General features: G+C 65.4%; 52 protein-coding genes and 1 tRNA gene (1 of these 53 cut by a window edge). 20 read left to right on the top strand and 33 right to left on the bottom strand.

All coding sequences use genetic code 11. The features are described from left to right. Positions 1 to 873: the 3' portion of an FAD-binding monooxygenase gene (locus NOV72_RS00260; protein WP_106853193.1), read on the top strand. 1023 nt of this gene lie to the left of the window's left edge; only the last 873 of its 1896 coding nucleotides appear in the window; its start codon lies beyond the left edge, outside the window; the stop codon is at positions 871 to 873. A gap of 47 nt (positions 874 to 920) precedes the next feature. Beyond that, positions 921 to 1334 (top strand): MarR family winged helix-turn-helix transcriptional regulator, encoded by a 414-nt coding sequence (locus tag NOV72_RS00255; protein ID WP_245932837.1) that lies wholly within the window; start codon positions 921 to 923, stop codon positions 1332 to 1334. 9 nt (positions 1335 to 1343) lie between these two features. Here NOV72_RS00255 and hfq read toward each other — a convergent pair whose 3' ends face one another. Beyond that, the gene (hfq, locus tag NOV72_RS00250; RefSeq protein ID WP_425428694.1) at positions 1344 to 1652 is read right to left on the bottom strand and encodes an RNA chaperone Hfq; all 309 of its coding nucleotides are present in this window, start codon (positions 1650 to 1652) and stop codon (positions 1344 to 1346) included. A 269-nt stretch (positions 1653 to 1921) separates the two neighbouring features. Then, positions 1922 to 2806 (bottom strand): LysR family transcriptional regulator, encoded by an 885-nt coding sequence (locus NOV72_RS00245; RefSeq protein ID WP_106852587.1) that lies wholly within the window; start codon positions 2804 to 2806, stop codon positions 1922 to 1924. Between the two features lie 157 nt (positions 2807 to 2963). Here NOV72_RS00245 and NOV72_RS00240 point away from each other — a divergent pair, with 157 nt between their 5' ends. From NOV72_RS00240 to NOV72_RS00230, 3 genes are read left to right on the top strand one after another with little or no spacing between them, the layout of a single operon-like run. Then, on the top strand, positions 2964 to 3710 hold the full coding sequence (locus NOV72_RS00240) for an SDR family NAD(P)-dependent oxidoreductase (protein WP_106852586.1): 747 nt from the start codon (positions 2964 to 2966) through the stop codon (positions 3708 to 3710). A gap of 52 nt (positions 3711 to 3762) precedes the next feature. Continuing rightward, positions 3763 to 4161, top strand: coding sequence for a DUF427 domain-containing protein (locus NOV72_RS00235; protein WP_106852585.1), 399 nt, complete (start codon positions 3763 to 3765; stop codon positions 4159 to 4161). Positions 4162 to 4170: 9 nt separating this feature from the next. Continuing rightward, entirely contained in the window at positions 4171 to 4914 is a 744-nt protein-coding gene (locus NOV72_RS00230; protein WP_106852584.1) for an SDR family NAD(P)-dependent oxidoreductase, read from the top strand. 32 nt (positions 4915 to 4946) lie between these two features. On the opposite strand, the gene NOV72_RS00225 is transcribed toward NOV72_RS00230, so the two are convergent. The 4 genes from NOV72_RS00225 to NOV72_RS00210 are packed head-to-tail and all read right to left on the bottom strand — an operon-like array spanning position 4947 to position 9806. Next, positions 4947 to 6419 carry an MdtP family multidrug efflux transporter outer membrane subunit gene (locus tag NOV72_RS00225; RefSeq protein WP_106852583.1) on the bottom strand — a complete coding sequence of 491 codons (1473 nt, stop codon included), beginning with the start codon at positions 6417 to 6419 and terminating at the stop codon, positions 4947 to 4949. Further along, on the bottom strand, positions 6416 to 8452 hold the full coding sequence (locus NOV72_RS00220) for an FUSC family protein (protein WP_245932836.1): 2037 nt from the start codon (positions 8450 to 8452) through the stop codon (positions 6416 to 6418). Before NOV72_RS00220 ends, NOV72_RS00225 begins: the two co-directional genes overlap by 4 nt. 9 nt (positions 8453 to 8461) lie before the next feature. Beyond that, the gene (gene mdtN / locus NOV72_RS00215; protein ID WP_106852582.1) at positions 8462 to 9514 is read right to left on the bottom strand and encodes a multidrug transporter subunit MdtN; all 1053 of its coding nucleotides are present in this window, start codon (positions 9512 to 9514) and stop codon (positions 8462 to 8464) included. 19 nt (positions 9515 to 9533) lie between these two features. Next, entirely contained in the window at positions 9534 to 9806 is a 273-nt protein-coding gene (locus tag NOV72_RS00210) for a YtcA family lipoprotein (protein WP_106852581.1), read from the bottom strand. Positions 9807 to 10134: 328 nt separating this feature from the next. Between NOV72_RS00210 and NOV72_RS00205 the strand changes: the two genes are divergently transcribed. The 5 genes from NOV72_RS00205 to NOV72_RS00185 are packed head-to-tail and all read left to right on the top strand — an operon-like array spanning position 10135 to position 13729. Further along, the gene (locus NOV72_RS00205; RefSeq protein ID WP_106852580.1) at positions 10135 to 10467 is read left to right on the top strand and encodes a BufA1 family periplasmic bufferin-type metallophore; all 333 of its coding nucleotides are present in this window, start codon (positions 10135 to 10137) and stop codon (positions 10465 to 10467) included. Between the two features lie 12 nt (positions 10468 to 10479). Beyond that, positions 10480 to 11439, top strand: coding sequence for an MNIO family bufferin maturase (gene bufB / locus NOV72_RS00200; protein ID WP_106852579.1), 960 nt, complete (start codon positions 10480 to 10482; stop codon positions 11437 to 11439). 19 nt (positions 11440 to 11458) lie between these two features. After that, on the top strand, positions 11459 to 12436 hold the full coding sequence (locus NOV72_RS00195; RefSeq protein ID WP_106852578.1) for a hypothetical protein: 978 nt from the start codon (positions 11459 to 11461) through the stop codon (positions 12434 to 12436). A gap of 7 nt (positions 12437 to 12443) precedes the next feature. Next, on the top strand, positions 12444 to 13223 hold the full coding sequence (locus tag NOV72_RS00190; RefSeq protein WP_106852577.1) for an HvfC/BufC N-terminal domain-containing protein: 780 nt from the start codon (positions 12444 to 12446) through the stop codon (positions 13221 to 13223). Then, a complete protein-coding gene (locus NOV72_RS00185) occupies positions 13220 to 13729 on the top strand; it encodes a DoxX family protein (protein ID WP_245932834.1) in 510 nt (169 codons plus the stop codon). Before NOV72_RS00190 ends, NOV72_RS00185 begins: the two co-directional genes overlap by 4 nt. Before the next feature lie 7 nt (positions 13730 to 13736). On the opposite strand, the gene NOV72_RS00180 is transcribed toward NOV72_RS00185, so the two are convergent. From NOV72_RS00180 to fdnG, 10 genes are all read right to left on the bottom strand, one after another. Continuing rightward, entirely contained in the window at positions 13737 to 14687 is a 951-nt protein-coding gene (locus NOV72_RS00180; RefSeq protein ID WP_106852575.1) for a helix-turn-helix domain-containing protein, read from the bottom strand. Between the two features lie 122 nt (positions 14688 to 14809). After that, positions 14810 to 14902 (bottom strand) — tRNA-Sec (locus NOV72_RS32120). Positions 14903 to 14955: 53 nt separating this feature from the next. Then, positions 14956 to 15585 (bottom strand): DedA family protein, encoded by a 630-nt coding sequence (locus NOV72_RS00175; RefSeq protein WP_106852574.1) that lies wholly within the window; start codon positions 15583 to 15585, stop codon positions 14956 to 14958. 40 nt (positions 15586 to 15625) lie between these two features. Further along, positions 15626 to 17629 (bottom strand): VTT domain-containing protein, encoded by a 2004-nt coding sequence (locus NOV72_RS00170; RefSeq protein WP_106852573.1) that lies wholly within the window; start codon positions 17627 to 17629, stop codon positions 15626 to 15628. 34 nt (positions 17630 to 17663) lie between these two features. Continuing rightward, positions 17664 to 19571, bottom strand: a complete 1908-nt coding sequence (gene selB / locus NOV72_RS00165; protein WP_106852572.1) for a selenocysteine-specific translation elongation factor — start codon at positions 19569 to 19571, stop codon at positions 17664 to 17666. Next, positions 19568 to 21004 (bottom strand): L-seryl-tRNA(Sec) selenium transferase, encoded by a 1437-nt coding sequence (selA, locus tag NOV72_RS00160; RefSeq protein WP_106852571.1) that lies wholly within the window; start codon positions 21002 to 21004, stop codon positions 19568 to 19570. Before selA ends, selB begins: the two co-directional genes overlap by 4 nt. Further along, on the bottom strand, positions 21001 to 21975 hold the full coding sequence (gene fdhE / locus NOV72_RS00155) for a formate dehydrogenase accessory protein FdhE (protein ID WP_106852570.1): 975 nt from the start codon (positions 21973 to 21975) through the stop codon (positions 21001 to 21003). Before fdhE ends, selA begins: the two co-directional genes overlap by 4 nt. Before the next feature lie 91 nt (positions 21976 to 22066). Then, positions 22067 to 22717 (bottom strand): formate dehydrogenase subunit gamma, encoded by a 651-nt coding sequence (locus NOV72_RS00150; protein WP_106852569.1) that lies wholly within the window; start codon positions 22715 to 22717, stop codon positions 22067 to 22069. After that, positions 22704 to 23648: a formate dehydrogenase subunit beta gene (fdxH, locus tag NOV72_RS00145; RefSeq protein WP_106852568.1), complete on the bottom strand. Its 945-nt coding sequence runs from the start codon at positions 23646 to 23648 to the stop codon at positions 22704 to 22706. The genes NOV72_RS00150 and fdxH overlap by 14 nt, the downstream gene beginning before the upstream one ends. A gap of 10 nt (positions 23649 to 23658) precedes the next feature. After that, positions 23659 to 26727, bottom strand: coding sequence for a formate dehydrogenase-N subunit alpha (gene fdnG, locus NOV72_RS00140; protein WP_146149928.1), 3069 nt, complete (start codon positions 26725 to 26727; stop codon positions 23659 to 23661). A gap of 225 nt (positions 26728 to 26952) precedes the next feature. Here fdnG and NOV72_RS00130 point away from each other — a divergent pair, with 225 nt between their 5' ends. Both NOV72_RS00130 and NOV72_RS00125 read left to right on the top strand, forming a co-directional pair. Further along, a complete protein-coding gene (locus NOV72_RS00130; protein WP_106852565.1) occupies positions 26953 to 28278 on the top strand; it encodes a YihY/virulence factor BrkB family protein in 1326 nt (441 codons plus the stop codon). A gap of 330 nt (positions 28279 to 28608) precedes the next feature. Continuing rightward, the gene (locus tag NOV72_RS00125; protein ID WP_106852564.1) at positions 28609 to 29778 is read left to right on the top strand and encodes a porin; all 1170 of its coding nucleotides are present in this window, start codon (positions 28609 to 28611) and stop codon (positions 29776 to 29778) included. A 97-nt stretch (positions 29779 to 29875) separates the two neighbouring features. On the opposite strand, the gene NOV72_RS00120 is transcribed toward NOV72_RS00125, so the two are convergent. Beyond that, a complete protein-coding gene (locus NOV72_RS00120; protein WP_106852563.1) occupies positions 29876 to 30742 on the bottom strand; it encodes a proteasome-type protease in 867 nt (288 codons plus the stop codon). A 130-nt stretch (positions 30743 to 30872) separates the two neighbouring features. Here NOV72_RS00120 and NOV72_RS00115 point away from each other — a divergent pair, with 130 nt between their 5' ends. Next, positions 30873 to 32447, top strand: a complete 1575-nt coding sequence (locus NOV72_RS00115) for a 3'-5' exonuclease family protein (protein WP_106852562.1) — start codon at positions 30873 to 30875, stop codon at positions 32445 to 32447. A gap of 7 nt (positions 32448 to 32454) precedes the next feature. Here the strand turns inward: NOV72_RS00115 and NOV72_RS00110 are convergent, their stop codons facing one another. Further along, positions 32455 to 33198, bottom strand: a complete 744-nt coding sequence (locus tag NOV72_RS00110) for an SDR family oxidoreductase (RefSeq protein WP_106852561.1) — start codon at positions 33196 to 33198, stop codon at positions 32455 to 32457. Positions 33199 to 33314: 116 nt separating this feature from the next. Between NOV72_RS00110 and NOV72_RS00105 the strand changes: the two genes are divergently transcribed. Then, entirely contained in the window at positions 33315 to 34214 is a 900-nt protein-coding gene (locus NOV72_RS00105) for a LysR family transcriptional regulator (protein ID WP_106852560.1), read from the top strand. Between the two features lie 113 nt (positions 34215 to 34327). Here NOV72_RS00105 and NOV72_RS00100 read toward each other — a convergent pair whose 3' ends face one another. From NOV72_RS00100 to NOV72_RS00090, 3 genes are all read right to left on the bottom strand, one after another. Continuing rightward, a complete protein-coding gene (locus NOV72_RS00100) occupies positions 34328 to 34786 on the bottom strand; it encodes an HU family DNA-binding protein (RefSeq protein WP_106852559.1) in 459 nt (152 codons plus the stop codon). Between the two features lie 212 nt (positions 34787 to 34998). Then, positions 34999 to 35712 (bottom strand): endonuclease/exonuclease/phosphatase family protein, encoded by a 714-nt coding sequence (locus NOV72_RS00095; protein ID WP_106852558.1) that lies wholly within the window; start codon positions 35710 to 35712, stop codon positions 34999 to 35001. Beyond that, the gene (locus NOV72_RS00090; protein ID WP_106852557.1) at positions 35709 to 38009 is read right to left on the bottom strand and encodes a VTT domain-containing protein; all 2301 of its coding nucleotides are present in this window, start codon (positions 38007 to 38009) and stop codon (positions 35709 to 35711) included. The genes NOV72_RS00095 and NOV72_RS00090 overlap by 4 nt, the downstream gene beginning before the upstream one ends. 115 nt (positions 38010 to 38124) lie before the next feature. On the opposite strand from NOV72_RS00090, the gene clcA reads away from it, so the two are divergent. The 5 genes from clcA (at position 38125) to NOV72_RS00070 (ending at position 42170) form a co-directional block, all read left to right on the top strand. After that, entirely contained in the window at positions 38125 to 39450 is a 1326-nt protein-coding gene (gene clcA / locus NOV72_RS00085) for a H(+)/Cl(-) exchange transporter ClcA (RefSeq protein WP_106852556.1), read from the top strand. A 115-nt stretch (positions 39451 to 39565) separates the two neighbouring features. Then, entirely contained in the window at positions 39566 to 40594 is a 1029-nt protein-coding gene (locus NOV72_RS00080) for an aldo/keto reductase (protein ID WP_106852555.1), read from the top strand. Between the two features lie 139 nt (positions 40595 to 40733). Continuing rightward, positions 40734 to 41348, top strand: coding sequence for a LysE family translocator (locus tag NOV72_RS00075; protein WP_106852554.1), 615 nt, complete (start codon positions 40734 to 40736; stop codon positions 41346 to 41348). Positions 41349 to 41647: 299 nt separating this feature from the next. After that, entirely contained in the window at positions 41648 to 41815 is a 168-nt protein-coding gene (locus NOV72_RS32115; protein WP_181290778.1) for a hypothetical protein, read from the top strand. A 193-nt stretch (positions 41816 to 42008) separates the two neighbouring features. Then, positions 42009 to 42170: a DUF1328 family protein gene (locus tag NOV72_RS00070; RefSeq protein ID WP_035509367.1), complete on the top strand. Its 162-nt coding sequence runs from the start codon at positions 42009 to 42011 to the stop codon at positions 42168 to 42170. A gap of 76 nt (positions 42171 to 42246) precedes the next feature. Here the strand turns inward: NOV72_RS00070 and NOV72_RS00065 are convergent, their stop codons facing one another. From NOV72_RS00065 to NOV72_RS00030, 8 genes are all read right to left on the bottom strand, one after another. Next, positions 42247 to 43365: a diguanylate cyclase gene (locus NOV72_RS00065; protein ID WP_181290777.1), complete on the bottom strand. Its 1119-nt coding sequence runs from the start codon at positions 43363 to 43365 to the stop codon at positions 42247 to 42249. Further along, positions 43362 to 44381: a chemotaxis response regulator protein-glutamate methylesterase gene (cheB, locus tag NOV72_RS00060; protein ID WP_106852553.1), complete on the bottom strand. Its 1020-nt coding sequence runs from the start codon at positions 44379 to 44381 to the stop codon at positions 43362 to 43364. Before cheB ends, NOV72_RS00065 begins: the two co-directional genes overlap by 4 nt. Then, entirely contained in the window at positions 44378 to 46609 is a 2232-nt protein-coding gene (locus NOV72_RS00055) for a hybrid sensor histidine kinase/response regulator (RefSeq protein ID WP_106852552.1), read from the bottom strand. The genes cheB and NOV72_RS00055 overlap by 4 nt, the downstream gene beginning before the upstream one ends. Beyond that, positions 46606 to 47340 carry a chemotaxis protein CheW gene (locus NOV72_RS00050; RefSeq protein ID WP_106852551.1) on the bottom strand — a complete coding sequence of 245 codons (735 nt, stop codon included), beginning with the start codon at positions 47338 to 47340 and terminating at the stop codon, positions 46606 to 46608. Before NOV72_RS00050 ends, NOV72_RS00055 begins: the two co-directional genes overlap by 4 nt. Then, positions 47337 to 48647, bottom strand: coding sequence for a CheR family methyltransferase (locus NOV72_RS00045; protein WP_106852550.1), 1311 nt, complete (start codon positions 48645 to 48647; stop codon positions 47337 to 47339). Before NOV72_RS00045 ends, NOV72_RS00050 begins: the two co-directional genes overlap by 4 nt. Further along, entirely contained in the window at positions 48644 to 49114 is a 471-nt protein-coding gene (locus tag NOV72_RS00040) for a chemotaxis protein CheW (RefSeq protein WP_106852549.1), read from the bottom strand. Before NOV72_RS00040 ends, NOV72_RS00045 begins: the two co-directional genes overlap by 4 nt. Positions 49115 to 49124: 10 nt before the next feature. Then, positions 49125 to 50750 carry a methyl-accepting chemotaxis protein gene (locus NOV72_RS00035; protein ID WP_106852548.1) on the bottom strand — a complete coding sequence of 542 codons (1626 nt, stop codon included), beginning with the start codon at positions 50748 to 50750 and terminating at the stop codon, positions 49125 to 49127. Between the two features lie 119 nt (positions 50751 to 50869). Continuing rightward, positions 50870 to 52000, bottom strand: coding sequence for an MBL fold metallo-hydrolase (locus tag NOV72_RS00030; RefSeq protein ID WP_106853190.1), 1131 nt, complete (start codon positions 51998 to 52000; stop codon positions 50870 to 50872). 280 nt (positions 52001 to 52280) lie between these two features. Between NOV72_RS00030 and NOV72_RS00025 the strand changes: the two genes are divergently transcribed. Next, positions 52281 to 52613, top strand: coding sequence for a hypothetical protein (locus tag NOV72_RS00025; RefSeq protein WP_106852547.1), 333 nt, complete (start codon positions 52281 to 52283; stop codon positions 52611 to 52613). A 15-nt stretch (positions 52614 to 52628) separates the two neighbouring features. Here NOV72_RS00025 and xylB read toward each other — a convergent pair whose 3' ends face one another. From xylB to NOV72_RS00005, 4 genes are all read right to left on the bottom strand, one after another. Continuing rightward, on the bottom strand, positions 52629 to 53396 hold the full coding sequence (gene xylB / locus NOV72_RS00020; protein ID WP_106852546.1) for a D-xylose 1-dehydrogenase: 768 nt from the start codon (positions 53394 to 53396) through the stop codon (positions 52629 to 52631). Between the two features lie 10 nt (positions 53397 to 53406). Next, a complete protein-coding gene (locus NOV72_RS00015) occupies positions 53407 to 55191 on the bottom strand; it encodes an IlvD/Edd family dehydratase (protein WP_106852545.1) in 1785 nt (594 codons plus the stop codon). A 77-nt stretch (positions 55192 to 55268) separates the two neighbouring features. Next, a complete protein-coding gene (locus NOV72_RS00010) occupies positions 55269 to 56309 on the bottom strand; it encodes a LacI family DNA-binding transcriptional regulator (protein ID WP_181290771.1) in 1041 nt (346 codons plus the stop codon). Positions 56310 to 56340: 31 nt separating this feature from the next. Further along, on the bottom strand, positions 56341 to 56985 hold the full coding sequence (locus tag NOV72_RS00005) for a hypothetical protein (protein ID WP_106852543.1): 645 nt from the start codon (positions 56983 to 56985) through the stop codon (positions 56341 to 56343). Positions 56986 to 57217 lie beyond the last annotated feature (232 nt).

The raw sequence follows: 57217 nt of genomic DNA, 5'->3' as shown, positions 1-57217 counted from the left end.
ATCGCCGGCGATGCCTGCCATACGCATAGCGCGAAAGCCGGACAGGGCATGAACGTGTCCATGCAGGACGGCTTCAATCTTGGCTGGAAACTCGGCGCAGTTCTCGAAGGCCGCAGCGACGCAAGCCTGTTGCGCACGTATTCGGATGAGCGCCGGCCCATCGCGAAGGCGTTGATCGACTTCGACAAGGAATGGTCCGCGATGATGGCCGCGCCGCCGAAAGACCCGAATCGGCCGGAAGCGGGCGGCGTCGATCCGGCGGAGCTGCAGGCGTATTTCGTGCGCGCGGGCCGATATACGGCCGGCCTCGCGACGCATTACCGGCCGGGCGTGCTGACGGGCGCAACGACACATCAGGCGCTCGCGGGCGGGTTCGTGATCGGGACGCGCTTTCACTCGTCGCCTGTCGTGCGCATCGCGGATGCGAAGCCCGCGCATCTCGGGCACGCCGCCCGCGCGGACGGCCGCTGGCGTTTGTACGCGTTCTCGGATGCGACGGGCGCGGCGCTCGATGCACTGTGCGAACATCTGGCCACGTCGCCCGATTCAATCTTGCGACGCGTCACGCCGGAGCATGCCGATATCGACAGCGTGCTCGATTTCCGCGCGGTGCTGCAGCAGCCACATCGCGATGTGCGCGTCGAAAATCTGCCCGCGCTGCTGCTTCCGCGCAAGGGACGCCACGGTCTCATCGATTACGAGAAGGCATTTACGAACGACGCGGCGACTGATATCTTCGGCGAGCGCGCCGTTGACCGCGAACGCGGCGCACTCGTGGTGGTCCGTCCGGATCAATACGTCGCGCACGTTCTTCCGCTGGACGCCTACGAGGAACTGGCCGCGTTCTTCCGGCCGATCCTCCGCATGCGCTAACCCACTCCGACACCGCGAAATTGCCGATCGATCAAAAAGAGCCCGACGTGCGCTCGACATTCACGGGCAGCCTCGTACGCCGTGCCCAGCAGCGCCACGTGGCGGTATGGCTCAGCGAAGTCTCCGCGGAGATCACGAGCGTCCAGTACGCGGCGCTCGAGGTCTTGCACAAGACGCCCGGCGTCAATCAGCGACAACTCGGCGATGAACTCGACGTGGACCGTTCGACAATCGCCGATCTCGTCGCGCGGATGGTGCGCAACGGCCTCGTCGAGCGCTCGGACGATCCCGTCGACAAGCGCAGTTACGTGCTCTTTCTCACCGGGGCGGGCAAGAAGCAACTGGCCGCGCTGCGCCCGCGTGTCGAAGAGGTCGAGCGCATTCTCACGACGAGGCTGACCGCACAGGAAGCCGCGGAGTTGCGGCGTCTGCTCTCGGCGCTGTTGCCGCCGCGGGAATAGCGCGAGCCTTTACTGCGGTCCCCGGGGCCGATTCGGTCTGCCGCCAGCGCCCGGACGCGTGCCGTTGTCGCGCGGGCCGGATTTATCGTGGAAATTCGGCCGGTTAGCCGGGCCGTGATCTTCGCAGATCGTCGATATCGCGTGTTTGAAGAGCACCTGCGATCCGCTGGTCGAGTTGAGATAGACCATGTAGGTATCGAACGACTGAATATGGCCGGTCAGCTTGATGCCGTTGACCAGAAAGATCGCGACGCGTTTTCGCTCTTTCCTGAGTGCGTTCAGAAAATCGCCTTGAATACCGGGAAGACTGTTGGACATTGATGACTCGTGTTGAACCGTACAAGGACCGTTTGGCCGACGAGGTTCGCCGTCAGCGGAGCCTGCGTCCCTGTTCAGTATGTATTTGCTCGATGAGCCATTATCGCCTTTCCGGCGCGGCCGTCACCGAAAAAGAAATCCCAGTTGTAACGGAAAGACGAACCGTATGCGTCGAAACACGCCCGTTTCCCGGCACGCTGGAATTTTATTCTCGTAAGTAGCCATTCTATATGTACTTTTCGCTTGCGCCGCGCCCCTTTCGAAAGCGCTCAGCCGGCCGCAATCAGTTCGTCCGCTCTGGATAAGAACATCTTCAACACCGGCGACGCATTCGACCGGCTGTAACCGATCGCGAGATCGACGGTAGGCGCTTCCCCTTCCAGCGGCCGGCTCACCACCGACCACGGCAGCAGATTGTTCGCGTACTCGGGCATGAGCGAAACGCCACGCGTCGATGCGACGAGCGACATGGCCATCGCGAGGTTGTCGACGCCATGCTGCGACTTCGGCTCGATGCCGTTTTCCCGCAAATATTGCGCGATCACGTCGTGCAAGACGCGCGCCTTGTTCGATGCCATGACGAACGTCTCGCCCCGCAGGTCCGACAGGCTGATCGCCTGTTTCGCCGTCAGTCTGTGGTCGCTCGGCATCAGCACGACGAGTTTCTCGCGATAGACCACGTGATATTCGAGGTCCAGCCCCGGCTCCCTGCGCACGAACGCGAGATCGAGCTTGCCGCGCGCCACGGCGTCGGCGAGATCGGGCGAGTAGCCGCTCGATACCGTGACGTCGATGTTCGGCAACGCGTCGCACAGCACGCGCATGGCGCGCGGCAGCCACGTCATTTCCTGGCCCGTCAGAAAGCCGAGCGCGAAGACCTGCTTCGCGGGACTCGCAGCGCGGCGCGCCGCCTCCACGGCGGCATCGACCTGCGCGAGCGCAAGCCGTGCGTGATCGAGAAACGCCTTGCCGGACGCCGTCAGCTCGACGCCGCGCGCACTGCGGCTGAACAGTTCCGCGCGGACTTCGTCTTCGAGATCGCGGATCTGCCGGCTGAGCGACGGTTGCGACGTGAACAGCCGCTGCTCGGCGGCGACCGTGAGGCTGCCCGTTTCCGCGACGGCAACGAAATAGCGCAGATGGCGCAACTCCATGCTTCCTCCTGTTCGCGCGTACGCGGGTCATGCTTTCGAGGCATGCCTGCCAGCCTACAAAGTCTTTTTTCTTTGCGCAAGCGAGGGCTAGATTGCTTGTCAGCAGTCGAAGAAAACGCTTCAGCCATACGTGAAAGGCAAATCAAGGAGTCCCGCCATGAATGACCTCGCCGGAAAAACCGCGCTCGTGACAGGCGCATCCCGCGGCATCGGCCGCGCCGTCGCGATCGCGCTCGGCCGCGCCGGTGCGCGCGTGCTCGTGCACTACAGCAGCAACGAAGCGGCCGCCGACGCGACCGTCGCCGACATCATCGCGAGCGGCGGCCATGCGCAGAAGGTCGCCGCCGATCTGCGCAGCGCCGACGGTCCCCGCACGCTCGCCAGTCACGTGCGCGCGGTCGTCGGTGGACGGCTGGACGTGCTGGTCGCGAACGCGGGCATTTCGAAAGCCGCGAGCATCGAAGACACGACCGTCGAAGACTTCGACGCCCTCTTCGCCGTCAACGTGCGCGCACCGTTCTTTCTCGTCCAGCAACTGCTGCCGATACTGAGCCACGGCAGCAGCGTCGTGCTGCTTTCGTCGCTGGCGGCGCGCGCGTCGGTCGGCAAACTGGCCGCGTACGCCGCGACGAAAGGCGCGGTCGATACGCTCGTGAAGCACTTCGCGTCCGCGCTCGGCGAGCGTGGCGTGCGCGTGAACGCCGTTGCGCCCGGCGTCGTCGAGACCGACATGTCGAGCTTCGCGAGCACCGACGAAGGCCGCGATTACACGCTGAGCCTTCAGGCGCTGAAGCGCATTGCGCAGCCCGACGATATCGCCGGCGCGGTGACGTTTCTCGCTTCCGACAAGGCGAGCTGGATCACGGGCGATACGCTGCGCGTCGACGGCGGATCCAGGCTTTGATATTCATACGTTATCCGAATCATTAATCGACGAACACTTGAAGGAATTCACCATGTCCACCAGCACTGTTACGAACACGACGCGAACCGCGAAGATTCCCGGACCCGATCATCCGATCGAGATCGAGCGCAACGCGTCGCGCGTCGTGGTCACGGTCGCGGGGCGCATCGTCGCCGATACGCGCGATGCGCTGACGCTGCGGGAAGCGCACTATCCGCCCGTGTTCTACATTCCGAGAAAGGACGTCGACATGAGCCAGCTCGAACGCACGGCGCATGCGACTTACTGCCCGTACAAAGGCGATGCCGCGTACTTTTCGATAAGCACGGGCGGTGCGCGCGTCGCCGATGCGGTATGGACTTACGAAGCGCCCTTTGCGGCGGTCGAGCCGATCCGCGATCGCCTCGCGTTCTATCCCGATCGCGTCGATTCGATCGAAGAACGCGCCTGAGGAAGCAACATGAACGACAAGACCGTGGTACTCGTCACCGGCGCGTTGAGCGGCATCGGCCGCGCCACCGCACTCGCCTTTGCGCGCTCGAACGCCCGCATCGTGATTTCAGGCCGGCGCGCGGAAGAAGGCCACGCGCTCGCCGATACGCTGCGCTCGCTCGGCGCAGACGCGGAGTTCGTCGAAGCCGACGTGCGCGTCGAAGAGGACGTGCAGGCGCTCGTCGATCATGCGGTCGAGCGCTTCGGACGGCTCGATATCGCCGTGAACGCGGCGGGCACGGAAGGCGAGCCGGCGCCGGTCGTCGAACTGACGGCCGCGCGCTATGCCGCCGTATTCGATGCGAACGTGCTCGGCACCTTGCTCGCGATGAAGCATGAGTTGCGCGTGATGTCGTCGCAACGCGGCGGCAGCATCGTCAACGTATCCTCGACGATGGGCGCGCGCGGTGCGGCGGGCGCGTCGCGTTATGTCGCGAGCAAACATGCCGTCGAAGGGCTGACGAAATCCGCGGCGCTGGAGGCCGCCGCTTTTGGCGTACGTGTCAACGCCGTCGCGCCCGGCCCCGTGCAAACGCCGATGCTCGATCGTCTCACGCAGACAGCGGAGCGCAAGGCCGCGTTTCTCGACACCGTCCCGCTGAAGCGCGCCGGCACCCCGGAGGAAATCGCCGAGGCGATCGTGTACGTGGCATCGGCGAGTTTCATGACCGGCGAAGTGCTGCGCGTGAACGGCGGCCGGACAGCGGCGTAACGGGCGCGTCCCTTGAAACCGGCCGCGCCGCCTCAGCGCGGCTTCCACTCGACCGGCGGATCCGCACGATAGCCGCCGCCGAGCGCCTTGATGAGCGCGATTTCCTGACCGAGTATCTGGCCGCTGAGCGTGAGCAGCACGACCTGCTCCGAAATCACGGGCTGGCGGGCGTCGAGCGCCGTCAGCCGGCTCGACAGACCGCGCTGATAGTGCGCTTGTGCGCTGTCTCTCGTGAACGCGATCGATTCGACCCGCCGCTGCTGCAGTCGAATCTGCTCGTCCAGCGCCTGCAAGCGGCTTCCCGTTTGCGCGACGTCGCGCACCGCGTTGAGAACGGCCTGGTTGTACTGCTCGATCAGCAGATTGCTTCCCGCGCGCGCGCCGGACAGGTTCGCGTTCAGCCGGCCGCCATCGAAGATCGGCAGATACAGGCCGGGAATCAGGTTGATCTGCTGGCTCGCGTGCGTGAAAAGGTCCGACAGGTGCAAGGCGTTGTAGCCGAAGAACGCCTTGATGTCGAAGCTCGGATAGAAAGCCGCCTTCGCGGCATCGATACGATCGAACGACGCCTGCACATACCAGCGCAACGCCTGGAGATCGGGGCGTCGCGCGAGCAGTTCGTAGGCAAGCGGCGACGGCAGCGCGGGCTGGGCTTCGGGCAGCGCGACGGGTTCGATCGGCGGCAGTCCTTCCGGACCCGCGCCGATCAGCGCGCGCATCGATTCGCGAAACTGCCTGATCTGATCCTGCGCGGACACGATTTGCCGCTGCACGGCCAGTTGCTGCGCGCGGGCATCTTCGACGAGCGTGCGCGGCTCGAGACCGCGCATCGCGCGCGCGTCATGCGCCTGCACCGCGAAGTCCGTCACTTGCTGCAACTGATTCAGCAGTTCGAGCAGCCGATAGCTCGTCTGAATGCCGTAGTAAAGCTGGGCGACGTCGGTCGAAAGTTCGAGTTCGACGGCGGACGCTTCCGCGAGCCGCGCGTTATTCACTCCGATGGACGCGGCGGTCTGCGCGCGCTGCTTGCCCCAGATGTCGATATCGAGACTCGCGCCCACGCCGACGAGTCCTTCCGTGTACCACGGCCCCGTGAATCCGAGCGCCGGCTCGTTCATCGCGAACGGGCCGATGAAGCCGTTCGCGGAAACGTGCTCGCGATCCACCACGCCGAAAGCGACCGCCTGCAGATTCGATCCCGCGGCGGCGAGCGCCACGTCCGACTTCGCCTGCGCCACGCGAGTCCGCGCGATCGTCAGCGTGGGTGCGTCGCGCAAAGCCTGATCGATGAGCGCGTCGAGCTGCGCGTCGTGGTAGCGCGTCCACCAGCGGGCGGCGGGCCAGCCGTCGCGTGCGAGATGGATGTCGTCGGCGAGATTGATCTGCTCGGGCGCGATCGCGCTCGCCGGTGCGCTGTCCTCGTGAATCAGCGCGCAGCTACTCAAGGCGCAGCACAACGCGACGATCCAGCACACTCGCTTTTGCCGTTTGCCGATCGCTTTCATGCCTGCGCCGCCCGCGAAACAGGCGCCGCAACCGATGCCTCGCCGCGCCAGTCCGGCAAGCCCTCGATCTGCCGTTCGAGATTGTGCGCGCACGCCGCGAGCGCCGCGTCGCCGTCCATCGACAGTCCGCTGCGCGCCGGCGCGAGCGCAACCGGCGGACTGGCCGCGAGATCGTCGGCATAGCGGGCGAGCGCATCGCCGGCCCATGTGCGAAGTGCATCCGCCGTATGCAAGGGATCTGCGCCGCGCACCGCGAGCGCATCGTCGAGCGCGTTCGCGGCGAGCATGATTTCCCGCGTCTGCGCGAGCACGGTCTGCGCGCGCATCGTCAGTTGCGCGGGTTCGCCTTCCTGCCAGTTGGGTTCGAGCGCGACGCGCGAAAGTGTCGCCTCGCAATCGGCCAGCATGTTCCACGCGCGCCATTGCGCGGATGGCGCGGCTTCGTCGGCGGGCGATCCGGGGCGCTTGAACGAAGCCGCGACGGCCCGCAGCACCGACGCGAGTTTCTGCCGCAGCGCATCGCCCTCGCCTTCGCGCCAGAAGGCCATCTGCACGAAAGTGGCGACGCCCACGCCGAGCAGGATCCCCACGAGGCGGTCGCGGATCTCGGTGAGGTTCGTCGTCGGGCCGAATTGTTCGAGCAGCGCCAGCGAAAAAGTGAAGACGAGCTGCACACCCGCGTAGCCGATGCGCTCCGACCCCGCGCCGATCCACGCGCCCAGCGCGAGCACCGGCACGGTCATCAGCAATAGCCCGACGATGTCGTCCAGATGCGGCACGACGAAGACCACCATGAACAAGGCGAGCGCGCTGCCGCACAGCGCGCCGGCCACGCGCAGCAACGCGCGTTGCGCCGAGGCGCCGAGACTCGGCAGCGCGACGATCACGCACGTGAGCATGATGGTGTGGATGCCCTGCCAGTCCGCCGCGTTGTAGAAGACGTAGCACGGCAGAACGGCGAGCAGCGTCTTCAGCGCGAAGCGCGCGTACACCGGATTGGTCCACGCGTCCGGCGCGAGCATCGGTTCGGCGGCGGGGGGCGTGGTTGCTTTTGCGTCGGCGGAGGAGAGATCGGCGAATGCGTGGAGCGCCCGCTGCATGTCGGGCACGGCGCCGGGCGCGTCGGTTTCGATGTGCGCCGGCGTCGTGACGACGTAGCGGTACGGCGCGTGCGCGACCAGTGCATCGTCCAGCGCGACACAGTTGACGCGCAACTCGTCCAGCGCCGATCGTTGCGCCGCCGACAGCCTGGGCAACGCGAGCGGCAGACGGCTCGCGCCGAGCAGGAGGCGCGACACCGTCGCGATGCCGGCAAGCCGCAACGCCTGCTGCTCGCGATAACGCGCGTCTCGCATGGTCGTGAAGCGCAGCAGGCGCTGCAGCGTCAGCGCGCCCTGCTGGACCTCCGCGATCGATATCGGCGCGGCGGTGTTGCCTTCGATGAGTTGCGAAAGGCGCGTGACGATCGACATCAGTTGCCGATGCATCTCCGCCTCCAGTTGCACGCGCGGTTCGGCGGGCAGCAGCAACGCGTTGACGAGCAAGGTCAGCGCGATCGGATAGTTGACGGCGACCCAGACCCACAGCACCGAGCGAATCAGCAGATCGGCCTGATCGGTCTGATCGACGAAACTCTGCACGTAGATCACGATGACCGCGACGATGAAGAACACCACGCCGATGCGCAACACGCGTATCAGATACACGCTGCAAAAGAACAGCACGCTCGCCGCGACGATGCGCAGCAGCGGATAGTCGAAGGTGAACTTCAGCAGCAAAATAGACGAGCCGATGGCGAGCGTCGACCCGATGATGAACATGAGGCCCACGAGCCGCGTGATCACCACGTTCGATTGCGTCACATAGAACACCACCAGCAGCGACAGCGCCAGCGACGGAACTTCGAGCGTGAGCGAAACGACGATCACGATCGCGCTCGTCAAAAGGCATCGCAGCATGACGTTGAGCCGCCCCGGAAACGGCGCGAGCTCGCGTTCGAGAAACCTGACGAGCGGGGAGTCGGCAAGGGACACGGGCGCTCCTTAGCGTTGATCGTCGCCGCGACCGGCATGCAGCGAAGCCACCGCCGATGTGCCGATACGAAATAGTTCGGCGTCCGGATGATCGACGCGTATTTTCACCGGAAAGCGCTGCGACACATGCACCCAGTTGAGCGTGCGCTGAATGCGCGGCAGGGTGCCGGGCAGCGCCAGCCCGCCTTCATCGGGCGCGACGCCGAAACTGATGGAATCGACGGCGCCTTCGAATTTCCGGCCGGAATCGCTCAGGAGATAAACGGTGGCGGGCGTGCCCGGACGCACGCCCTTGAGTTCCGTCTCGCGAAAATTCGCGACCACGTACCAATGACGCGTGTCGATCAACGTGAAGACCGTCTTGAGCGCCGAGGCGAACTGTCCCGTCGATGTCTTCAACGACGCCACGCGGCCGTCGAACGGCGCGCGCACGGTCGCGTATTCGAGATTCAGCTCGGCGCTCGAAATCTCCGCCGTGATGACCGCACGTTGCGCGACCAGCGCATCGACACCGCTGACGGCGGCGGCGGCCTGTTGCGCCTGGAGGCGCGCGGCGCTGAGTTCGGCCTGCGTCGCTCGCTGCGCGGTGCGCGCCCGGTCGATATCCTCCGCCGACACGTAGCCCGGCGATTGCAGCGGCTCCATGCGACGCAACGTGTCGGAAGCCTGAGTGGCGGCAGCGCTCGCACGCCCCACAGCCGCGCGCACCGACTCCGCGTTGTATTGCTGCGCGTTGACGGTGCGCTGCGTCAGTTCGATCTGCCGGTCGAGCGCGGCGAGCGATGCGCGGGCTCGCGCGAGTGCGTCCTGATACGGACGCGGATCGATGCGAAACAGCAGATCGCCTTGCTTGACGGCCTGATTGTCGCGCACCGCCAGCTCGACGATCCGTCCGCTGACTTCCGGCACGACATCGATCGTGTCAGCGTAGGCGTAGGCATCGTCCGTTCGCGGCGTGCGATCCAGAAGCCTGATCACGTAGAGCAACAACAGAAGCGTCACCACGACGAGCACGAGCGCCGGCCATTTTCGCTTCGATGCCTTGTTGTCGGTCGTCGTCATCGTGAGTTTCCGGGCGAAATCAGGATTGGAAAGCCAGCAGCCACACCGCAAGCGCGAAGAACGTGACGAGCGTCGGATAGATCACGGCGGCAGGCCACAGCGTCTGGCCGACCTTCAGACGCGCAAGCACCAGATGCAGCACGACGACGAGCGCCACGCTCGCGACGATGCAAAAGAGCCAGTCCGGGAAGTAAGCGCCAAGCACGTTGATCGACGGCGCGTTCGAGCATCCCGACAGCGGCGCAGCGACGCCGACAGCAAGCCTCCGAGTTCCGCCTGTGATGCGTGGCATAAGCGCTCCCTGGTCTGCCGCTGAATGATCGGTATCGAGGCTTTCAGTCTGATACACGATTTCAGACCGAGCCGTCTGTATGACGCAGCGCCATGAAGCTATATGGAATCGGTCCCGATTTCAAGCACGCACGCTCCGTAATGCCAGAGAACTTCCTCTAGCCCGTACGCGCCATCGCAGCAATCGCGTGACAACCGCAGCAATATCGTTCAATCCCGCGTTTGGCGCATCGGCTAATTTTCTCTTCGACGGCATTGAGCGAACACGACTCGTTCCGTCGTCATCCCGACGATCATTAATTCCATACTTCAACAGCCGGAGATTCCGCATGTCCCATCGCACATCCTCTGTCCTCGTGATCAGCGCTTTCGCAACGGCGCTCGGGGCGCTTTCAGCGGCATCGGCCAGCGCGGAGGAATTCACCGACGCGCAGAAGAAGATTCAGGCGGAACACACGGCGCTCGTGAAGTCCGGCAAGGTCGAGCCGTGCTTCGGAACCGCGCTGAAAGGGCAGAACGACTGCTACGCCGGCGCGGGAACCACGTGCGCCGGCACGAGCATGACCGACTATCAGGGCAATGCGTTCAAGCTCGTGCCCAAAGGCAGTTGCACGGCCATGTCGACGCCCAAAGGTCCGGGCAGCCTGACGCCGAAGGCCTGAGGTCATCGTCCGATGCGCCGGGCGTTGCGGCGACCGGCGCTTCCCTCTCGCTCACGGAGGCTTCTCTTGCCCGAGCCGTCCCTTTTCGCCCACTTCGGCACATTGCCTTGCCGTAGCGGCGTCGGCCTGAAGGCCGAGCACTATCGCACGGTGATCGAGACGTGGCCCGATGTCGGCTTTTTCGAAGTTCACGCGGAAAACTACATGGGCGCCGGCGGTCCGCCGCATCGCTATCTTTCGGCGGTGCGCGAGCGCTATCCGTTGTCGCTTCACGGCGTCGGTCTGTCGATCGGGAGCGACGGCGCGCTCGATCGCGCGCATCTGCGGCGGCTCGAAACGCTCATCGCGCGCTATGCGCCGGCGTGCTTTTCCGAGCACCTCGCGTGGTCGAGCCACGACGCGGGATTTCTCAACGATCTGCTGCCCGTGCCCTACACCATGCGGACGCTGCATCGCGTGTGCGCTCACATCGACGAGATTCAGGGCACGCTCGGCATGCGCATGCTGCTCGAAAATCCGTCGACGTATCTCGCCTTCGCCGAGAGCACGTACGCGGAAACCGATTTCATCGCTGAAATCGTGAGGCGAACGGGTTGCGGCCTGCTGCTCGACATCAACAATGTCTTCGTCTCGTCGATGAACCGGACAGAAGATCCGTTCGCGTATATCCACGCCTTTCCGCTCGCGGCCGTGCAGCAGATTCATCTGGCCGGTCATGCGCGCGAAGCCGACGAAATCGGCCGCCCGCTCCTGATCGATACGCACGACCGCGCCGTCGGCGAAGCGGTCTGGAAGCTCTTCGCTCACGCGATCGCGCAAACCGGCCCGCTGCCCGCGCTCATCGAATGGGACGCTCGCGTGCCCGCGTGGCCGACGTTGAAGGCGCAGGCCGAGCGCGCGGACGCGATCATGTCGGCGCTTGCATCCGGCTCGCGCGATCCGCTGGAATCGTCCGCGACGACGGCCGTCTGACACGCGAAGGAGAACGCACATGGCGCGACGCAAGCTGCTTTTCTACTATGCCTGGAGCCGGCCCGGCGAGACGGGTGCGCCGCTCGGGGTCATCGAGAACCGGTTCCCGACGCTCTTCGAAAGCCGCCGCATGGCTTATCCGCGCTTCGACGAACTGTCCGATCCGGCGCGCTTCGATCAAAGCGTCGCCGGCTTTCTCGATCACATCATGAAGCGCAACTTCGCCGCGTTTCTGGAGCTTGCGGACACGCAGACCGGCGAGCCCGCGAAGACGATCGAACGCGTCGGCGACGACGGCCGCGCGACGACGCTCGACTCGGGCGTGCTGGACGATATCGACACGCTCGTCGTCATCAGCTTCGACTCGCTGCGAACCGCGCAGATTGCGAGCGGCGCGGAAACGGAAGCCCTGCGCGGATTTCTCGCCGCGCCGGATCATCTTGCGTTCGTGTGCCCGCATCACGATATCGGCGAGGTCGCCGATGCGCCGCAGGGCGAACGCGCCGCACGCCAGCTCGAACAGTTCGTGCATCACGGCGACAAGACGATTCCGCCGCAGCAGCGCTTCGGCGGCTATGCGAAATCGCTACTGCATGGTCTCGGCTTGCCCGTGGAAAACCGCTTCGGACTGCGTCCCGCGCTAGAGGCCGACGGTTCGCCCTGCGCGATCGAAGCCACGCCGGCGCTGGACCGGCTCGGGTTGCTGCACGGCGTCGATACGTTCAACGCGCATGCGCATTTGCCGCACTTCGAACGTCTCGGAAGCGCGATGGAGCAACTCGACGTGCTCGCTCGCCAGAAGATCGATCCCGGCGCGCCGCCGCATCCGTTCGCACGCGAGCACCGCAGCTTCGACGCCTTGCTCCAGTCGCGCGCCGATACCTTCGCGGGCACGCTGCTCGTCGGCGACACGACGCTCTGGAGTTCGACCGCCGGCGGCGTCGACAGTCTGCGCCGGCTTTGGCTCAACGTTCTGCAACGCCCTCACCGGCACTGATCCGTCCATGTCATACACCCCCCGAGCGCTCGACGCGCGCCAGCGCGCATTCGCCGACGCGATCCTCGATCCTGGCCGTCCCGTTCCCTCGGGCCTGATCGGACCGGACGGCGCGACGAGCGAGCGTCGTTTCGCCGTGTACCGGAACAATGTCGTCGCCGGTCTTTGCGATGCGCTCGCGGCGGCCTATCCGGTCACGCGGCGCATCGTCGGCGAAACGTTCTTCGCCGGAATGGCGCGTATTTACGCATCGCGGACGCTGCCGCGAACGCCTGTCATGCTCGACTACGGCGCGGACTTCGCCGATTTCGCCGGCACGTTCGAACCGGCGATGTCGTTGCCCTATCTGCGCGATGTCGCGCGGCTGGAGCGCGCGTGGGTCGAGGCGTACCACGCGCCCGACGCGACGCCGCTCGAATCCGACGCGTTTCGAAGCATCGACGCCGCGCAGCTTCCCTCGATCCGCCTCGCGCTGCATCCGTCCGTTCGCGTCGTGCGGTCGCCGTTTCCGTTGGTCGCGATCTGGCAAATGAATGTCGATGAAAACGCGCCCGGATTCATCGACATTCATGCGCGAAGCGAAGATGCGTTGATCGCGCGACCGCACGCGCATGTCGATGTGCGCGTGCTGCCGGTCGGCGCGGCCACGTTCGTCGAGGCGCTGGCGGCGGGCATTGCCGTCGCCGAGGCATTCGAGTCCGCGCTGTCCGCCGACGCGCGCTTCGATCTTTCGCCGGCGCTCGCCATGCTCGTGCATGGCGGCGCCATCGCCGGATGGACCGTATGAACCCCGCCGAATCGCTCGTCGATCGTTGCGCGCGGCGCTTCGCGCAGATGCTGAACGGGATCGCGTCGCTCGCGCGGATCGTCGCGCCGCCTCTGCTGCGCATTGCACTCGCGTTGCCCTTTCTGCGCTCGGGACTGACGCGCTGGGACGGTTTCCTGTCGCTGTCGGCGGGCACGGTCTATCTCTTCGAGAACCAGTTCAAGCTGCACGTGCTTGGCGCGGTCATCGCGCTCCCTGCGCCCGACGTGCTTGCGTTCGTCGTCGGCGTCGCGGAAATCGTGCTGCCGGTTCTCCTTCTCGCGGGCCTCGCCACGCGTCTCGCCGCGCTCGCGCTGCTGTTGATGACGTGCGTCATCCAGCTCGTCTTTCCGGACGGCTGGGCGAATTTTCATCTTTACTGGCTGAGTCTCGCCGTGGCCATTCTCGCGCTGGGTCCGGGCGGTCTTTCGCTCGACCGGCTGATCGCGCTGCAACGCCGCAAAGGCGCGGCACGCGGCCTCGCCTGATGCCCGCTTATTCGTGCCCTCGGCGGCGGGCGCGCCGCCGGCCCTGCTCGCGCGCGTAAGTCGCCGGCGTGCAGCCGACGTGCCGGTGAAAGCGCCGCGTGAAGTGGCTCTGATCGGCGAAGCCGGTCATCAGCGCGATCTCGGCGAGCGCGATGCCGGTTTCCGCGATGAGCGTCTGCGCGCGGCGCACGCGGCATTGCTCGACGAAGCCGATCGCCGTCACGCCGGTCGCGCGCTTGAAGAGCCGCGCAAAATGAAACCGGCTCACATTGGCGATGGCCGCGAGTTCCGCCAGCCCGATCGTGCGGTCGAGATTGTCCTCGATATACGCGCTGAGCCGCGCGAGTTCGGCTTTCCCGAGCGAAGGCGGCTCATGGGCGCGTACCGGCTCGAACGCGTTGTAGCTGCGCAGCAGATGCGCCGCGAGCACGCACGACGCATGATCGACGATGAGCGCCTGCGCGGGATGCGGCTCGCGTTCGAGTTCGCCGAGCAGAATCTGCGCGACGCCCGCGATGACGGCATCGCGCGTTTCGAAGACGTTGCGGACCTCGACCTGCGCGATGCTGCGGCGTCCGATCTCGTCGGCGGCGGACGCGATGAGCGAGGTCGGGATGCGCAGGCGCGCCGATGCGGCCGCGTCGCCTTCCCATAGCGAGTCGCAGCCCGCGGGCATCAACAGCGAAACGCCTGTCGAGATGATGCCTTCGTGAACCGCGCCATCGCGCCCCTGAATCAGGCGCGCGTGACCGGACGGGCAATAGCAGATCAGATGATGATCGAGCGCCGGGTAGCGTTCGGAGCAATCCTTGAGCGGCCGGTACAGGTCCACCGTGACGCCGCTCCATCCGCGCGCGCGCGTCGATGCCGTGGGACGATGCGAGAGAATATCGACGATTTCGTCGATCGAAACCAGTTTCGGTGCGCCGCCGTTTTCGGTCTGCGCTGGCGTCGTCATGATTGCCTCGCTGGAGAGCCGGGTCGAGGCGGTTATGGTCTCACAACACGCGAATGGACAAAATAGAAGGCGATTCGTCAGCAGGACGAATCGCCCGTAAGAATGGGGAAATCAAAAACGGGCGGAAGGCAGCCGGAGTCGAACCGACCAGAGAGCGTCTGACGCCCCCTACCGGGTTTGAAGCCCGGCCGCACCACCGGATACGGATGCCTTCCTTCACGACCCTCGACGCGAATCCGTCCGGGCGTCCGATTATAGCGGCGCGTCGTCAGCCAGTGCCATCGCGTGGATGTGAACGCGAACGCGGCGGTCTTCGTCGCATCAACCGGTAAACGCAATACAGCACCGCCGCCGCGACGAGCACATCCACGACCGTCGCGCCATGCGATTCGAGCGCGAGCACCGCGAGATGCAGTTGCCGCTCGAAGAGCGCGCCGCCCAGCAGCCAGAACGACGCCCACGCGACGATCCCCGCCGTGTCCCAGAAAAAGAACGCGAGCACGGCGATCTGCGTCGTGCCCATCAGCGGCGGCGTGACGAGTCCGAGCCCCGGCACGAACTTCGACACCGCGACGATCGGCGCGCCGTGACGCTCGAACAGTTCGCCCGTCGTGCGCATGCCGCTATCGACCGCATACGATCTGCGCGACAGCGCCGCGACGAGCCGCCGCCCGTAGATGCGCCCCGCCGAAAACCACACGCTGTCGCCGAGCAGCGCGCCGCACAGCGCCGCGAACAGCACGTGCGCGAAGGACAATCGGCCGCTCGCCACCGCCGAGCCCGCGAACACGAGCAGCGGCGCGGACGGCAGCGGCACGCCAAGGCGCGTCAGGAGGACGTTCGCGAACACGGCCGCGCTGCCCCATTGCACGATCGCCGACGGCGGAATCTGGATCAATCGGCACCTCTCGATCGCCTGCGACGCATCGATCGGAATCTCATTCGGACCTCGACTCGACGAGCATCACCGGCACGCTTCCACACCCCGCGCTACTCGCAATTTCGATGCCGCGCCACGGCGAGCCCTCGCCGCGATCGAAGGCCATCGGATCGACGCGCCGGTCCGGCCGCAGCACGTTGAACGGCCACGACGGACGCCGCAAGCGCTCGTGCACGATCGATCCGAGCCAGATCGGCGCAGGCGGCGCGGCCTCGCCCTGGCGCACCGCGTAATGCGTGGGCCAGAAGCGCAGCACGTCGCGCTCGTCGGCGCCGCGAATCGAGCGCGCGAACACGAGCTTCGACGGCTCGCCGTTGTTCAGGCGCGGCAGCGCGGGCAGCTCGATGGCGGGCGCATTCGGCATCACCACCGACATCACGCTTTTCAGGCTCACGTGCGAGACCTCGGTCCAGCCGCGCGACATCAACTGCGCGCGAATCTGCTCGGGCGTCGCGGCCCATTGCACGGTGATCGGCTCGCGGCGATCGCCCTCCATGCTCGCCCGATAACACGAAAACGTGCGCCACACCGTATCGGTCCACTGAATCGGCGTGATGACGAGGGTCGATGGCGCCGCGCTGTGCGCCTCCGTGTCGTCGCTCAGTTGCAGCGCGACGCTCGCGCAGATCACGGCCAGCACGGCAATGGGCATCAGCGGACGCGGTGTCGGCTTGCCGGGATTGCGCCACACGGCCGTGAGCGCGATCAGAAAGACCCACGCCGCCGCGAGCGCCGCGCTGCCGAGCGCATCGGAAATGGTGAAGCGGCCGAAATACAAACCCGCGACGCCCACCGCCGTGACGATGGCCGATGTCGCCGTCGCGATGAACACGCCCGTCAGCAAGCCCACGCGCCGCAGCAGGAGAAATGCGAGGAAGCCGTAGATCACGACCGTCGCCGCCACGTGGCTGCTCGGAAAGCTGTGCTCCGTCGGCGCGAAGGAAACGAGCACCGGCTCGTGCGCGGTGAAGCGGATCGCCGCGACCAGCAACTGCGAAAACGCCACCGCCACGAGCCAGTACATGACCGTGCGCCAGCGCCGCTCGAAGCTCATCCACACGACGACCATCGCGCCGAGCGCAAGCAGCGTCTGCGTGCTGCCGAGCGTCGCGGCGCCGTCGAGGATCGAATCGGCCCACGTCGAGCGGAACGATTGCAGCAGCCGGTAAATCGACACATCCACCTGCACGATCGATGCGCCGCGCGCGACATTCGCGAGCACCGAGAAAAAGACGATCGCGGAGACGAGCAGCAGCACCGAAATCGTCACGATGAGGCCGGTCGCCGGATTGCCCGGATCGAGCGCGCGCGACACGAGCCGCGCAGGCAGGGCGCTGCCCCTTTGCGCCCACGCGAGCAGTCTGTCTCGCGACGTGATGCTCCAGCGCATCGCGTGCGAAACGATCAGGCTGGCGAGATTGAACACGATCCAGCCGAGCGCGGCGACGACGATCAGGATCACGACGAGCCGGATCGACACCGCGCCCGCCAGCTCGATCGACGCGCCGAACACGACGCCCGGCAGGATATGCGTCGGCGCCCAGATGAGCGCGCTCAGAATGTTGACGACGAGAAAGCGCGCGGGCGTCATGCCCGTCACGCCGGCGACGACAGGCACGACCGCACGCATCGGCGCGACGAAGCGCGCGAGCACGACGCTCTTCGCGCCGTGGGCATCGAAATACTTTTTACCGGCGACGAGCGCGCCCGGATGCGCGCGAAACGGCCACATCTGCGCGATTCTGTCCGCATAGTGCTGGCCGAACCAGAAGCTCGCGGCGTCGCCGGCGACGGCGCCGACGATCGCGCAGACGAATACCCAGCCGAGATTCAGCGCGCCTGCGCCGACGAGCGCACCGGCGATGAACATCGCCGTGCTGCCCGGCACGAAGGTGCCGATGAACGCAACCGATTCGAGAAACGAGGCGAGCAGCACCACGGCGAGCGCCCACTCGGGGTGGCCCGACAAGAGGTGCAGCAGCTTGAAGTAGGAATGCTCCATCGTGATCAGCCGAAGGCGCCAAGACACGCAATCGTCAGACGGACTCGTGCCAGCGGCTATCGCCGCGCAACAGGTGAAGGTCGCGGTGGAATCGAGTGTACCCAACCCGGTCGAAGAACTCCAAAATCTGTATCGCGCGTTTGCGGCCGAGCGCACTCGCGTCGCGGAAGGCGGCCGCGCCGACCGCGCCGCCCTGCACGTGCGCCTGTTGCGCGACGAGTTGCGCCAGCGCGCCGATCGACGCGCGGCAATAGAACAGATCGCGCACGACCTGATACACGTCGCCACGGCGCGCGAGCTTCTTGAGCAGCCGGCGCATCTCGTCCTCGCCGATGCCGTGCGCGTTGGCGAGATCGCGCACCCAGGGCGGCTCGAAGCGCCCCGCTTCGAGCGATGCGAGCACCGCGCGCGCCAGCGTTTCCTCCCGTTCGTCGAGCGTCACCGCGTGCGTCGGCAGATGCAGCCACGGCCCGCTTCTCGCGATCGACCCGTTCGCCACGGCATCTTCGACGAGCGCGCGCCACAGCGCGTCGGGCGCGAGCGGCGCGGCCATGCGGCGCAGGCGCGCGGCGTCGGGGCCCTGTTCGTCGGGAAAACGTTCGTGGAATGCGGCGAGTGCGTCGAAGAGGCGCGTTTTCATGGCGTCCCAATGACGCGATGCAAGGTAAAGCGTGTCGTCGTGCGTGGATACCGCGCGCAGGCCTTCCGGCGACATCGATCGTCCGAGCAGGTGTTCGATCAGCGAGCGCGGCAAGCCATACGGCGCCTCGTCGAAGAGCACATCGGCGCGGCCCGTGTCCAGCATCGCGGCCAGCGCGTCGAGCCACGCGCGGCGTTGCGGCGTGCGGCGCTTGCGGGCGGGCGCGAACGGATCGAGCACGCGCCCGCCGCCGACTGTCCGGCTCGCCTGCGCATCACGCACGATGAAGCGGTCGCCGGGCAGCGCGCAAACGGCCTGATCGAAGACGAGCTGCACGCGCGCGGCGTGCCCCGATGTCAGCGTGTCGGCTTCGAGCAGCGCGACATGCGCGACGCGGTGCGTCGTGCCGAGATGCACATGCAAGGGCGCCCAGTGCGTGAGCGTGAGTTGCGCGTCGTCGAGCAGGGTTAGTTCGACGTCGATTCGCCCGGATGCACGCGCGAGCCGCGTATCGACGATCCAGTCGCCGCGCGCGAGCGCATCCTTGTCGATGCCCGCGAGATTCAACGCGCAGCGCTCGCCCGCGCCGCCCGTCTGCGAAGCGCGGTTCTGCGCGTGAATGCTGCGCACACGCACGCTCGCGCCGCCCGGTTCGCGCGGCGCGAGCGCCAGCATGTCGCCGATGTTCACGCGCCCCGCGAACACCGTGCCCGTCGCGATGGTGCCCTGCCCCGTCAACGTGAACACGCGATCGACCGCCAGCCGGAAAAAGCCGTCGTCGCGGCGCGCGCGCCAGTGTGCGGCGGCGTCGCGCAGATGCGCGTCGAGTGCGGCGACGCCTGCATCGGCGGGTTCGGTTGCGTCGGTGTCGAACAAGGGCGCGTCGCGTAGCGGGCCGTGTGCGAGCAGCGCTGCGATGTGCGCATGCACGTCGCGCACGCGCGCTGCGTCCGCGCGATCGCACTTGGTCACGGCCACCGCGCCGCGCGTCACGCCGAGCAGTTCGAGGATCGCGAGATGCTCGCGCGTTTGCGGCATCACGCCATCGTCGGCGGCGATCACGAGCAGCGCGAAGTCGATGCCGCATGCGCCCGCCGCCATCGTGTGCACGAGCTTCTCGTGTCCGGGCACGTCGATGAAGCCGAGCACGCCGCCGCCGTCCAGCGGCACGTAGGCGTAGCCCAGTTCGATGGATATGCCGCGCGCCTTCTCTTCCTTCAGGCGATCGGTGTCCACGCCCGACAGCGCGCGCACGAGCGTGGTCTTGCCGTGATCGATGTGCCCCGCCGTGCCGACGATCATTCGCGCGCTTCCAGTTGCGCGATGAACGCGGCTTCATCGGCCTCTTCGAGACAGCGCAGATCGAGCCGCAATGCGCCGTCCGCGATGCGCCCGAGCACCGGACGCGGCAGTTCGCGCAGCCGTTTCTCGATGCGGTTGAGCGCGCCGCCCGGCCGCTTGCCGCTCGCGAGACGCACGGCGAGTCCGTAACTCGGCAGGACATCGACGGGCAACGCGCCGCTGCCGATCTGACTGAACATCGGCTCGGCGCTGACCGCGAATTCATCGCCGACGAGATTCTGCAACGCAGGCTCGATGCGTTCGGCCGCGACGCGCATCGCATCGGCGGGACGCGTGAGAAGGCGCAACGTCGTGAGACGTTCGGCGAGCGTTTCGGGCGCGCGATACAGGCGCAACACGGCTTCGAGCGCCGCGAGCGTCAGCTTGCCGACGCGCAATGCGCGCTTCAGCGGATGCTTCTTGATCTTCGCGACGAGCTCGCGGCGCCCGACGATCAGCCCCGCCTGCGGCCCGCCAAGGAGCTTGTCGCCGCTGAACGTGACGAGATCCGCGCCCGCCGCGACGGTCTCGCGCACCGTCGCTTCGCGCGGCAAGCCCCATCGCGCGAGATCGACGAGCGTGCCGCTGCCGAGATCCATCGCGACGGGCAGCCCGCGCGCCTTCGCGAGCGGCGCGAGTTCCGCGAGCGTCACTTCCTTCGTGAAGCCGCTCACCGCGTAGTTGCTGCAATGCACTTTCATGAGCAGCGCGGTCTTCGGGCCGATGGCTTCGTCGTAGTCTTTCAGGTGCGTGCGATTCGTCGTGCCGACTTCGCGCAGCTTCGCGCCCGCGCGGCTCATGATGTCGGGAATGCGAAACGCGCCGCCGATCTCGACGAGCTCGCCGCGCGACACGATCACTTCCTTGCGCGATGCGAGCGCCGACAGCGTGAGCAGCACGGCCGCCGCGTTGTTGTTCACGACGGTCGCGGCTTCTGCGCCCGTCAGCTCGCAAATCAGTCCGTTGATGAGATCGTCGCGATCGCCGCGCGCGCCCGTGTCGAGATCGAATTCGAGGTTCGCCGGCCGCGTGAGAATGTCGGCCACGGCGCGCACCGCTTCGTCGGGCAGGAGCGCGCGGCCGAGGTTGGTGTGCAGCACCGTGCCCGTCAGATTGAAGACGCTGCGCACGCTGCTTCGCGCGCGCTTTGCGAGCCATGCGCCGACGGTGCGCGCGAGTTGCGCATCGCTCAGGGCATCGACGGATGCGCGGCCTGCCTGCGCGTCGGCGCGCCATGCGTCGAGCGTTTCGCGCAATGCGGCGAGGGTCTGCGTGCGCCCGTATGCGGCGATCGCCGCTTCGAATTCCGCCGATGCCAGCACGCGCTCGACCGACGGCACACGAGCCATCAATGCGCGCAGTTCGCCGCCATCGCCGCCTTTGACGTCGGTCATCGGTCGTTTTCCGAATGTTCGGGCCACAGCCACGGATTGGGCGCCGCGCGCCGATAGCCGGCTTCGCCCATCAACAGGTCGAGCGTGAGGCTCGCGAGATCGTCGGCGTAGGGCTCGAAATCGTAGGCCTTCTCTTGATAGCCGATCTTGCGATACGTGCCGCATTCGTCGCACGACTCCGCCTTGAGCGGCGCGCTCTTGGCCTTCGCGGCTTGCTCGTCGGCGGGTTCTTCGCCGGTGCCCATCACGTGATAGGCGATGCCTTTGGTCGAATCGCAGTTCGTGCATTTGGCGCGGACGACGTGAAGCTCCGTCGCGCAGAGGCCGCATTGCGCGTACCGATAGCCGTCGTACGCGCCGCCGACACGCACGATGCTCGCCACCGGCACCGAACCGCAGACCGGGCAAACGCCGGGCGTGTCGAGATAGGGCACGTCATTCGTGTCGATGCGGCTCGCGAGATCGGTCCACACGACTTGCAGCGCGGCCGCGACGAAGGGCGCGGCGGCCGGGTCGATCTCGGCGAAGCGCAGCGCGAGGATCGCATCGGCCTGATTGTCGAGCGCGGCGGCGTCGAGTGCGCGCAGGCGGCCGACGAGCTCTGTCAGCGCGGGCGTCAGCGCGCCGGCGGCCTCGACGCCGTCGAGCAGCATGAAGAGCACGTCGCGCCACGCGGGATCGCGCGAATCCGTGAGCGCGGGGACGATCGGCATCGAATGACGCTGATTCAGTTCGATCGATGCGCGTGCGGGCATCGGCGCGTTGAAGGTCGCGAGCACGCGCTGCTGGGCGTCGGCGAGCGCGGCCATCAGGCGCAGATAACCGGCGATGGGATTGCTCGCGTCGGCGAGTTGCAGGAGACGCGCGGCGCGCGCGGCGAAGATCGTGGCGCGTTCCGGCATGCGCAAGCGCGGGATCGCCGATGGATCGAGCGATTCGATTCGCGCGGCTTCGACTATGCGTTGGACCACGGGAGGTTTCCTCGCGGGATGGGCGGTCGGCCAAGGATAGCAGCTAATTCGATATGAAATGGACCGCAACCCACGCGCCGCGACGCGCCCCCTACTTCCCGATCGTCTCCCTGAACCACCGCGGATGATGCTTCCTCGCCCATCCATACGTGACGGTTCCGCGCGTCATCGCGCCGATCGATCCCTTCACCCACAGCGCGGCATAGATATGCACGATGATCGACACGATCAGCACGAACGCCGTCGCCGCGTGCACGACCGACGCGATGCGTATGACCGTGATCGGGAAATAGAACGCGAAGTACGCGCGCCATATCACGATGCCGCTCAGAAGCAGCAGCACGAGACTCGCGACCATCACGAAGAACAGCAGTTTCTGCCCCGCGTTGTATTTGCCGATTTCCGGCAGACGATCCTCGCGATTGGTGAGCACGTCGTTCACCTGCTTCATCCACTGGATGTCGTTCCTATCCAGATAGTTGTGATGCCAGAAGCGCAGCGCGAGGATCAGGAACGAGATGAACATCACGCAGCCGACGAACGGATGCAGGATGCGCGTCCACTGACCGCCGCCGAAAATCGCATAGAGCCATGACATCGACGGATGGAACATCGCGAGGCCGGAGAGCGCGAGCAGCACGAAGGTGATCGCGGTGATCCAGTGATTGCTGCGCTCGTTCGGCGTGTAGCGCACGATCAGCCGATGTCCCTTCACGTCACGCAGTTCGCTATCGTGTTTCATCTGTCCGCTCCTGTCCGCCTTCCCGGCTGCGCCGCACCTCTTCCGCTTCGCGGTGCGCTTCGAGTTCGTCTTCCTCGCTGACTTCGTTCGGGCCGATGCGCGTGTAATGGAAGAATCCCGCGATCGCCGCCAGCGCGATGCCCACCATCGCGAGCGGCTTCGTCACGCCCTTCCAGATCGACACGAGCGGGCTGATGTGCGGGTCTCTCGCGAGCCCGTGATACAGCTCCGGCTGATCCGCGTGATGCAGCACGTACATCACGTGCGTGCCGCCCACGCCCGCCGGATTGTAGAGACCGGCATGCTCGAAACCGCGCTCTTTCAGATCTTCCACGCGCTCTTCGGCCTGCGCGATCATGTCCACTTTCGTGCCGAACATGATCGCGCCGGTCGGGCACGTCTTCACGCACGCGGGCTCCTGTCCGACCGCGACGCGATCCGAGCAGAGCGTGCACTTGTACACGCGATGATCTTCCTTCGAGAGCCGCGGAATGTTGAACGGACATCCGGTGATGCAATAGCCGCAACCGATGCAGTTCTCCTCGTGAAAATCCACGATGCCGTTCGTGTACTGCACGATCGCGCCCGGCGACGGACACGCCTTCAGACATCCCGGATCCTCGCAATGCATGCAGCCGTCCTTGCGGATCAGCCATTCGAGGTCGCCCTTCGGATTCTCGTATTCGGTGAAGCGCATCACCGTCCACGAATGCTCCGTGAGGTCGCGCGGATTGTCGTAGACGCCGGTCGTGTGACCGATGTCGTCGCGCAGATCGTTCCACTCCATGCAGGCCGTCTGACACGCCTTGCAGCCGATGCACTTCGACACGTCGATGAGTTTCGCCACCGCGCCCGTCACCGGCGCGCGTATCTGCGTCTCCGGCACGGTCGTCGCCGAGAGACGTTTGATATCGAGCGATTGCAGAGCCATCTCGTCCCCCTTATGCCTTCTCGACCTTCACGAGGAACGACTTGAACTCGGGCGTCTGCGAGTTTCCGTCGCCCACGGAAGGCGTGAGTGTGTTGACGAGATAGCCCGGCTGCGCGAGGCCCTTGAAGCCCCAGTGCAGCGGCAGGCCGACGGTGTGCACTTTCTTGCCCTCCACGGTCAACGGCTTGATGCGTTTGGTGACGAGCGCCACCGCGACGATATGCCCGCGATTGCTCGACACCTTCACCCGATCCCCCGCGACGACGCCCACTTCCTTCGCATGCTCCTCGCCGATCTCCACGAACTGTTGCGGCTGCACGATCGCGTTCAGGCGCGCGTGCTTGGTCCAGTAGTGGAAGTGCTCGGTGAGGCGATAGGTCGTCGCGGTGTTCGGGAACTTGTCGGCGGTGCCGAACGCGGCGCGATCGTCGGCGAACACGCGCGCGGCCGGATTGCTCGTCACGGCCTTGTTGTCCGGGAAGAACGGGTTGTAGCCGAGCGGCGTTTCGAACGGCTCGTAATGCGCGGGGAACGGCCCTTCGTTCATGCCGTCGCGTGCGAAGAAACGCGCGACGCCCTCCGGGTTCATGATGAAGGGGCTCATGCCCTTGTCCGGCGGCTCGTCGGCCTTGAAGTCGGGGATGTCCGGGCCCGTCCACGCGCGTCCGTTCCATGCGACGAGTTTTCTCGACGGATCGAACGGCTTGCCGTTCACGTCGCACGATGCGCGGTTGTACAGGACGCGCCGGTTCGCCGGCCACGCCCACGCCCAGCCGAGCGTCTGGCCGATGCCCGTCGGGTCCGAGTTGTCGCGACGGCCCATCTGGTTGCCCGCCTGCGTCCACGCGCCGCAGAAAATCCAGCATCCGCTCGCGGTCGAGCCGTCGTCGCGCAGTTGCGCGAAGCTCGCGAGCTGCTCGCCCTGCTTCGCGAGCACCTTGGTCTTGTCGGCGGGATCGGTGACGTCGGCGAGCGCGCGGCCGTTGTACTCCATCGCGATCTCTTCGGGCGTCGGGCTCGCCGGGTCCGCATACGGCCACGTCATCTTCAGGATCGGATCGGGATATTTGCCGCCCTTTTCCTGATAAGCCTTTCGCATGCGCAGCCACAGGCCCGACATGATCTCCAGATCGCTACGCGCCTCGCCGGGCGGCGTCGTGCCCTGCCAGTGCCATTGCAGAACGCGCGACGAACTCACGAGCGAGCCGCGCTCTTCCGCGAAACAGCTCGTCGGCAGGCGGAAGACTTCGGTCTGGATTTTCGACGAATCGACATCGTTGAAGTCGCCGTGATTCTTCCAGAACTCCGACGTTTCCGTCGCGAGCGGGTCCATGACGACGAGCCACTTCAGCTTCGACAGGCCCAGCCCGATCTTCGCCTTGTTGGGCGCGGCGGCGAGCGGATTGAAACCTTGGCAGATATAGCCGTTCATCTTGCCCGCGGCCATCAGCTCGAAGACCTGCAGCATGTCGTAGGACTTGTCGAGCTTCGGCAGCATGTCGTAGCCGAAGTTGTTGTCGGCCGTCGCGTTGTCGCCCCACCACGATTTCATGAAGCTCACATGGAACGCGCGATAGTTCTTCCAGTAGCTCAACTGATTCGGCCGCAACGGCTGCGCCGCGCGCTTCTTGATGAACTCCTCGTAGTCCTGTTCGCCTTCCATCGGCAGGGTCATGTAGCCGGGCAGCAGGTTCGACATCAGGCCGAGGTCCGTCAGACCTTGAATGTTCGAATGCCCGCGCAGCGCATTCATGCCGCCGCCCGCGATACCGATGTTGCCGAGCAGAAGCTGCACCATCGCGCCCGTGCGGATCATCTGCGCGCCGACCGAATGATGCGTCCAGCCGAGCGCATAGAGAATCGTCCCGGCGCGATTCGGCGCGGCGGTCGTCGCGAGCATCTCGCAGACCTTGAGGAACTTGTCGGTCGGCGTGCCGCAGACTTTCGTCACCATCTCGGGCGTGTAGGCGGCGTAGTGCTGCTTGAGCAGGTTGTAGACGCAGCGCGGATGCTGCAGCGTCGGATCGGTTTTCACGTAACCGTCGTCGCCGCGTTCGTAGTCCCAGCTCGATTTGTCGTACTTGCGATGTTCCGCGTCGTAGCCCGAGAACAAGCCGTCCTTGAACGAGAAGTCTTCGCGCACGATGAACGACATGTCCGTGTAATTCTTCACGTACTCGTGCTGGATCTTGTCGTTCGTGAGCAAATAGTTGATGACGCCGCCCAGAAACGCGATGTCCGTGCCGGTGCGGATCGGCGCGTAGAAATCCGCGACCGATGCGGTCCGCGTGAAGCGCGGATCGACGACGATGAGCCGCGCACGCCGATGCGCCTTCGCCTCGGTCACCCACTTGAAGCCGCACGGATGCGCCTCGGCCGCGTTGCCGCCCATCACGAGAATCAGGTCCGTGTTCTTGATGTCGACCCAATGGTTCGTCATCGCTCCACGGCCGAACGTCGGGGCAAGACCTGCCACCGTCGGGCCATGTCAGACACGCGCCTGGTTGTCGAATCCGAGCATCCCCCAGCTGCGCACGGTCTTGTGCGTCAGATAGCCGACCTCGTTGCTGCCCGCCGACGCCGCCAGAAAACCCGAGGTCAGCCAGCGGTTGACCTTCTTGCCGTCGGGCGTGGTCTCGACGAAGTTCGCGTCGCGATCTTCCTTCAGCAGCACGGCGATGCGGTCGAGCGCCTCTTCCCACGACATGCGTTTCCACTCGCTCGATCCCGGCGCGCGATGCTCGGGATACAGCAGCCGGCTCGGGCTATGAATGAAGTCGATGAGCGAGGCGCCTTTCGGGCAGAGCGTGCCGCGATTGACCGGATGATCCGGATCGCCTTCGATATGGATGATGCTCGCCTTGGCGTTCTTGGCGTTGTCGCCGAGGCCGTACATCAGGATGCCGCACCCGACTGAACAGTACGGGCAGGTATTGCGCGTTTCCGTGGTGCGCGACAGTTTGTATTGCCGGACTTCGGCGAGCGCGGGTGCCGGAGAGAAGCCCATTGCCACCAGGCTCGAACCGGCCAGCGTGCTTGCAGAGACCTTGAGGAACTGTCGCCGTGACATCTGGAGCATGATTGCCCTCGGCGCGTCGTAAAGTGGGTTTCTAGAGTATATGGTGCCCGATTACATCGCGCAGACAGGTTGACACGGTGTTTGCACCAATGCCGCCTTGCGCCGCGCGAGCGTCGCTCCTTCAGCAAGTCGCGCGCCTGAACCGGCATGTTCTGGAATGGAACGTGCTCGACCGGATGAACGTCGCCGGGCATCCGCGCTCCATCATCGAATCGAGAGGTCGTCATGAGTTCCGTGTCCACGCAGAAGATCGAAGCGGTCGTGAAGAAGGACGCGTCCTGGGTGCTCGGCGCGCTCAAGCAGTTCTCGGAAAACCGCTGCGCCGCGATGGCCGCGAGCATCGCCTTCTACTCGGCGTTCTCGCTCGCGCCGACGCTCGTCATGGTGATCGCCGTCGCCGGCTGGGTCTTCGGGCCGGAAGCCGCGCGTGGTCAGCTCTTTCATCAGGTGAACGGACTCATCGGCAATCAGGCGGCCTCGGGCGTGCAGAGCATCGTCGAGAACGCGCATCGCAGCGGAGGGACGGGCATCGCGGCGATCATTTCGTTCGCGCTGCTGGCGATCGGCGCGTCGGCGACGTTTTCATCGCTCAATACGGCGCTCAATATCGTCTGGCCAATGAGCGGCGAGCAGCGCTCGAGCGTCATGGCGATGGTGCGCGTGCGGCTCGTCTCGTTCGGGCTCGTGCTGGGCGTCGCGTTTCTGCTGATCGTCTCGCTCGTGCTCGACACCGCGATTCAGGCGGTCGGCATGTGGCTGTGGGCGAATTCGCCGTTCGTGATCGTCGGGGATGTCGTGCAGCTTGCCGTCGGACTGGCGATTCTCACGGTCGCGTTCGGCGCGCTGCTGAAGTTCTTGCCCGACGCTCCGGTGGAGTGGCGCGATGCGCTCGTCGGCGGGCTTGTCGCCGCGCTGCTGTTCTCGGCGGGCAAGAAGCTGTTCGCGGTGTATCTGACGCACGCGGGCACCGCGAGCGCTTTCGGCGCGGCGGGTTCGCTCGCGGTGCTGCTCATGTGGCTCTACTTCTCGGCCGCCGTGCTGCTGCTCGCGGCGGAGTTTTCGGCGGCGCGCGCGCGTTTGCATGATCCACGCGGCGCGTGGGGACAACAAGACAATGGTCGCGTGCCGCCGGGAAGCCGCGCGAAGATCGGCTCGCTGCTCGCCGCCTCGACGCGCACCGACGCGCCGGTGGCCGCGAGCGTTTCGGCGGTTGCGCCGGTTGCGCCCGCTGCGCCGGTCACGCCGGCGAGCACGCGACGCGCGATCGGCGCGCGCGCACAGCATGCACAACAACTGACGGGACAGGCGCGCAAAAAGGTGTCGGCGGTGGCGCGGGCGCTGGAGTTGTCGCGCAAGCTGGCGCGCGCGGAATCGACCGCGACGCGTGTCACCGCGCTCGCGATGGTCGGCGCCGGCCGCAAGGCGTCGCACGCCAACGCGGTGGTGCGGCGGCATCCGTGGCGCGCCGTGCTCTTCGCGGCGGGCGCGGGCATGGCGGTCGCGCTTTTGTCCCGGCGCGATGCCGCTCGACAACACGATTCGAACTTCTGAAAACCGGCTTCGCGCGACACAACCCGGCTGTCCATCGAATCCGAAAAATCAGGCGTCGAGAAAGCGTTTTGTTATTTGAATCGGGCGTAATCGAATATCCGCGCTAAAAATCGCCGATTCGAATGCCTGATTGCACGCGGAACTTTTTCAAGACACGCCTGTCTCCCAAAATTCGTCCTTTAGACCGCCGGAGACCCTTTACAGGCGGGCTTGACATCCGAGTGTGTGTTTTTCGAGACAGTCAATATTTTTTCGTTTCTTAAGTTACGAAACGTTGCGTTATTCTCTGCGCCGGCAACAACGATTTTAATCATTCGCGTGGAGAATTCGATGAAACGAATCGCACTGACGTCCCTCTCGCTGGCGCTGCTCGGCGCAGCAGGCGCGGCGCAAGCACAAACGAGCGTTACGCTGTATGGCGTGATCGATACCGGTCTCGGCTATGTGAGCCATGCTAACGCCGACGGCGATCACCTTTTCGGCATGATCAACGGCACGCTCTCCGGCCCGCGTTGGGGCTTGAAGGGTCAGGAAGACCTGGGCGGCGGCCTGAAGGCAATCTTCCAGTTGGAAAACGGTTTCGATCCGGGCACCGGCCGTCTGAACCAGGGCGGCCGCCAATTCGGTCGTCAAGCGTTCGTCGGTTTGAGCGGCAACCAGTGGGGTACGGTCACGTTGGGTCGTCAATATGACCCGTCCGTCGACATGGTTCAGGGCCTCACGGGCGACAACTACTGGGGCGCGGCATTCGCAACGCCGGGCGACGTCGACAACTACGACAACAGCCTGCGCGTGAGCAACGCCGTCAAGTACGTTTCGCCGGTGTTCTCGGGCTTCCAGTTCGAAGGCATCTACGGCTTCAGCAACCTGGCGGGCACGACCGGCCAAGGTCAGACCTGGGGCGGCGCAGCGACGTACGGCAACGGTCCGTTCTCCATCGCGGCCAGCTACTTGTACGTGAACCAGCCGTCGGCGAATCGCTCGGTGATCACGTGGAACAGCCCGTCGTCGGATTCGCTGTTCAACTCGATCATCAACGGCGGCTACGCGTCGTCGAAGGCGGTCGGCATCGCACGCGGCGCAGGCCAGTACGTGTTCGGCCCGTTCACGGTCGGCGCATCGTATAGCTTCGCGCAATACAAGCCGGACGGTTTCTCGTCGTTCGGCGAGCAAGAGAAGTATCAGGTCGGCAACGGTTACGTGAACTTCCAGCTGACGCCGGCGACCCTGCTCGGCCTGGGCTACACGTACACGCACGCCAGCGGCGACACTTCGGCGAACTACCACCAGGTCAGCCTGGGCGCCGACTACTCGCTGTCCAAGCGTACGGATGTCTACGCTGTCGGCGCGTATCAGCACGCAAGCGGCTCGCAGCGCGTGACCAACGCGGACGGTTCGCAATCGAAGGTCGATGCAACGGCTTCGATCAGCGACTTCGGCTTCGACAGCGGCCGCAGCCACCAGGAACTGGTGATCATCGGTCTGCGCCACAAGTTCTAAGAACAACCGACTGGCGCGGCACGCAAGTGCTGCGTCGGGAGGATCGCGGTACCCTCGAACAGCCATCGGTTTTCCGATGGCTGTTTTTTATTGGCGTCTACTGTTGCGGCGTATTGCCCTTCTGATCGACGTCTTCCGCGAGCGTCTGCGCGGGCGCACCCGGACACGGCAGATCGCCGATGACGAGCCGCGGCACCGTGCTGCGCGTTTCGCGCGGGCGCAGCGGAACGTTGTCGAGTTCGGTCCAGGAAGGGTTCGGAATTTCGCCGAAAAGCTGCCTCAGACGCTCGCCCCAGGTCTTGTTGATCATCTGGTAGTAGGCGCTGTTGTTGTCGAGCGTGGCGAAGCGCGTGACGCGCAGCGAATCTTTTTCGTAGACGAGCAGATCGAGCGGCAGACCGACCGACAAATTCGAGCGCAGTGTGGAATCCATTGAGATGAGCGCGCACTTCGCGGCTTCGTCGAGCGGCGACGCGGGCGTGATGACGCGATCGATGATCGGCTTGCCGTACTTCGATTCGCCGATCTGAAAATAAGGCGACACGCGCGTCGATTCGATGAAATTGCCCGCCGCGTAGATCATGAAAAGACGCGGCGGCTGGCCGCAGATCTGTCCGCCGAGAATGAAGCTGCAATTGAAGTCGACGCTGAATTCCGCGAGCGACGTTGCGTCGCGGCGATGCACTTCCCGCACCGCGTCGCCGACGATGCGCGCCGCTTCCGCCATCGTCGGGACGCTGTAAAGCGCGGGCGCGTCGGGATCGCCCGGCTCCGCGAGCAGATGCGTGACCGCCTGTGTCAGCGCGAGATTGCCGGCCGCGAGCAGAACGAGCACGCGCTCTCCGGGCTGCTCGAAAACAGCCATCTTGCGCGCGGCGCTCACGTGGTCCACGCCGGCGTTGGTGCGCGTGTCGGACAGGAACACGAGTCCCTCGTCCACGCACATGCCCACGCAATAAGTCATGTCAATCAATCCTGAAGCGAACAAACCCACATTGTACTGAGGGCGACCGCGCGTCGCATCCAACGTTCGACGATCGCTTTCGAACGACAGCCGATGAGCTGTGCCGCCTTTTCGCGCTAGACTCCCGCTCATGCTCAACCTGTCCGACGAACCCGATTCCCTCGCCGACGCCCTGCTCGCGGCACTCGCGCGCCCGATCGTGTTCGTCGATCTGGAAACCACGGGCTCGAACGCAACCGAAGACCGCATCACCGAAATCGGCGTGGTCGAGGCGAGCACGGCGGGCATCGAGCGCTGGAGCGTGCTCGTCGATCCGGGCGTGCCGGTGCCGCCGTTCATCTCGCGCCTGACCGGCATCGAAGATTCGATGCTGCGCGGCCAGCCGAGCTTCGAATCGCTCGCGCCCGCGCTCGCCGAGCGTCTGCATGGCAAGCTCTTCGTCGCGCACAACGCGCGCTTCGACTACGGCTTTCTCAAGAACGAATTCCGGCGCGCGGGCATCGCGTTTCGCGCCGATACGCTGTGTACGGTGAGGCTATCGCGTGCGCTTTTTCCGTCGGTCGAGCGGCATGGTCTCGACGCGCTCATCGCGCGGCTGAATCTCGCGCCCGAAGGACGCCATCGCGCACTCGCCGATGCCGATCTCTTGTGGCAGTTCTGGCAGAAGATTCACGCGCTCTATTCGCAGGATCTCGTCGATGCCGCCATCAAAACGCTGGTCCGGCGCGCGAGCCTGCCCGCCGCGCTGCCCGAAGGCGCGCTCGACGCGCTGCCATCGACGCCCGGCGTCTATCTCTTTCACGGCGACGATGACGTGCCGCTCTATGTCGGCAAGAGCATCAACCTGAAACAGCGCGTCGCGGCCCATTTCTCGGGCGATCACAGGCTTCAGAAGGACTTGTCGATCTCGCAGGCCATCCGCCGCATCGAATGCCGGGAGACGGTCGGAGAACTCGGCGCGCTGTTGCTCGAAGCGAAGCTCGTGAAGGCACTGAAGCCGACGCACAATCGCCTGCTGAAAGGCGCTTCGGGGACGTGCGCGTGGCAGTGGCTGCCGGGCGCGAGCGCGCCGGCGCTCGTGAAGGCGAACCGGCGCGATCTGTCGCGCGAGGATCATCTCTTCGGCGTGTTCGCATCGCGGGCGAAGGCGCATGCGTTCATGCGCCATCTCGCCGATGAACACACGCTCTGTCACGCGACGCTCGGACTCGAAAAAGCGCCGCTGTCGCGCGGGCGCGGCTGCTTCGGCTATCAGGTGAAACGCTGTCTCGGCTCATGTGCGGGAATCGAAACGTTCGCGGATCACGCGGCGCGCGCGCTTGCCGCGCTCGACACCGCGCGCCTCGTGAAATGGCCGCATGAAGGGCCGATCGCCATCGCCGAACGCGACGAACAAACCGGCGTCGAGGCATGGCACGTGATCGATCGATGGTGCCATATCGGCACCTGCGCGACGCGCGCGGACATCGCTCCGCTGCTCGCCGACGCGCCCGGTCTGCGACCTTTCGATGCCGACGTGTACAGCCTGATCGCGAAACGTCTCGCGTCGGGACAACTCGACTGGATCGCGTGCGATGCGCGCCCTGCGTTTCAACTCGTCGTACAGGATGCGCCGGCGTTTGCCGTCAGCGCGACACACCCGACGAAACGCGCGATGAAGAAGCCCCGCGCGATCGCCGCCGATCAGTTCGCGCTGCTGTTCTAAGCGCCTCTCACGCGACGCCGCCGTTCGCGCGCAGGACCTGCCCGTTGACCCAGCCCGCATCCGCACCGACGAGAAACGCGACGACCGACGCGATATCGTCCGGCTGACCGAGCCGTTCCAGCGGCGGCATCTTCGAGAACGTGGCGATCTGTTCGTCGGTCTTGCCTTCGAGGAAGAGCGACGTCGCCACCGGCCCTGGCGCGACCGCGTTCACCGTGATGCCGCGCCCGCGCAATTCCTTCGCGAACACATGCGTGAAGGCTTCGACCGCGGCTTTCGTCGCGTTGTAGATCGCATAGCCGGGCATGTTGAGCGCGAGCGTCGTGCTCGAAAAATTGACGATACGTCCGCCGCCGTTCATGCGCGCCGCCGCTTCGCGAAGCGTGTTGAACGTGCCGCGCACGTTGATGCCGAAGGTCTGCTCGTAGAGCGCGTCGGTCGTGTCGGCAAGCGGCATCGTCTTCAGCACGCCTGCGTTGTTGATGAGCGCATCGACCTTGCCGAGTTGCGCTTCGACGGTCTCGAACATGCGGCGCACGTCGCCGGCGTTGGCGACATCCGCCTTCACCGCGATCGATGCGCTTCCCGCGTCGCGCAGTTCGGCGACGAGCGCATCCGCTTCCTTCGCGCTCGACGCATAGTTCACCGCGACCGAAAAGCCGTCGCGCGCGAGACGCCGCGCGATCTGCGCGCCGATACCCCGCGACGCACCCGTGACGATGGCGACGCGCTTCGTATTGATCTGACTCATGATGTGCTCCTCAAGGAAAGGCCGTTCGATGGGAAGCATGATGAATCATTCCGTTTCCGCGATCATCGCGCGTGGCTTAGTATCATCGTTCCAGTTGCTTCAACAATCGCGAACTCATGGATCGATTCCAGGAAATGCAGGTCTTCGTGCGCATCGCGGAGCGGCATAGCTTCACGCAGGCCGCCGACGATCTGCAGATACCGCGCGCCACCGTCACCAATCTGATGAAGCGCATGGAAGAGCGGCTCGGCGCGCGCCTGCTCGAACGCACGACGCGCACCGTGCGGCTCACGCATGACGGCGAGGAGCACTATCGGCGCTGCGTGCGGCTGATCGCGGATCTCGAGGAAGCGGAAGGCTCGTTCAGACATGCGGAGCCGAAGGGTCTGTTGCGCGTGAATCTGCAGGGCACGCTCGCGCGGCACTTCATCATGCCGGGACTGCCCGCGTTTCTCGAACGGCATGCGCAGATCGAACTGCATATCGGTGAAGACGACAGGCTCGTCGATCTCGTGCGCGAAGGCGTGGATTGCGTGCTGCGCGCGGGCATGTTGCAGGATTCGTCGATGATCGGCAGGCGCGTCGCGCTGCTCGAACAAGTCACCGTGGCGAGTCCCGCGTATCTCGCGCGTGACGGCGTGCCGGATGATCTCGAAGCGCTCGCATCGCATCGCGCGGTGAACTTCGTGTCGAGCGCAACGGGTCGCGTGCTGCCGCTGGAATTTGCGGTCGATGAGCGTATCGAGGCCGTCGAATTGAAAGCGTCGATCTCGGTATCGGGCGTCGAACTGTACACGCAGGCGGCGATCGCGGGGCTGGGCCTCGTTCAGGTGCCGCGCTATCACGTCGACGATGCGCTCGCCGACGGCCGTCTGCAAGTCGTGCTTCCGAACCTTCCGCCGCCACCGATGCCCGTCTCCGTGCTCTATCCGCAAAACCGTCAGCTCTCCGCACGCGTACGGGTTTTCGCGGACTGGTTGAGCGAGGTCTTCGCGCCGTACAACGTGCGCGGTTGATCGGGAACATCAAAGCAAAAGAGGCCAGCATCCCAATGAAGGGAAGCTAACCTCTTTTTCATCGAGCTTCGATTTCGCCAAGGAAACCGAAGCCGCAACGCCGGCCAGGAAACTTAAGCCGCTGCGTCCTTCAGCTTCTTCAACGCGCGCGCCTTGATGCGAACGCTTGCCGGCTTGGCCGGGAACCAACGCTCGGCGCCCGTGAACGGATCCTTGCCGAAGCGCTTCTTCTTCGCCGGCACGGCTTGCGCGGAGATCTTCAGCAGGCCCGACAGCGTGAATTCGCCGGCGCCCTTCTTGTGGATCGAACCGAGGATGGTGTCTTCCAGTGCGACCAGCACGGCCTTCACAGCCTTCACATCGACAGCGGCGCGATCTGCAAGATGCGTCGCGAGCGATGCCTTCGTGAACGTATCCTTGATCGGCGTGGGAGCGCCCGTGGTCTTCTTCGCGGCTACTTTCTTCGCGGCAACCTTCGGTGCTGCAGCTTTCTTCGCCGGTGCGGCGGCGGTCTTCGCCGTAGCCTTCTTGGCCGGGGCCTTCTTTGCAGCGGTTTTAGCGGAAGTCGGCATGTTTCTCCTACCTGTTTTTTGGTCAGTGATATTCGAATACGTTCGCACCGATGCGTTCGTATCACGCCGGATTCTACATAGGCCAAGCGAGTTCGTGCAGGTCTTTTGCGCTTTTATATCGTTTTTATAGGGGTTTTTCGTGGTATCGCGCCGACATGCAAGCCATGAAGGCATCGTGAGCGATGTTCCTCGCTGCGTTTACATCGAACACGTCATGCGTTTTGCTCTGCATGCGCGATATGCGCGATGAGCGGATAGTGATCGGACGCGATGCGCGACAGCCGTGTGCGATGCACGTCGACACGCATGAGACGCTCGCCCGGATGCACCCATATGCGATCGAGCGCGAAGAGCGGATAGCGCGTCGGAAACGTGCGCAACGCGCTCGCGCGATGAAAGTGCGTGACGAGCCGCCGCAACGTGCGGCCATAGACGAACCACTCGTTGAGATCGCCGAGCAGGATCACGGGCAGCGCGGGGGTATCGAAGTTCTGCAACACCTGCTCCACTTGCGCGCGCCTTTCGCTCGATGCAAGACCGAGATGCGTCGCGACCACGCGCCACAGTTCGCCGCCGCAATCGATGTCGGCATCGAGCGCGCCGCGCGGCTCGCGGCTTCTGAACGACAGATCAAGCGTACGCACCGCGCGCACCGGATAGCGCGTGAGCACCGCGTTGCCGTAACGGCGCTCGGGCGTATCGAGCGTCGGGCCCGCGACCGCATGAAGGTTCGTCATGCGTTGCAGCACGTCGAGCACGTCGTGCGAACCGCTGCCGCCGAGCGGCACTTCCTGCAACGCGAAGATGTCCGCATCGATCTCCGCGAGCACTTCGCCGATGCGCTCCGGCGCGTACTTTCCGTCGATGCCTATCGCGCCGTGCAAGTTGTAGGTCGCGATACGCAGCTCCCGATCCATCCGCGTCATGAGTTGACCTCGCCGGAACGCTCGTTGCTCGACGACCCGCGCGCCGCCGGATCGCGCGGCATCGTGCCTTTCTCGTGCAGTTCGCTCGCGCGCCGGGCTTCGTCGCTGGCGCGCGGCTTGTCGGCATCGCCGGGTGCGCCTTCGTGCGCCTGCTGCCGATCCGCGCCGCCAAGAAAGCGCTGCAGCAGCAGCGACACGCCGATCAACGCCGCGCCGATGCCGATCAGCACCGCGAACGAGCCGATCGTCGGCCGATGCAACGAAGCGACGAGCTGATGCGCGAACGCGACCGTCAGGAAGATGCCCGGACCCATGCCGAGCATCGTGCCGATCATGAAGTCGCGCATGCGGATATGCGACGCGCCCGCGACGAGATTGACGATCGAAAACGGCGCGACCGGCAGGAGCCGCAGCACGACGACCGCGACGATGCCGCGCTTCGCGACGCGCTCGGACAGCCGGTTCACGCGCGCGCCCGCGAGCTTGCGCACCGCATCGCGGCCGAGCCAGTTGCCGAGCGAATACGAAATGGCGGCGGCGGCCATCGTGCCGACGAACGCGTACACGCCGCCCCACGACGCGCCGAAGACGAGGCCCGTCGTCGCGATGAGCAGCGTGATCGGCACCGAAATGACCGCCGCGATCACGTAACAAAGGACGATCCACAACGGCGCGAGCGGCAGCGCATCGACGTGGCGTGTCGCGTTCGTCAGCGACTTCACGTTCGCGTAATCGCCGAGCGTCGTCCAGTGCCAAAGCGCCGCGACCACCACGATCGTCAGCGCGAGCACGCCGAGCAGCGCGAAGCGTCCGATGAGCGGGCGCGTCTTTTCCGCGGGCACGAACTGATCGACCAGCTCGTCGGCGGCGATCGGCGTTTCGGGATCGATCAGCGCTTCGGGCGGAATCAGTTGATCCAGTTCCGTCGATACTTGCGGGTCGAGCGGCACCAGCGTGCGATGCTCGTCGCGGTCGCGCAAGAGCGCCTGAATCGCGGCGTTCATGCCGCCTCGTGCATCGCGCTCGCGCACGACATCGGCGACCGTGCAGCCCAGATGCTCCGCGAGCAGCGTGTCGCGCATCGTCGCGATCGCGCGGCGGATGCGCGCATCGGCGCCCGCGTCGATCGACACGTTGCATTCGCTGTCGAGCACCATCGAGCGATTGTTCAGGTTGGCCGAACCGACGATCAGCAATTCATCGTCGACGATCATCAGCTTGCTGTGCACGTTGACGATTTCGTCGCCGAGATTCGGCACGCTCGGGCACAGCAGCCGATAGCGTCCGTGCGTGTCGGCGCGCTTCAGGATCGTGTGCAGGCGCGCGCGCAGCACGCCCATCGTCACTTCCTGCAGCCAGCCGCTCTGATTGCGCGGCACGACGATGGCGAGATCGGGACCGTTCTCGCGCGCGAGCGAATCGGCGAGCGCCGTGCCGACGGTGCCCGACGTGAAGTACTGGTTCTCGATATAGATGCTGCGCCGCGCCCGCGCGATCGCGTCGAGATATTGCGTGCGAATCTGCTGCACCGGTGCGCGGCCGAGATAGTCCGGCTCGGTGAGCGAGATGGCGATATCCACATCTTCGAGATCGACACGCCGCGAAGGCGGCCACGGATCCTGCGCAATCGGCGCGCGGTGCGCGCGAATCGCGAGACGCTTGCCGCATGCACGCGCCCAGCGTTCACGCGCGAGCAGGCCGATCTCGCGCGCGGCGTCGCCGTCGAACATCGTGTGGACGTCGTGGAACGGCTGATACGCGGCGCCGTTCGCGTCGCGGCGCAGCGGCTCGTCGGGCGCGTGCGCGGCCGTATCCCAGCGCGAGCGCGTGAGATCGAGACCGCCGACGAACGCGAGACGATCGTCGATCACGACGAGCTTCTGATGCTGCGAGCCGCCGAGCGGATGCCGGCCGTCCATCTGGAACGCGATGCGCCGGTTCGTGCGCCAGCCCATTTTGTAGACCGGAAGCCATTCGCGCTCGAATGCATAGAGCATCGCGAAATCCCACGCGAGAATGTAGATGCGCAGGCGCCGCCTGTCGCCGGTGATCGCGTGGAGAAAATCGCCGAGCGCTTCGGGATAGCCGTCGTCCGCGCCTTCGGGCGTGAGCTTCATGCGGCTGTCGATGTCCCATCCGAGGATGAACACGGTGCGTTCCGCGCGCGTGAGCGCTTCACGCAGCACGCGGAAATAGTCGGCGCCATCGATGAGCAGGCTGAAGCGCTCTGCGCGACGCACGCTTGCGCAATTGCGTCCTGGCTGGAAAAACGGTTCGTCGTCGTTTGCTTGGCTCATGTGCCTCTTGACAGCACTCCGCGGCGAAATAACTTTCGTTTTGCAAGCACCATGCCCGCCGCGCCGCGCGGTGATACGCTTCGTTGCATTTGCCGATTCCAAAGCGAGCAGCCCGATGAACGATAAAGAAGTCACCCGTCAGGACGACGAGCACGCGGGACTCGTGGCGCTCGCGGCGGCATCGGTCGTCGTGGGCGCGGTGACGGGCGCGATCGGCGTGCTCTTTCGCTTCGCGCTCGAACGCGCCGATGACTGGCGCAACGCGTTCGTCGCGTGGGCGCACGCGGGGCACGATGCGGCAAGCGTGCTCGTCGTGCTCGCGGCATCGGCGGCGGCCGCGCTCGCTGCGTGGCTCGTCGCGCGCTTCGCGCCGATGGCGGGCGGCAGCGGCATTCCGCATGTCGAAGCGGTACTGCACGGCACGTTGCCGCCCGCGCCGCTCGTGCTCGTTCCGATCAAGTTCGTGGGCGGCGTGCTCGCCATCGGTGCAGGGCTCGCGCTCGGCCGCGAAGGTCCGACGGTGCAGATGGGCGCATCGATCGCGCATGCCATCGGCACGTTCTTCAGGCGCAACGTCGGCGATTGCCGCGTGCTGCTCGCCGCCGGCGCGGGGGCGGGGCTTGCCACCGCGTTCAATGCGCCGATCGCGGGCGCCGTATTCGTGCTCGAAGAACTGACGCGCCGCTTCGATACGCGCACGGCGGTCGCGGCGCTCGGCGCATCGGCGAGCGCAATCGCGATGGCGCGTCTGCTGCACGGCGACCTCCCCGACTTTCATCTGCCCGCGCAACCGTTTCCCGGCTTCGAAATGACCGGCGCGCATCTTTTGCTCGGCGCGTTGCTGGGCGTGCTGGGCGCGGCGTATAGCCGGCTCATCCTGTGGACGCTCGATATCGCCGAATCGTTCGGACCGTCGAAATCGGTGAAACACGCGACGATGCGCGCGGCGACGGTCGGCGCGGCGGTCGGCCTGCTCGCGTGGTTCGCGCCCGATCTCGCCGGCGGCGGCGACGCGCTGACCGAGCGCGCGCTCCTCGGCGCGGGCACGCTCGCGGGCGTCGCGGCAATGTTTGCGCTGCGCTTCATCCTCGGCCCGGTGTCCTACGCGGCGGGCACGCCCGGCGGCCTGTTCGCGCCCATGCTCACGCTCGGCGCGCAGATGGGCCTCCTGTTCGGCCGCGTGTGTCTCGACTGGTTCCCCGGCATGGCGCCCGCCACCGGCGATACGGGCACGTTCGCGGTCGTCGGCATGGCGGCTTTCTTCGTCGCGGTGGTGCGCGCGCCGGTCACGGGCATCGTGCTCGTGACCGAGATGACCGCGAGCTTCACCCTGCTCCTGCCGATGCTCACCGCCTGCTTCACCGCAATGGTCGTCCCGATGCTCCTGCGCGTGCCGCCGATCTACGATTCGCTCGGCGAACGGGCCGCCAACCAGCGCTAGCGGGCGGGTCCTGCATGCGCGGGGCCGTTGCGGTAGTCTCGTCGATGGACGTTCGTTGCGCCGCGCCTCATGCACGAAGCGCGGCGCCTTCCGACTTCATCCACGAGGACACGCAATGGAATATCGACATCTCGGTGCTTCGGGCTTCAAGGTTCCCGTATTGAGCTTCGGCACCGGCACTTTCGGCGGCAAGGGCGAATTCTTTCAGGCATGGGGCGAGACCGACGTGAGCGAGGCGCGCAAGCTCGTCGACATCTGCCTCGATGCGGGCGTCACCATGTTCGACACCGCCGACATCTACTCGCGCGGCTCATCGGAATCGATACTCGGCGAAGCGCTCAAGGGCCGGCGCGACAAGGTCATCATTTCGACCAAGGCCACCTTCCGCTTCGACGAAGACGATCCGAACGCCGTCGGATCGTCGCGCTTTCATCTCGTCCGGGCCGTGAACGCGGCGCTCGAGCGTCTGCAGACGGATTACATCGACATATTTCAACTGCACGCCTTCGATGCGAAAACGCCCGTCGAAGAGACGCTTTCCACACTCGACGATCTCGTGCGCGCGGGCAAGATCCGCTATACGGGCGTGTCGAATTTCTCGGGCTGGCATCTGCAGAAATCGCTCGATGTGGCCGACCGCTACGGCTATCCGCGCTATGTCGCGAATCAGACGTACTACTCGCTCATCGGCCGCGATTACGAATGGGAGCTGATGCCGCTCGGGCTCGATCAGGGCGTCGGCGCGATCGTGTGGAGCCCGCTCGGCTGGGGACGGCTCACCGGCAAGATCCGTCGCGGTCAGCCGCTGCCCGAGACGAGCCGCCTGCACAAGACCGCCGACATGGGGCCGCCGGTGCCGGACGAGTATGTTTATCGCGTCGTCGATGCGCTCGACGCCATCGCCGAGGAAACCGGCAAGACCGTGCCGCAGATCGCGCTCAACTGGCTGCTGCAGCGTCCGACCGTGGCGACGGTGCTCATCGGCGCGCGCAACGAGGAACAACTGCGGCAGAACCTCGGCGCGGCCGGATGGAATCTGACCGCCGAACAGGTGAAGAAACTCGATGAAGCGAGCACGGTGCGGCCGGCGTATCCGTACTGGCATCAACAGGGTTTCGCGGAGCGCAATCCGTTCCCGGTGTAACGCTCGCCGACACGCGTGGCGGGCCGGTCCGCCACGCCTGCGAGCCGTACCGGAATCCTTCTGTCGATCTGTACCGGTACTGTACCGGAATACTTCCGTACACTTGGCGCCATCGAATCTGCAATTACCGGAGCGCGCCATGCCCACGGAACTCTTCAATGCCCTGCCCGCCGCCGCGCTGTTCGCGCTGGTGACGACGATCACGCCCGGCCCCAACAACACGATGCTGCTCGCGTCGGGCGTCAACTTCGGGCTGAAGCGCACGGTGCCGCACGTGCTCGGCATCAGCGCCGGCATGGCGATTCTCATGATCGCGGTCGGTCTCGGACTGTCGCAGGCGTTCGAGCGCCTGCCGTGGCTCTACACCGTGCTGGAGGCGGCCAGCGTCGCGTATCTGCTGTATCTGGCGTGGAAGATCGGCACGTCGTCGTCGGTGCAGATGCGCGACGGCCAGGCCCGCCCGATGCGCTTTCACGAAGCGATCGCGTTCCAGTGGATCAATCCCAAAGCGTGGATGATGGTGCTCACCGCGGCGACGACCATCCATCTGCACGCGAGCCTCTCGCTGAACGCGGCGCTGATGGCGCTGGTGCTCGTCGTGATCGGCCTGCCGTGTATCACGATGTGGGCGGCGTTCGGCATGTCGCTGCGGCGCTTTCTCGCGAATCCGCGCTGGCTGCGCATCTTCAACATCACGATGGCCGCGTTGCTCGTGCTGTCGCTGTATCCGATCGTTGCCCATTTCTTCGATTGATGCGTAATGCAAAACGCGCGCCGCATCAAAAGCGCGCGCCCTCTTTGCCTCGACGCCCGTCCGGTGCATACTGGTCTTTACGCGCCGGCACGCAAAATCTGCCGTCCCGCTTGCAAGTTTGGGACTGCGTTTCTTTCCCAGCAGCACCAGCCGTTCAACTCGCCGCCCGAATGATCCTCGAGCGATCCTTAAGCGATCCTTTAAGGCGGCGCTTCAGCCCGGCGCGTACATGCCTTGCTAGTCAGTTGGTTCGCGCCGAATCGTCGGCGCGGCTTTGAAATCTGTTCAAGGAGTACGCCATGTCTGGAGCCAATCGCCCATCCGGTCCCGCCACGCGCAAATCCCTCGACCTAGCCGATCAGATCGAACGCGATGAACTGGAGAACAACCTGCCGGATGCGCTCAATAGCGTCGACGACGACGAAGACGACGACGATTCCGACTCCGATCGCACACTAGGCCGTTAGCCTCGACAGCCGGGCCCATCGCGTCAACGAAGGGACGCGATCCGCGACGCCGCAATGTTCTCTAGCGTTGCGGCGTTTTTGCATCGTGAGCGCGCTGGGCACGCCCGTTGCTTTGAACGATGCGCGGCAAGAACCCGATGAGCGAAAGCGGCGGGCGAGTCAACCGATCAACCGATCCACACGGGAGGGCTTCATGCTCCGTTACGCTGTCATCTTCTTCATCATCGCGATCATCGCGGCCTTCTTCGGCTTCGGCGGCATCGCAACGGGCGCGGCGGAAATCGCCAAGATCCTGTTCTTCATTTTCATCGTGATATTTCTGGCGACATTGCTGCTCGGCGTGTTCAGGCGATGACGCAGCGCTCGTAAAACGAAACGCGCGGCCTTGCTTCGAGGCCGCGCGTTTTTTTGCCCGCCTGAAAAGCGGCGAATCACGTGATGATCACGCGATTCTTCCCGTCCCGCTTCGCGCGATAAAGCGCGAGATCCGCCGCTTCCACGAGCTGTTTCGACGCATCGTCATGTGTGGCCATCTGCGTCGCGCCGCCGATGCTGATCGTCACGCGCCCGCTCGCCGATCCCGTATGCGGCACGTTGAGCGCTTCCACCGCGATGCGTATCTTCTCGCCGAGCAGCCGCAATCCCGGCGCCGACGACGACAGCAGCACCACCGCGAACTCCTCGCCGCCGAAACGCGCGGCGAGATCGGTGGGGCTGTTGAGGCTCGTTTCGATCGTATGCGCGACGAGCTTCAGCACATCGTCGCCGGCGACGTGTCCGTATGTGTCGTTGTACGACTTGAAGTTATCGACATCGATCATCAGGAAGCCGATAGCCGCGTGCTCGCGCGCCGCACGCCGCCATTCGGCGTCCAGATAATCGTCGAGACGGCGGCGATTCGACAAACCGGTGAGCCCGTCCGAATGCGTCAGCCGCTGCAATTCCAGGTTCGTTTCGAGCAATTTCTGCTGCGATTGACGCAGCGCGCGATACGCCTCGTCGCGCTGCAACAGATTCTGATACGAACGCGAGTGATAGCGCACGCGCGCGACGAGTTCGATCGTATCGGGCAGCTTCACGAGGTAATCGTTCGCGCCCGCCGCGAACGCCGCGCTCTTGATGCGCGGCTCTTCCTTCGTCGAGAGCACGATGATCGGGATATCGCGTGTCGCGGGATGCTCGCGGTATTGGCGCACGAGCGTGAGGCCATCGACGCCGGGCATCACGAGGTCTTGCAGAATCACGGTCGGCCGCGTTTCCTGCGCGGTGCGCAACGCCTCTTCCGGATTGGCGCAGTAATGCAGATCGACGTTCGTCTCTTCCGCGAGCGCGCGGCGCAGCGCCTCCGCGATGATCGCCTGATCGTCCACGAGCAGGACCATCACGGGCAACTCGGCGGCGGGCGGCGCGTTCAACGCGGCCGCGAGCAGGTCGGACACGGCGCGCTCGTCCGCCATCGAACGCGACCCCGCGCGCTCGATGCTCGCCGCCGCTTGCGCCGCTGCCCGTTTCGCGCGCTCGGCCAGCGGATCGGGATGAGGAAGTTTCATGAACGTGTCCTTTGATTATTGTTCGATGTTCTTGAGTCGAATGCACGAACGATGGCATCGGCGATGCGCGGCAGCGGCAGGATCGACGCCGCCGCATGGAGCGCGGCCGCGGCCTTCGGCATGCCGTACACCGCGCTCGTCGCCTCGTCTTGCGCGATCGTGTGATAGCCCTTCGCGCGCATCGCCTTGAGGCCGATCGCGCCGTCGCGGCCCATGCCCGTCAGCAGCACGCCGATCGCGCGGCCGGTCCAGTGCTCGGTCACGCTCTGAAAGAACACATCGACGGAAGGCCGGTAAGGCAGTTGCTCGGGATGCGCGGTGTAGCCGAGGCGCGCGGCATCGGCGAAATGGAGATGATCGTTGGTGGCGGCGAGCAGCACTTCGCCCGGCACGGGTTTGTCGCCCTCGCGCGCGACACGCACGGGCAACGCCGATTGCGCGTGGAGCCATTGCGCCATGCCTTCCGCGAACGCGCGATCCACGTGCTGCACGATGACGATTGCCGCCGCGAAGTCCTTCGGCAGCGCGCCGAGCAGCGCCGCGAGCGCGGCCGGTCCGCCCGCCGACGCGCCGATCGCGACGAGCCGCGCATCGCTCTTCGGCACGATCGAAACGTTCGACGACGCAAGCCGCGCGCCGATCTGATCGATCTTCGCGATCAGCGCCGCCGCGCCGCGACGGGCATCGGCGCCGGCGAGCGCGGGCGTATCGACGGCATCGAGCGCGCCCGCGCCCATTGCTTCATACACGCGCCAGGCGTTCGCGCCGACATCCACGGTCACGACGAGAATCGCGCACGGCGAACGCGCCATGATGGTCCGCGACGCCTGCACGCCGTCGATGTTCGGCATCACGAGATCCATCAGCACGACGTCGGGCGTGTGCGCCGCGCAATAGTCGATGGCCTGCTGGCCGTCGTGCGCGACCCACGCGATCTCGAAGTCGGGCCGCGCCGCGAGCGCGCGCCGCAGCGCTTCGACCGCGAGCGGAACGTCGTTGACGATGCCGAGCTTCATGACTTCGCCTCGCCGATGAGATCGCGCACCGCGTCGATGAGCGCCTGGTCGTGGAAACTGCCTTTCGCGAGGTAATAGTCCGCGCCCGCGTCGAGGCCGCGTTGACGATCCTCCGCGCGATCCTTGTACGACACGATCATCACCGGCAGACCGGCAAGCTGCGCGTCGCGCTTGATCAGCGTGACCAGTTCGATGCCGTCGAGACGCGGCATGTCGATATCGGTGATGACGAGGTCGAAGCGCTCGCCGCGCACCGCGTTCCAGCCGTCCATGCCATCGACCGCGACGGATACGGCATAGCCGCGCGACGCGAGCAGCTTGCGTTCGAGCTCGCGCACCGTGAGCGAATCGTCGACGACGAGCACGCGCTTCGCGCTCGTCACGCTGGCCCGCGCCGCGCCCGCGCCCACGCGCCCGAGTTCGCCGCTGCCGACGAGCTTTTCGACGGAGCGCAGCCAGTCGTCGAGATCGGCGATGAGCAGCGGATCGCCGTTTTCCATCAGCGCGCCCGCCGCGATGTTGCGCACCTTGCCGAGCCGCTTGTCGAGCGGCTGCACGACGAGCATGCGCTCGCCCAGGAAGCGATCGATGACGATGCCATAGCTCGCCGCGCCCTGCCCGATTACGACGACGTTGAGCATGTCGCTCGCCGCTTCGAATGCGTCGGTCTGCAAAATCTGATGCGCGGTGACGAGGCCGACGCGCTTGCCGTCGAACGAGAAGTGCTGCTGGCCTTCCAGCATGTCGATGGCGCTCGCGGGCAGCACCAGCGTGCGCGCGACGTGCGCGAGCGGCAGGCCGTAAGGCTCGCCCGCGATCTCGACGATCAGGCTGCGGATCACCGAGAGCGTGAGCGGCAACTGCAACGTGAAGCGCGTGCCCGCATGCGCTTCCTGCGTCACGCGCACGCTGCCGCGCACTTGCCGCACGACGTCCTGCACCGCGTCGAGGCCGACGCCGCGCCCGGATACATCGGTGACGGCATCGCGCATCGAGAAGCCGGGCAGAAAGAGGAATTCGAGCAGTTCCGCTTCCGTGAGACGCTCGGCGGTGTCTTCGTTCGCGAGCTGCTTGCGCACGACGGCGCGGCGCAGCGCATCGAGATCGACGCCCGCGCCGTCGTCGGACACGCTGATGAAAAGCGAGCCCGCGCTATGGCGCGCTTCGAGCGTGATGGTGCCGGTTTCGGGCTTGCCGAGCGCCCGGCGCAACGACGATTCCTCGATGCCGTGATCGACCGCGTTGCGCAGCAGATGGCCGAGCGGCGCGTCGAGCAGATCGAGAATATCGCGGTCCACCTGCGTGTTCTCGCCGGCGATGACGAGGCGCACGTCCTTGCCGAGCCCGCGCGCGACGTCGCGCACCATGCGCGCGAAGCCGCCGGTCGCATCGACGAAAGGACGCATGCGGCACGCGAGCGCTTCGTCGTAGATCTGCTGCGCGAGATGCGTCGAGCGGCGATCGAAGTTTTCGAGTTCCGCCAGGCGCTCGCTCAACTGATGATGCGCTTCGGCCGTCAGGCGCCGCACTTCGTCGAGCGCGGCGTGGGCGCGGGCATCGAGCTGCGCCGCGTTCGTTTCGGTGAGCGTTTCGTGCAGACGTTCGAGCGCGCGGCTCGCATCGTGCTGGATGCGCTTCACGCGCAGCATCGATTGCGAAAACGGCTTCAGCCAGCGCGATTCGACGAGCGATTCACCCGAATGGCTCAACAGGCGATCGAGCGTGTCGGCGCGCATGCGCAGCATGCGGGCTTCGTTCGTGCGTGCGGGCGCCTGAACCGGCTCGGGCGTTTCGTCGAGCGTAAGCGCTTGGGAAAGCGGCGCTTCCGAGCCGTCGATACGCGCGTTGAGCGCATCGACGAACGCATCGACATCGCGTTCGAGCGTCGTTTGCGCGTCGATGTCGCGCGCCTCGCCGATCTGCACGATCAGATCGACGCCACGCAGCAGCATGTCGATATAGCCCGCGTCGAGCACGACGCGCCCGTCCTGCGCGGCGACGAAGCAATCTTCCATCACGTGCGCGAGCGTCACGCCGACCGGCACGCCAACGACGCGCGCCGCGCCCTTCAGCGAATGCGCGGCGCGCATGCTCGCTTCGAGCGTGACCGGATCGCGCGGCGCGCGTTCGAGCGCGATGAGGCCGTCGGAAAGAATCTGCGCCTGCCCGCGCGCCTCTTCCTGAAAGAGTTCGAGCAACGACGAGCGGCCCGGATCGATGCTCGTCATGTGAGGCTCCGGTTCATGCTGTCGATGAGACGATCGGCGTCGAGCAGGCCGACGGTCGCGTCCTTGAACGCGGCAACCGCATGCGCATGCGACGACAGGCGCTGCGCGAGCGTCGCGGGCACGGGCTGAAGCTGCGCGCTCGTGAAACGATGCACGCCGTCGACGGCATCGACGGGAAAGGCGACCGGACCTTCGTGATCGCCGTTTGCGTGACGATCGCGGCCTTGCGCGCGCTCGATGACGAGCAGACGGCCGAGCTCGCGCGCATCGAGCGCCTTGTTGGGCGACACGTCGTTCACCGCGCGTTCTTCGATGCCGAAGAGCCGCGCCAGCGACGCACACACGATCAGGCGGCCACGCACGTTGACGATGCCCAGCACCGCGCGATTGCGCCGATGCGGCAGCGAATGCACCGGACGCAGTTGCGCGACTTGCGCGCAGACGGTCGTCGGCAAGCCGAGCCATTCGCCGCCGATGCGAAACACGAGACACGAAAGCGTGCCGGTCTCGCCGCCGTTGCGCGCGCCGTTCGATGAAACCGCGCTCGTCTGTTCGATCGACGTGCGCGCTTCCACGCGATCGAGCACGCGCGATGCGGCTTCATCGTGAACCGGACAATTGCGGCAATGCACGTAACGTTCGAGCTTGGGACACGAGGCATCGCCGCGCACGCCGATGCGGTTCCAGCAATCGTCGATGTCGATCGTGATGTTGATGTCGCGGGCGTTCATCGCGTGCTTCCTGTGACGCGTTCCGCGCGCGCGAGCAACAGGCGCGCGCCGCTTTCGTCGCCGTCGAGCGAAAGACATGCGGCCAGGTGCGTGAGCGCCTCGCGATGCGCGGGTTCGAGATACAGCGCGCGACGATAATGCCCGCGCGATGCCTGATGTTCGCCACGCGCATCGGCGATCACGCCGAGCAGATAATACGCATCCGCGTTCGATGAATTCACGGCCAGATACGCATGCGCCGCGCTCGCGGCGTCGTCGAGTTGTCCGGCATCGGCGAGTTGGCGCGCATGCGCGAGGCCGTTTGCGGGCTTGGGCTGCACGCGCGTTTCCTCACGCGGCTCGATCGCCGGCGCCGCACGAACCGCAAGCGGCGCGCTCGCCCATGCGGGCAGAACGAACGCGGACTTCATCGGCGGCGGCGTTTTCATCACGGGAAGAGCCGGCCAGGCGCCAGCGAAGACGCTGATACTTTCGCGCTCGGCGCGATTGAACGCGAATGCCAGCGGAATGTTCGCGGAGCTCATGCCCTCGCGCATCAGAAGTCCCGTCTCCGCCGGACCGACGAACAACGTGCCGCCTTGCGCGAGCAGTCCGTCGAGCACGCGAAACACCGCGGTTTGCGTGTCACGGTCGAAATAGATCAGCACGTTGCGGCACAGAATGAAATCGAACCGTTCGAACGCGTGCGTATCGAGTTGCAGCAGATTGGCCTGCGAAAAGCGCACGCTTTGCGCGACGGCGGGATCGAGTTGCCAGCCGCCATCGGCTGCACGGAAATGACGCTCGCGAAAATCGAGCGCGCGTCCGCGAAACGCGTTGCGCCCGTAATGCGCGCGACGCGCGATGGCGAGCGCGCGTTCGCTCACGTCGATCGCTTCGATCGTGAAGCGATCGGCGGGAATGCCCGCTTCGAGCAGCGCCATCGCGACGGTGTAGGCTTCCTCGCCGGTCGAGCACGGCGCGCTCAGCACGCGCACCGGTTTCGCGGGCCGTTCGTGCAGGCGCACACGCGCAAGACGCGCGAGCGCGGCGAAGGCTTCGGGATCGCGAAAGAACCACGTTTCCGGCACGACGACCGCTTCGATCAGTTCCTGCATGCGCGCGGCGTCTTGCGTGACCGCGCGATAGTAGTCGTCCGGCGTGCCGCGCTGTGCTTCGCGCCACAGGTTGTAACGCTCGCGCACCGCGCGCGACACCGAGTTCGCGCCGATCGATTCGGCATCGAGCCCGATCGTGCGATGCAGCAGCTCGATGAAGCGGCCGATACCGAAGGACTCGTCGGCGAAAGGTGTCGGCAGCGCGCTCATGCGTCGCTCGCCGCGAAGAGCAGCGCCTGCACGTCGCCGGGCAACAGATGCTCGATGCGCACCCATTGCAACAGCCCCGCATCGTCGCGCGTGAGCGGGCCGAGGTAGCGCGCGTGCGGCGTGTCGATGCCCGCATCGCTGAACGACGCGGCATCGAACGTGACGGTGCGCGTCGCCTGTTCGAGCAGCAGGCCGAGCCGATGATGCGTCGTCGCGCCGTCGTCGCCGCCACGCGGATACGCGACGAGCGCGAGCCGCGTCGACAGCCTCTCCTGCGATGGACGCGCAAGCGCGAGCGCCGCGATATCGACGACGGGCACGCTCGCGCCTTCGTAATCGAGCACGCCCGCGACCCACGCGGGCGCGCCCGGCAGCGCCTTCAGCGGCGCGAGCGGCAGCATGCGCTCGATCTGCGCGCTGTCGAGCAGATAGCGGTCGGTGCCGAGCGTGAACTGGACGAAGAGCATCGCGGCGCCTTTAAGCAGCCACCTTGAAACGCGACACGCCCGTGCGCAGGCCGTTCGCGACGTGCGTGAGATCGTCGATCGCCTGCGTCGACTGGCGCAGCGATTCGGCCGTCTGCTGCGCGGCTTCGGACAGTTGCGACAGCGCCTGCGAGATCTGGTCCGCGCCGGTGGCCTGCGTCTGCATGCCTTCGTTGATCATCGAGACGCGCGGCGCGAGCGTCTGCACCTGATGGATGATCTGCGAAAGCTGGCCGCCCACTTGCTGCACGTCGAGCATGCCGCGGCGCACTTCCTCGGAGAACTTGTCCATGCCCATCACGCCCGCCGCGACGGCCGACTGAATCTCCTTCACCATTTGCTCGATGTCGAACGTGGCGACGGCCGTCTGATCCGCGAGACGGCGGATCTCGGTCGCGACGACCGCGAAGCCGCGTCCGTATTCGCCCGCCTTCTCCGCCTCGATCGCCGCGTTCAGCGAAAGCAAATTGGTTTGATCCGCAACTTTCGTGATGGTCGCGACGACCTGATTGATGTTGCCCGCCTTCTCGTTGAGGATCGCGAGCTTGCCGTTCACCGAGCCCGCCGCTTCCATCACGAGGCGCATGGTTTCCTCCATGCGCGTGAGTCCCGCCTGACCCGTGCCCGCGAGCGCCGCCGATTGCTCCGCCACGCCCGACACTTCGTTCATCGTGCGCACGAGATCGCGCGCCGTGGCGAAGATCTCGCGCGAGGTCGCGCCGATTTCCGTCGTCGTCGCGGCCGTTTCGCTCGCGGTGGCCTGCTGCTCCCGCGCGGTCGCGGCGATTTCGGACACCGAGGTCGTCACCTGCACCGCCGACTTCTGCGCCTGGCTGACGAGGCCCGTCAGTTCGTCCGTCATGCGGTTGAAGCCCGCCTCCAGCGTGCCGAATTCGTCGCGGCGCGCGAGTGCGAGCCGCTGCGTGAGGTCGCCCGTGCGCATCTGGTCCACGACATCGACCATGCGCAGCATCGGCACCGTCAGCGCCTTCATCAGCATGAAGCCGAGCACCGCCGCCGCCGCGATCGCCAGCAGCATGATGACGATGAGCGTCACCTCGGACTTCTGCACCGAGCCGCGAATGCTTTCCACCGATTTCGCGTTGAAGGTCTCGTTATGCTCGACGAGCGCGCGCGTCGCGGTCTGTCCCGCTTCCCAGATCGGCGCGAGGCGTGTGTTGAAGGTCGCGGCGGCCGTGTCTTTCGAGTTCGCGAGTTCGCGCAGCGTCTCGTCCTGAACCGGAATATAAAGCTCGCGCTGGCGCTTGAAATCGTTGAAGAGGCGGCGGTCTTCGTCCTCGAAAATAGTGGGCACGTAGGTGTCCATCAGCTTGTCGATCGTCGCGCGCGTTTCGGTGAGACGCTGCGTGTCGCGGCGCATTTGCTCGGCGTCCTTGTCGATGAAGACGAGCCGCTGCGTGATCGTGTAGTTCTCGAACCACGCCGCGCGCAGATCGGCGGAAAGCGAGAAGCCGAGCATCGAATCGTCTTCGAGGCTCTTCGCCTCACGATCGATTCCGCCGAGCAGCGTGTACGACAGTGCCGCCATGACGAGCATCAGCGAAAGGATGATGCCGAAGCTGGCCAGAATGCGGTGCCGAATGGACAGTTGCTTCACGCGATGAACCCCATCAGTGGATAAAGACGATTGCCGCGCAACCGCGAGCCCGCCTCGATAACAGGCGTCTCAATTGTAGGATGAATTCGTGCGCGTGAAAGCCGCACTGCCAGAGCGTGTTATCGGCCGATTGTGGCCGCGCTTGAGCCGGGCGTGTCGAGGTGAATCGTTTCGCCGTGTTTCAGCACGGTGAATGCGTCCGCGGGCAGGCCCGCGCGGCGCACCGCGTCTGCGAGACGGCGCGGCGGCTCGTCGAGCAGCTCGTCGGTCAGTTCGAACGAACCCCAGTGAATGCCGATCGCTTTCTTCGCGTGCACGTCCTGAAAGATACGCACCGCTTCCTCGGGATCGACGTGTTGCGCATGCATGAACCAGCGCGGATCGTAGGCGCCGACCGGAATCAGCGCGAGATCGAACCCGCCGAAACGCGCGCCGATATCGCGGAAATCCGGCGAATAGCCTGTGTCGCCCGCGAAATAGAACGCGTAGGGATGCGCCGCGTCCGCCGGCGTCTTCACGACCCAGCCGCCCCACAGCGTTTCCGCGCGGTCGAACGGAGTGCGCGCCGACCAGTGCTGACTCGGCACGAACCAGAGATCGAGTCCGGCGGCATGCGTCTCGTCGCTCCAGTCGAGTTCCTCGACGTTCGTCACGCCGATGTCGTTCATCCACCGTCTGATGCCGAGCGGCACGAGAAAGCGCGGCGGGCCGCCCGCCTGCCGGTTGAGCGCCTCGATGCTGGGCTTGTCGAGATGATCGTAGTGATTGTGCGAGATCAGCACGATGTCGATGTGCGGCAACTCATCGAGCGTGAGCCCGGGCGGCGTCTTACGCTTCGGGCCCGCGAACGAGAACGGCGACGCGCGTTCGGAGAACATGGGATCGGTGAGGATGTTCGCGCCGTCGATCTGCACCAGCGCGGTCGCATGACCGATCCACGTGAGCGTATCGGTGGTGCGGTTGGCCTTGAGCCACGCGATGTCGGGATGCGCCATCGGAAAGTGATAGCCGTCCGCGGGCGCCTTCGGCAAGCCTTGCGTGAAGCGCTCCCAGCGCCACTTCAAAAACGATTGCCGCGGCAGATCACCGTAGTTGTTCTCGTAGCCGGACGACGTGTGCTTCGCGTGGTGCAGCGGTTGCGGCTGTTGCGATTCCGGCGCGGACGCGGGTTCCCCGCTGCGCGCGGTCGTGCCTGACGAGCAACTCGCGAGAAGCGCGAGTGCGCATAACGCGGCGTGTGGGCTTCGCATGAACACGGTCGACCAAAAGTAGGACATAAGACGCATGTTTTGATGGATTGTGTGCCGCGCGGAGCGCTTCGATTGTACGAAATGCTTGTGCCGTTGCCTTTTCGCGCTTTTCTCTGCAATCACAGCAAGAAACGCGCTCCGCCGTCGCATAAGGCGCGACCGCAAATGATTGAGGCAAAACATCGCGCCGGCCCGCTTCTTGCGTAAGCCCACCCCGGCGCTGAGAAAAGCGCTATCGAAAAAACAAACGCAGCACGCCGGTGCCAGCAACGGGGGATTCATGGGCAGCAGTCAAAGAAAAAACGCCGTACGCACGTTCAACCCGCAATTGCATCCGATGCACGCGATGCTGGTGTCGCGCGCGGCATCGCATGTGGCGAGCGCGCTGCGGCCCGAAGGCCGCAACGAGGCGCTCGCGGAAGGCATCGCCGCGCTGATTGCCCATTGCGGGCATGAAGGGCTCGGTCTCTTTCTCGCGGCGGTCTGGCATTGGCTCGACGAACGCGATTACCACGAAGCCGCCGATGCCGTGCAGCACTACATCGAAAACGGCACGATGCCGATAGTCAAAACGACGCCGAAAGTCGCGCGACGCCGCGATGCGCGCATCTGAACGTAACGTAACGCGTTACGTTCCGAACCAGCCCGCGTCGACGTAATAATCGCGCGCGGTGCAGCGTGCCGCGTCGTCGGAGGCGAGGAACAGCACCATGCGCGCGATGTGCTCCGGATCGATCCGCGCGTGCAGACATTGCTGCGCGAGGAGCGTCGCCTCGCTTTCGGGCGACTGCCACATCTTCATCTGACGCGGCGTGCGCACGGCGCCCGGAATCACCGTGTTCACGCGGATACCGTGCTCGCCGAGTTCGCGCGCGAGCCCGCGCGTGAGCCCTTCGATCGCGGCCTTCGCGGTCATGTAGAGCGTGAGATCGGGCAACGCGAGATGCCACGAAATCGAGCCCATGTTCACGATCGCGCCGCGCTTTTGCGCGCGCATGCGTTTTGCGGCGGCCTGCGCACAGAAGAACTGATGCCGCAGGTTGACGGCCATGCGCTCGTCCCAGTACGCGGCGCTCACGCTGTCCCACTGATGACGGTCGTCGTTCGCGGCGTTGTTGACCAGCACGTCGATGGAGCCGGCTTCGCTCGCGATGTCGTCGAAAGCCTTTTCGATGGCGGCCGCCTCGCGCAGATCGCAATGCAGAAACTTCGGCGCATGCTTCTCGCTTGCGAGCGCGTGTTCGAGCTGGCGCGAATCCGCCTCGGCGACATCGATGAAGAACACACGCGCGCCCTGCTTCGCGAACGCCTCGACGATCGCCGCGCCGATGCCGCTGCCGCCGCCCGTCACGACGACGCGTTTGTCCGCAAGGCTTGGATAGATGGCGTAGGACATGGCGGCTCGCTCAATGTGAATGACGCGGATTGCCGCGCGTTTCGATCACCTTCAGATACAGCGTCGCGGGCTCGAGACATCCGCCCGTCGAGAGCTGCCCCACGGTTTGCCGATACAACTCCTGCCACGGCGTTTGCGCAACCGGCGCGGCGTATGCCGCCTGCGCGCGGCGGCTTTCGAGCTCGGCTTCGTCGAGCAGCACGTTCACGCTGCGCGCGTTCAGATCGACGCGAATTCTGTCGTTCGTGCGCAGGAGCGCGAGACCGCCGCCCACCGCGGATTCGGGCGACATGTTGAGAATCGACGGGCTCGCGGATGTGCCGCTCTGCCGTCCATCGCCCATGCACGGCAACGAATCGATGCCGCGTTTGATCAGCTCGGCGGGCGGCGCCATGTTCACGACTTCCGCGCTCCCCGGATAACCGACCGTGCCGCAGCCGCGAATCACGAGGATGCAATGCTCGTCGATGTCGAGCGACGGATCGTTGATGCGCGCGTGATAATCCTCGGGACCATCGAAGACGATCGCGCGCGTCTCGAACGCGTTCTCCGCGCCGGGCTCGCTCAAATACGTCTCTCTGAACGCATCGCCGACGACGGACATCTTCATGATGGCGCTGTCGAAGAAATTGCCCGACAGCACCATGAAGCCCGCGCCATGCTTCAGCGGATCATCCGTAGTCCGAATTACTTCGTTGTCCGCGGGCGGCGCATCGTTCGCGATCTCGCCGATCGTGCGGCCCGATACGGTCACACAATCGCGCCTGATGAGCCCCGCTTTATCGAGTTGCCGCATGACCGCGGGCACCCCGCCCGAGCGATGAAAGCTCTCGCCAAGATATTCGCCGGCGGGCATGCAGTTCACGATGAGCGGCACCTGTTCGCCGTGGCGTTGCCAGTCGTCGAGACTCAATTCGATGCCCATGTGCCGCGCAATCGCGATCAGATGCGGCGGGCAGTTCGTCGATGCACCGAGCGCGGACGCAACCACGATCGCGTTGATGAACGCGTCGTGCGTCATGATCTTCGACGGCTTCAGATCTTCGCGCACCATATCGACGATGCGCTTGCCCGTCGCGTACGCCATCTGCCCGCGCTCGCGATACGCAGCGGGAATGCTCGCGCACGTCGGCAGCGACATGCCGAGCGCTTCGGCGAGGCTGTTCATCGAGAGCGCGGTGCCCATCGTGTTGCAATGTCCGATCGACGGCGACGACGCGGTCGTCAGGCGCATGAAGCCTTCGTAATCGATCTCGCCCGCCGCGAGCAGATTGCGCGCATGCCAGATCACGGTGCCCGAACCGACGCGCTTGCCTTCGTACCAGCCGTCGAGCATCGGACCGCCCGAGAGCACGATCGCGGGCATGTCGACGGTGGCGGCGGCCATCAGGCACGCGGGCGTGGTCTTGTCGCAACCCGTGGTGAGCACGACGCCATCGAGCGGAAAGCCGTGCAGGATCTCGACGAGTCCGAGATAAGCGAGATTGCGGTCGAGCGCGGCGGTCGGACGGCGGCTCTGCTCCGCGAGCGGATGCACGGGAAATTCCATCGGGATGCCGCCGGCATCGCGAATGCCCGCCTTCGTGCGCGCGGCGAGTTCGATGTGATGCCGATTGCAGGGCGCAAGATCGCTGCCGGTCTGCGCAATGCCGATGATCGGACGACCGGATTGCAACTCCTCGCGCGTCAGGCCGTAGTTCATGAAACGCTCGACGTATAGCGCGGTCATGTCGGCGTGCGAGGGATCGTCGAACCACTCCTGACTGCGCAGGCGCTTCGGATTATGTTCGGGCATGGGGCGTCTCCGTTTATCTTTTCGTTACCGGTAACATTTCGATCGATGTTAGCACGCAATCGCCGCCCTGCTTCGGCTCAGGCGCTTTCGCGCGGCACCACGGAATAGGCTACGCGCACGCGCTTGCCCGAAGGTTCCGCGATGCCTTGTTCGCGCGCTTCCAGCGCCGCGAGCAAGGTCGCGCCGGTGCGCAAGCCGATGCCGTATGCGTCTACGGAAACCGTCGTGATCGATGGCGTGCAGCACGCGGCCACTTCGAAATTGCCGAAGCCCGCGACGGCGATATCGTCCGGCACGACGAGGCCGCGCCGATGACATTCCATTATCGCGCCGAACGCGGACATGTCGCTCACGCACATCACGGCTTGCGTGTCGGGCCAGGTGTCGAGCAAGGCGGCCATCGCGGGGCCGCCGTGACTCATCGTGATGGGAGAATCGCCCAGACGAACGATGCGTTCGTCGTCGAGACCGAGCGCCTTCATCTGCGAGCGAAAGCCCTTCAGACGATCCAGGCCGCGCCGGTCCAGCTCGCTCGCACCGCCGATAAAACCGATACGTGCGTGACCTTTATGCGCCAGATACCGCACCATCTCTTTCGCGGCGCTGACGTTGGAGAAGCCGACGGCGGCATCGATCGGATCGGAAGGCCAATCCCACATCTCCACGACGGGGACGCCTGAGCGGCGCAGCAGCGTGCGGGTCGATTCGGTATGACGCGAACCCGTCAGCGCGATGCAGCGCGGCTGATGACGCAGCATCGAGCGCACGAGGCGTTCCTCGCGATCGAGATGGTAGTCCGTGTCGCCGATCAGCAATTGCAGTCCGTGCGGTTCGAGCGACGCGGAAAGTCCGCGTACCGTGTCCGAGAAATTCGAGCTTGCGAGCGACGGAACCAGCACGGCGACGAACTCCGAGCGTCCGGACGACAAGGCGCCGGCGGCGGCATCGGCGACGTAGCCGAGTTCGTCGATTGCTTGTTGCACGCGTTCGCGCGTGGTCTCCGCGACGCTGTGGCCGGCGAGTACGCGGGAGACCGTCATCTTCGACACGCCGGCGAGGCGCGCGACGTCGGACATGCGTGGCGGGCCGGCGGAAGGATCGAAGAATGAAGGCGGCATGCGTGTGATCGAGGAAGCAGAGTTGGTGCGATCAGTCCACCCGCACCCAGCCATCCTCGCGCTGCTCCAGGATGATGTGCAGCTTCGTTTCGCCGGCTTCGCGGTCGGCGGCGGTCACGTCGGGAAAAGCGCGTTTGATGTCGCGATCGTCCATCCACGGGGCGACGCTTTCGAGCTTGTAGGTGTAGGTAACTTCCGAGCGATGGGCGGTCGGATCGGGTTCGGTCCAGCCGACGACCTTATCCAGCTTGACGTGCGCGTAGCAAAGCATCCAGGCGCGCGGGTCGCTCGTGGCGTTGGGGTCGCCAGCGGGCCGGTTGGTTTCGACCGCATACTTCTGCCCTTCGCCAGTGAGGCCGTACGCAATGCCGTTTTGCTTGGCGTTGGCGTTCGCCGATGTCGGCGCCGCGCGGGCAATGAGTCCGCTTTTCTCGAGCGCGGCGAGTTGTTCTCGGAGGGCGGCCGCTGAATACTCGTTGAGATCGCGGTTGCTATAGGCGGATGGGAACGCATATGGGCCGCGACCGCTTCGATTCAGGCATAGCAGGCCGCGATTCGTTTTCATGTCGGCGGAAATCGCTTCGCCCAGGCTGGACTCGCTTGCGTCGTTCTTCTTGCCGCATGCTGTGAAAAGCAATGCGGCGCTGACGGCGGCAATCAACAGGCTCGTTCTCATATGCGCTCCGGGAGGGGGTCGGCATGATGGGTACAACCTTTCGGCACCATTCTACCGACTGAAACCCTGCCCCGGAGATGGGATGGTGTCGGAAATTCGCCGCTCCCAACGCAAAAACCCCACCTTTGTGGGGTGGGGTTTTTGTTTGCAGCATAAGGAGCCTGACGATTACCTACTTTCACACGGGAATCCGCACTATCATCGGCGTGGAGTCGTTTCACGGTCCTGTTCG

This window comes from Caballeronia novacaledonica (genome assembly GCF_900258035.1).
In the GTDB taxonomy this organism is placed as follows: domain Bacteria; phylum Pseudomonadota; class Gammaproteobacteria; order Burkholderiales; family Burkholderiaceae; genus Caballeronia; species Caballeronia novacaledonica.
This window is presented reverse-complemented; position numbering and strand designations above follow the sequence as displayed.

Excerpts from the sequence above, each read along its gene's own strand:
- NOV72_RS00080 (WP_106852555.1), top strand. The coding sequence starts at position 39,566 with ATGGAATATCGACATCTCGGTGCTTCGGGCTTCAAGGTTCCCGTATTG.
- selB (WP_106852572.1), bottom strand. The coding sequence starts at position 19,571 with ATGATCGTCGGCACGGCGGGGCACATCGATCACGGCAAGACCACGCTC.
- NOV72_RS00235 (WP_106852585.1), top strand. The coding sequence starts at position 3,763 with ATGTCCACCAGCACTGTTACGAACACGACGCGAACCGCGAAGATTCCC.
- NOV72_RS00240 (WP_106852586.1), top strand. The coding sequence starts at position 2,964 with ATGAATGACCTCGCCGGAAAAACCGCGCTCGTGACAGGCGCATCCCGC.
- NOV72_RS00105 (WP_106852560.1), top strand. The coding sequence starts at position 33,315 with ATGGATCGATTCCAGGAAATGCAGGTCTTCGTGCGCATCGCGGAGCGG.
- NOV72_RS00115 (WP_106852562.1), top strand. The coding sequence starts at position 30,873 with ATGCTCAACCTGTCCGACGAACCCGATTCCCTCGCCGACGCCCTGCTC.
- NOV72_RS00005 (WP_106852543.1), bottom strand. The coding sequence starts at position 56,985 with ATGAGAACGAGCCTGTTGATTGCCGCCGTCAGCGCCGCATTGCTTTTC.
- fdxH (WP_106852568.1), bottom strand. The coding sequence starts at position 23,648 with ATGGCTCTGCAATCGCTCGATATCAAACGTCTCTCGGCGACGACCGTG.
- NOV72_RS00065 (WP_181290777.1), bottom strand. The coding sequence starts at position 43,365 with ATGAAACTTCCTCATCCCGATCCGCTGGCCGAGCGCGCGAAACGGGCA.
- NOV72_RS00225 (WP_106852583.1), bottom strand. The coding sequence starts at position 6,419 with ATGAAAGCGATCGGCAAACGGCAAAAGCGAGTGTGCTGGATCGTCGCG.
- NOV72_RS00055 (WP_106852552.1), bottom strand. The coding sequence starts at position 46,609 with ATGACGAGCATCGATCCGGGCCGCTCGTCGTTGCTCGAACTCTTTCAG.
- NOV72_RS00195 (WP_106852578.1), top strand. The coding sequence starts at position 11,459 with ATGGCGCGACGCAAGCTGCTTTTCTACTATGCCTGGAGCCGGCCCGGC.
- NOV72_RS00025 (WP_106852547.1), top strand. The coding sequence starts at position 52,281 with ATGGGCAGCAGTCAAAGAAAAAACGCCGTACGCACGTTCAACCCGCAA.
- NOV72_RS00075 (WP_106852554.1), top strand. The coding sequence starts at position 40,734 with ATGCCCACGGAACTCTTCAATGCCCTGCCCGCCGCCGCGCTGTTCGCG.
- NOV72_RS00090 (WP_106852557.1), bottom strand. The coding sequence starts at position 38,009 with ATGAGCCAAGCAAACGACGACGAACCGTTTTTCCAGCCAGGACGCAAT.
- NOV72_RS00170 (WP_106852573.1), bottom strand. The coding sequence starts at position 17,629 with ATGGAGCATTCCTACTTCAAGCTGCTGCACCTCTTGTCGGGCCACCCC.
- xylB (WP_106852546.1), bottom strand. The coding sequence starts at position 53,396 with ATGTCCTACGCCATCTATCCAAGCCTTGCGGACAAACGCGTCGTCGTG.
- NOV72_RS00150 (WP_106852569.1), bottom strand. The coding sequence starts at position 22,717 with ATGAAACACGATAGCGAACTGCGTGACGTGAAGGGACATCGGCTGATC.
- NOV72_RS00015 (WP_106852545.1), bottom strand. The coding sequence starts at position 55,191 with ATGCCCGAACATAATCCGAAGCGCCTGCGCAGTCAGGAGTGGTTCGAC.
- NOV72_RS00010 (WP_181290771.1), bottom strand. The coding sequence starts at position 56,309 with ATGCCGCCTTCATTCTTCGATCCTTCCGCCGGCCCGCCACGCATGTCC.
- bufB (WP_106852579.1), top strand. The coding sequence starts at position 10,480 with ATGCGCCGGGCGTTGCGGCGACCGGCGCTTCCCTCTCGCTCACGGAGG.
- mdtN (WP_106852582.1), bottom strand. The coding sequence starts at position 9,514 with ATGACGACGACCGACAACAAGGCATCGAAGCGAAAATGGCCGGCGCTC.
- NOV72_RS00180 (WP_106852575.1), bottom strand. The coding sequence starts at position 14,687 with ATGACGACGCCAGCGCAGACCGAAAACGGCGGCGCACCGAAACTGGTT.
- NOV72_RS00185 (WP_245932834.1), top strand. The coding sequence starts at position 13,220 with ATGAACCCCGCCGAATCGCTCGTCGATCGTTGCGCGCGGCGCTTCGCG.
- NOV72_RS00110 (WP_106852561.1), bottom strand. The coding sequence starts at position 33,198 with ATGAGTCAGATCAATACGAAGCGCGTCGCCATCGTCACGGGTGCGTCG.
- NOV72_RS00125 (WP_106852564.1), top strand. The coding sequence starts at position 28,609 with ATGAAACGAATCGCACTGACGTCCCTCTCGCTGGCGCTGCTCGGCGCA.
- NOV72_RS00205 (WP_106852580.1), top strand. The coding sequence starts at position 10,135 with ATGTCCCATCGCACATCCTCTGTCCTCGTGATCAGCGCTTTCGCAACG.
- NOV72_RS32115 (WP_181290778.1), top strand. The coding sequence starts at position 41,648 with ATGTCTGGAGCCAATCGCCCATCCGGTCCCGCCACGCGCAAATCCCTC.
- NOV72_RS00070 (WP_035509367.1), top strand. The coding sequence starts at position 42,009 with ATGCTCCGTTACGCTGTCATCTTCTTCATCATCGCGATCATCGCGGCC.
- NOV72_RS00095 (WP_106852558.1), bottom strand. The coding sequence starts at position 35,712 with ATGACGCGGATGGATCGGGAGCTGCGTATCGCGACCTACAACTTGCAC.
- NOV72_RS00050 (WP_106852551.1), bottom strand. The coding sequence starts at position 47,340 with ATGAACGCCCGCGACATCAACATCACGATCGACATCGACGATTGCTGG.
- NOV72_RS00120 (WP_106852563.1), bottom strand. The coding sequence starts at position 30,742 with ATGACTTATTGCGTGGGCATGTGCGTGGACGAGGGACTCGTGTTCCTG.
- NOV72_RS00030 (WP_106853190.1), bottom strand. The coding sequence starts at position 52,000 with ATGCGAAGCCCACACGCCGCGTTATGCGCACTCGCGCTTCTCGCGAGT.
- NOV72_RS00100 (WP_106852559.1), bottom strand. The coding sequence starts at position 34,786 with ATGCCGACTTCCGCTAAAACCGCTGCAAAGAAGGCCCCGGCCAAGAAG.
- NOV72_RS00210 (WP_106852581.1), bottom strand. The coding sequence starts at position 9,806 with ATGCCACGCATCACAGGCGGAACTCGGAGGCTTGCTGTCGGCGTCGCT.
- NOV72_RS00245 (WP_106852587.1), bottom strand. The coding sequence starts at position 2,806 with ATGGAGTTGCGCCATCTGCGCTATTTCGTTGCCGTCGCGGAAACGGGC.
- NOV72_RS00230 (WP_106852584.1), top strand. The coding sequence starts at position 4,171 with ATGAACGACAAGACCGTGGTACTCGTCACCGGCGCGTTGAGCGGCATC.
- NOV72_RS00040 (WP_106852549.1), bottom strand. The coding sequence starts at position 49,114 with ATGCTCTTCGTCCAGTTCACGCTCGGCACCGACCGCTATCTGCTCGAC.
- NOV72_RS00045 (WP_106852550.1), bottom strand. The coding sequence starts at position 48,647 with ATGAGCGCGCTGCCGACACCTTTCGCCGACGAGTCCTTCGGTATCGGC.
- cheB (WP_106852553.1), bottom strand. The coding sequence starts at position 44,381 with ATGAAGCTCGGCATCGTCAACGACGTTCCGCTCGCGGTCGAAGCGCTG.
- NOV72_RS00190 (WP_106852577.1), top strand. The coding sequence starts at position 12,444 with ATGTCATACACCCCCCGAGCGCTCGACGCGCGCCAGCGCGCATTCGCC.
- selA (WP_106852571.1), bottom strand. The coding sequence starts at position 21,004 with ATGACCGACGTCAAAGGCGGCGATGGCGGCGAACTGCGCGCATTGATG.
- hfq (WP_425428694.1), bottom strand. The coding sequence starts at position 1,652 with ATGTCCAACAGTCTTCCCGGTATTCAAGGCGATTTTCTGAACGCACTC.
- clcA (WP_106852556.1), top strand. The coding sequence starts at position 38,125 with ATGAACGATAAAGAAGTCACCCGTCAGGACGACGAGCACGCGGGACTC.
- NOV72_RS00130 (WP_106852565.1), top strand. The coding sequence starts at position 26,953 with ATGAGTTCCGTGTCCACGCAGAAGATCGAAGCGGTCGTGAAGAAGGAC.